Below are 55,316 nucleotides of genomic sequence, written 5' to 3'. Positions count from 1 at the left end.
GGCCGAGCCAGTCCTTGTAGGGGTTGGCGAGGCAGAGCGTGGTCTTGATCTCGTCGTCGCCGATGATGCGGCCCTCTTCGAGGTCGATCAGCAGCATCTTGCCGGGCTGGAGGCGCCACTTCTGGACGATCTTCTCCTCCGGGATGGGCAGCACGCCGAATTCCGAGGCGAGCACGACGATGCCGTCATCGGTGACGAGATAGCGCGCGGGCCTGAGGCCGTTGCGGTCGAGCGTCGCGCCGATCTGGCGGCCGTCGGTGAAGGCGATCGCGGCCGGGCCGTCCCACGGCTCCATCAGCGCGGCATGGTACTCGTAGAAGGCGCGACGCTTGTCGTCCATCAGCGGGTTGCCGGCCCAGGCCTCGGGCACCAGCATCATCATGGCGTGGGCGAGCGAATAGCCGCCCTGGACCAGGAACTCGAGCGCGTTGTCGAAGCAGGCCGTGTCGGACTGGCCCTCGTAGGAGATCGGCCAGAGCTTGGAGATGTCGGTGCCGAACAGCTCGGAATCGACCGAGGCCTGGCGGGCCGCCATCCAGTTGACGTTGCCGCGCAGCGTGTTGATCTCTCCGTTATGGGCGACCATCCGGTAGGGATGGGCGAGGCGCCAGGACGGGAAGGTGTTGGTGGCGAAGCGTTGGTGGACGAGCGCGATCGCGCTCTCGAAGCGCTCGTCGGTCAGGTCCTTGAAATAGTCGCCGAGCTGCGTGACCAGCACCATGCCCTTGTAGACGATGGTGCGGCAGGACATCGAGACCGGATAATAGGTCGCGGTGGCACGGTCGTGGCGCTTGTAGACCTTGTTCGAGACGGACTTGCGCAGGACATAGACCTCGCGCTCGAAATCATCCTCGCTGGCGATCTCGGCCGGGCGGCCGACGAAGAGCTGGCGATGGACCGGCTCGGTCTCCTTCACGGCATCGCCGAGGTCATGGTTGTCGACCGGCACGTCGCGCCAGCCGAGGAAGATCAGGCCTTCCTCCTCGACCGTCTGGGCGACGATCTCCTCGCAGACGGCGCGATCCTCCGCCGCCTGCGGCATGAAGAACTGGCCGATGGCGTAATGGCCGGGCTCGGGCAGCTCGATGCCGAGCCTGGCGCATTCTTCCTTGAAGAAGCGATGCGGGATCTGAGTGAGGATGCCGCAGCCGTCGCCGAGCTTCGGATCGGCACCGACGGCGCCGCGATGGTCGAGATTGTGCAGGATCTGCAGGCCCTGCTGGACAATCGCGTGGGTCTTGCGGTTCTTCATGTCGGCGATGAAGCCGACGCCGCAGGAATCTTTCTCCAGAGACGGATGATAGAGGCCCTGCGCCTCCGGCATCGCCGGATCGCGCACCTCAGGGAAGCGCTCGACAGAGGCCGCCGACTTGCTGGTTCCGCTCATGGTCAAACCCCGCTTGCCAATGCCCCTCAGTTTCCACTGACGGGCCTGCATGAGTCCACATCATCCCTTGTCGCGCCGGACCGTCCGCTCGCGTCTGCAGTCTGCAGCAGCAAGGACGGGGCCAACGCGGCCTGGTTGTCTCTCAGAGGCTTGCTTGCGCTATTTTCGGTTCGCGCCCGCGTCCTCCGCAGGCGCTTCGGGCTTATCGAGCCCTGCCGCGCCTGTTCACGCCGCCGTTTTACGGGCGGCGCGTTTACGGTTGGCTTTGGCGGTAGTGGCCGTGCCCCTCGTCATCTGCTCCGCTCCGTTGCGATCGTCCGACGCAAGGCTCCGTGGCCTTGCGTCGGCGCGGTGAAAATTGGGACAGCATCACTGTCCTATCGGGACGAATTTGCCAGAGTTCTAAGGTCCGCACAAGAGCCGATTTTGCCTCGGGCTGAAATTTTATTGCGATATGCAACTTCTGTAAGACATTTCCAGCGCAAAAGCCCGAGTCTGGTTGCACGCTTGTGTCCGGTGCCGCAATCCGGCCCAAATTCATGCATGGCCCGCAGACCGCATGCGCAGGACCGCCCGGCTTGGCAGCGGCGGGGTGGCGGCGGTAACGCTCGGCCATGAACTTCGTCAGCGACAACACGGCCGGCGCGAGCGCTCCGGTGATGGCGGCGATCGCCGCGGCCAATGACGGCTCCGCCGCCCCCTATGGCACGGATGCCTGGACGAGCCGCGTCGAGCGGCTCTTCGCGGACCTCTTCGAGCATGAGGTCGCGGTCTTCCTGGTGACCAGCGGCACTGCGGCGAATTCGCTGGCGCTGGCCTGCCTGACACGGCCCTGGGGGGCGGTGCTCACGCATCAGGAAAGCCATGTCGCCGATGACGAATGCGGCGCGCCGGAATTCTTCACTGATGGCGCCAAGCTCATCGGCCTGCCCGGCATCGGCAACAAGATCCAGCCGGATCGCGTCACCAGGACGCTGACGCGGATGCGGGAGGGCGCCCTGCATCAGGTCCAGCCGCAGGCGCTGGCGATCACTCAGGCGACGGAATGCGGCCTCGTCTACACGCCGGCCGAGGTGCGCGCGCTCAAGGATGCGGTGACGCCGCGCGGGCTGAAGATGCATATGGACGGGGCGCGCTTCGCCAATGCTGTGGTCGCGCTCGGCTGCTCCCCGGCCGATATCAGCTGGAAAGCGGGCGTCGACGTGCTCTCCTTCGGCGGAACCAAGAACGGGGCCTGGGCGGCGGAGGCGGTGGTCTTTTTCGATCCGGCGCTCGCGGCCGAGATGAAATGGCGGCGCAAGCGCGCCGGCCATACGCTTTCCAAGGGCAGGCTGATCGGCGCGCAATTCGAGGGGCTGCTCGCCGGCGGCCATTGGCTCGCGCTGGCGCGCCATTCCAATGCGATGGCGGCGCTGCTGGCCGATGCCGTGGCCAGGAACGGCGCGGTGCGCCTCGCCTGGCCCTGCGAGGCGAATACGGCCTTCCTGATCCTCGATACGGCGGCGCAGGCGCGGCTGCAGGCTGCCGGAATCGGTTTCATCTCCTGGTCCGACACCGCGCTCGCCGAGGAGAATGCGCTGAAGCCGGGCGAGGTGATCGGCCGCTTCGTGATGTCCTTCGCGACCAGGAAAGAGGATGTCGAGCGGCTTATCGCGGTGCTGAACGGCTAGGTCAGCGTAGGTCCCTGCGCGCGTCGCTCCCAGCATCGGATCGATCCGAAAAATGCGATCGAGTTTTCGGGCCGATTTTTTAGGCTCCCGCGGCTTTCCGAAATCGCCGGGGTGACGCCGCAAGCGTGCCGCAATCCCTAAGGAAGACTGAAGCCGGGGTGCATTCCATTAAGAGGATGGAACGACATGGCTTCTAATTCGACCGCGCGGTCGCGGGGCGTGCTGATGGGCCTGGCAATGGCCGGCACGCTGGCGGGCTCGGCCGGTGGGGCTACCGCGCAATATTACGGCTACGAGTACGATTATGCGCCGCGCTATGGCTATAGCTACGGCTATGGCGAGGGCTATGGTCGCCGCTACTATGCCCCGGCGCCGCTGTCGCAGCGCGAGATCGCTCGCATTGCGCTGCGCGAATACGGGCTCGCCCAGATCGAGCGCACGGTGCGGACCGACGAGACCTTCGTGGTCGAAGGGGCTATGGCGAATGGCCGGCGCACGAGGCTGGTGCTCGATCTCTATAGCGGCGATCTGATCAGGCGGGTCAATCTCCAGCCTCCCGGGCCGGGAACGCCAGTGATGCCGCCCGCTGCGCGCCTCGATCCCGTGGAGCCGCGCGCAGCCCAGCCGCGCCTGTTGCCGCTGCCGCCCGAGCGCCCGCCGAGCCTGAGGGGGCCGGCGCAGGCCAATGCTCCGGCACGAACCATCCCGCCCTCGCCAGTGGCGCCGCCGCATGCGCCAGCGCCCGAGCCGGCCCCAGCCCCGCCGGCCGAGGCGAATGCCCCGGCCACGGCTGTGCCGCCATCGCCGGCCGCTCCGCCACGCGCCGGGGAGCCTGCGGCGCCGGCCGAGAAGCCGCCGGCGGAAGCGGCCGCTCCGGCCACCACCGCGCCGGCTTCCCCCGTTCTTCCAGCCGCTCCGACACCCGGCCCGGTCAATCCGGCGACCGGCGAGGACAAGCCCAGGCTGGTCAACCCCAACGATGTCCGCGGCACCAACGAGCCCGAGCGGGAGCCGCCTCTCGCCAGGGCCGAGCCGTCACCCGGCGCGGCGCCAGCGGCCGGCGCCATGCCGCCGGTACAGGTTCCGGATCCGGCGCCATCGGTGCCGCGCCCGGACACGCCGATCGCGCCGGTCGTGCCGCTGGACTGAGCCCAATGAAAAGGCGCTCCCGGTTGCCCGGGAGCGCCTCATTCGTGCCGGCGATGAAGCCGAACGATTACGCGGCCTTGGCGACCTTGGCCTCGAGCACCTTGGCGGGTTTGCCGCCAATGGCGATCTGGCGCGGCTTCTTCGCCTCCGGAATCTCGCGGACGAGATCGATATGGAGCAGGCCGTTCTCGAGGCTCGCGCCCGTCACCTGGACGTAGTCGGCAAGCTGGAAACGACGCTCGAAGGCGCGCGCGGCGATACCCTGGTGCAGGACCTCGCGCTGGCCGGCCTCTTCGGAGACCTTCTTCTCGCCGCGTACGGTGAGAGTGTTCTCCTTGCTCTCGATGGCGAGGTCGTCCTCGGCAAAGCCGGCGACGGCAATCGAGATGCGGTAGGCGTTCTCGGCAGTGCGCTCGATATTATAGGGCGGATAGGTCGGCGCGTTGTCGACGTTGGTGGCCTGGTCGAGCAGGTTGAACAGACGATCGAAACCGACGGTCGAGCGATAGAGCGGGGAAAGATCGAAGTGACGCATGGTTGTCCTCCAAAGAAGCGACATGTGGTCCAGCCTGCCTCGGTCTGAGCGCAGGCCTGGTTCAGGTTCACGCAGCCATGATTGGCCTGCGTGACTATGAGTTGGGGGAGCATTTCGGCTTTTCAAGGGGCTGCCAAGACGGGCATAACCCGTCCTGTTCAGCGGCTTGCGATGCCGTGATTTGGAGGCCGCGATGGCCGAAGCCGAACTGTTCGTCCATCCGGGCTATCCGCCTCCCGGCCATGCCAAGGTCTGGCTCGCCAGCACCCAGGACGGAGCCTCCCTGCGTTTCGCGAGCTGGCGACCGACCGTGAAGGCGATGCGCGGCACCGTCGTCATCGTCCAGGGCCGGGCCGAATTCATCGAGCGCTACGGCGAGACCATCGCCGAGCTGCGCCGGCGCGGCTTCCATGTGCTCGCCTTCGATTGGCGCGGGCAGGGCGGCTCGCAGCGCTTCGTCGGGCGGGTGCGCAAGGGCCATGTCGGACGGCTGCGGCATTATGAGCGCGACCTCGCGCTGGCCATGGCCGAGATGCAGGAGAAGATGCCCAAGCCGCATTTCGTGCTGGCGCATTCGATGGGAGCGGCGCTCTGCCTCGACGCCGCGCGGCGTGGCGCCTTGCCGGTCTCGCGGCAGGTGGCGCTGGCGCCCATGCTCGGGCTCACCATGATCGCGCGGCCGGGCGCGGCGGAACGGCTGGCGAATGTCCTGTTCTGGCTCGGTCTCGGCCGCTCCTTCGTTCCGGGCGGTGGCGATACCGCGATCGCGACCAAGCCGTTCGAGGGCAACCGGCTGACCGGCGATCCCGTTCGCTATGCCCGCAACGCGGCGCTCTCGGCGGCGGCGCGGCATCTCAGCGTCGGCGACCCGACGATCGCCTGGGTCAGGACGGCCTTCCAGCTGATGGCCCGGCTGAACGCGCCTTCGGCGGCGCTCGAGGTCCGGATTCCGACCCTGGTGATCGCGGCCGGGCGGGATCCGGTCGTCTCGACGCCGGCGATCGAGCGTTTCGCCGCCCGCCTGAAGACCGGCGCGGCCCTGGTCCTGCCGACGGCGCGCCACGAGATCCTGATGGAAACCGACGATATCCGCGCCCAGTTCTGGGCCGCGTTCGACGCGTTCGTGCCGGGCGAGGATCGCGCTGCCGCGACCTCAGCCGGCGAGAAGGGCGAGGGCAGCCTCGTGGAGGGCCTTGTTGCCGGCGGCGATGACCCGGCCACCGCCAGCGGCGCTGCCGCCGTCCCATGAGGTGACGATGCCGCCCGCGCCCTCGATGATCGGGATCAGTGCGACGATGTCATAGGGCTGCAGCCCGCTCTCGATCACCAGATCGATATGGCCGCTGGCGAGCATGCAATAGGCATAGCAGTCACAGCCATAGCGCGGCATCCGGACCTTGGCCTCGACCCGCCAATAGGCGTCCTGCTCGGCTTCGGTGAACAGGGACGGGCTGGTGGTCATCAGGGTCGCAGCGGAGAGGTCTTTGGTGTCGCGGGTGCGCAGCACGCGGCTGCCGCCGGGTCCCTCGTAGAGCGACTTGCGCCCGTCGCCGGAATAGCGCTCGCCGGTGAAAGGCTGGTGCATCATGCCGTAGACCGGCACGCCCTTGCGGGTCAGGCCGATCAAGGTGCCCCAGACCGGAATGCCGGAAATGAAGGCGCGCGTGCCGTCGATCGGATCGAGCACCCAGACATAGTCGGCATCGGCATTTTCGCTGCCATATTCCTCGCCGAGCACACCATGCTCCGGGAAATGCCGCTTGATCAGGTGGCGCATCACGTTCTCGCCGGCCCGGTCGGCTTCCGTGACCGGGTCGAAGACGCCGCCGGCGGAGGCCTTGTTCTCGGTCGTATGCTTGGCGCGGAAGAAGGGCAGAATCGCCTGGCCCGATTGCGTCGCCAGCTCCGCGACGAAAGCGCCGAAATCGACCGCGCTCATGCTGCTCTCCTCAGAATCACGCTGCTGTGCAGCAAAGGTCGGCGCCGAGATTGCCGACGCTGGCGCTTCATGCGGGGGCTTTCGGCGGAAAACAAGGAAATCGATCAGGAAAACTCGTTCACGCTCTGCGTCTTGTGCATACCCCTTAAGATTCTCGGCAAAAGCCCTTGCTTTTTTGCGCTGCACAGTTAGATTGTGCACTGCGAAGGGGAGATGACCTCAAGCCTTTGCTTGCCCTCCTTGGGCGTTTCCTCCCTAGACTTGGGCCGCCACGTCAGTGTGCGGCCCTTTTTTCTGGGTTGCGGCGGCAAGCAATTTGCGCTGCATCGGACCGCAGGTCGTTGTTCCCGCATCATTATCGCCGAAGGTCGGCGAGCATTCCCTGGCTATTCGGCGGCCTCGCGCCAGTCGTCGGTCCAGCCGCTCCAGCGCGCGAAGCAATCGGCCATGGCCGAGGCGATGGCCTGTTCCAGCTCGACGAAGCCGGCATGCGGCTCCAGCGTGGTCTCGTTCATGTAGAGCGCGCGGTTGATCTCGATCTGCAGCGCATGCACGCCCGAAGCGGGCGCGCCGTAATGCTCGGTGATGAAGCCGCCGGCATAGGGCCGGTTGCGCGTCACGCTCAGGCCGAGCGCGCGGAAAGCCGATTCGGCGATGTCGATGACATGGCCGCTGGCGCTGGTGCCGAAGCGGTCGCCGAGGATCACATCGGATTTGGCGACGCCGTCGCGGTCTAGCCCGTTGGAAGGCATCGAATGGGCATCGACCAGGATGCAGGTGCCGAAGGCAGCCTGTGTGCGCTGCACCAAACCGCGCAGGCCGGCATGATAGGGCCGGTAGAGCCCATCGATCCGGGCGAGCGCCTCTTCGACCGGGATGCGGCCGAAATAGATCTCATGCGCGTCGCCGACGATGCGCGGGATCGTGCCGAGCCCACCGGCGACCCGCATCGAGCGGGTATTGGCGAAGGCGGGCAGCCGCCCCTCGAACATGCGCGGATCGAGCTCATAGGGCTCGCGGTTGACGTCGAGATAGGCGCGCGGGAATTCGGCGACGAGGAGCGGGGCGCCGAGCGCTATGCAATTGGCGAAGAGCCGGTCGACATAGGCGTCTTCCGAGCGGCGCAACGAGCGCAGCGGCAGGCGCGCCCTGTCGACGAAGGCCGGTGGATAATGGCGCCCGGCATGGGGCACGTCGACAACGACCGGAACGACCTGGAGGGCCGGCTGGTAGAGGCTGTAGGGACGCGTGATCTCGGCGACGATATCGTCGGAATCAGACAGGGAATAGCCGGGTGGGACGCTCATGCCGGTCAAGTCAAGCACACAAAGCGGCGCGGTTGAAGTCACGCTTGCGAGGAAGCTGTTTCAACGCCGATCTTCACTCGTTGTTTACCATGATGGTGCCTTATAGAAGGAGCTTGTTTCAAGCGCTCTGAGTGGCGGCTAACGCTGCGGCGCGCCGGCTCGAATCGAGCCGGCAGGATGAGTTGAAACGGGGCTGTCCGGGCTGGGCGGCCCTTCTTGATAGGCCGATGGGGACGGATGTAGCGGGCCAATGACGAAGATCCTTCTTGCGGAAGACGACAACGACATGCGTCGCTTCCTGGTCAAAGCGCTGCAGAATGCGGGCTATGACGTCGCCTCCTTCGATAACGGGCTCTCGGCCTATAACCGGCTGCGCGAGGAACCGTTCGAACTGCTCCTGACCGATATCGTGATGCCAGAGATGGACGGTATCGAGCTGGCGCGGCGCGCCACCGAGCTCGATCCCGACATCAAGGTGATGTTCATCACCGGCTTCGCCGCGGTGGCGCTCAACCCCGATTCGCAGACGCCCAAGGATGCCAAGGTGCTCTCCAAGCCCTTCCACCTGCGCGAACTGGTGAACGAGGTCGAGAAGCTGCTGGCCGCCTGAGGCCATTCGATCCGCCTGCCGGGGGGCGTCGCCTGACGCCGCCGTCTGCGCTTCCGGTGCTGACGCAGTCGAGTACGCTCGGCTCCGGTTCTCGAGGGCCACGCCAGTCGACTCACCCCGACAGAGCTCGCGAGCGGTCTCTCCACAATTTTGCAATGAAGCGCCTTGCAAGCGACAAGGCGAGCGGCTATAGCCGCACACCTCGCAACATGGTGACGCCGCAAGACGCCGCCATGTTCCGTTTGCCGCAAGGCGATACGGGCGCGTAGCTCAGCGGGAGAGCACTACGTTGACATCGTAGGGGTCACAGGTTCGATCCCTGTCGCGCCCACCATTTTCAAGGCCCCTGGAAGCTGCCGCTTCCGGGGGCCTTTGCCGTGATAGGGCCCGCACCTCCCGATCGCCGATCGAATCGGTGGTCAATGGCCGTTATCCGACCAATGCGGCGGGTCGCTCAGCAGCTTGATGACGTCGTAGCCGTGGCCGACCGCGATGAGCCTGGAATTGCTGCCATTGCGCGGCGTCGTGTCAATCGCGAGGGTCGTGCCGTCCTGCTGCCGGACGCTGAGCGTTCCGCTCCAGGAGATCGTCATGTCGATCGCCAAAGCCGCGGTATGGCGCGAGGTGAGGGACGGCTTGAAGGCGATGGAATAGCCATTGACCATGTCGCGTGCCGCCGCCCGGGATTTCGCCAGCGTCGGATGCTCCCAGTTGATCGGGACGCCCGGTTTGGCGGCGATCTCGGCCGGGTCGAGATCTTCCTCGGCGATGCGCCAGGCGAAATGCATCAGATGGGCGCGTTCCTCCGGCCGGAAGGTGGCGCTGATCCTGACATCGGCGCCGGCATTTCGCAGCGCCTTGACGAAGGCCGTGACATTGCTCCTGAAGGGCTCGGCAAGATCGTCGATCGAGCGACTGGTCGGGAAGAATGCGACCCAATGGGCGCCGGACAGGCTGGCGGGGACGGCTGCCTCGGTGGCGGCTTCACGCTCCGCATATTCCAGAAGGGCGGCAAGCCCTGCGGCGGCCTTCTCGGTCCTGGCCGATAGGGGGCGCGGCGGCGCCAGGATCCGGAAGGCTCGCTTGACGTAGGTGCGCCGGTCGGCGAGCCCCTGCAGGGCCGGATTGATCCGCTTGGTCACCGCCTCGATCGCTTCGTCCGAGGTGTCGGTCGCGACAGAGCTGATATCGTTCAGGCGCCAGTAGGCCAAGGCGATGGCCAAGGCGCTGTCGGGCGCGCGGACCAGTTCGGGCTGCTCCTCCAGCGGCATGCCGACCAGCCGGCCGACCTTGCGGAAATTGCCGCGGCCGGTGAGCTGGATGAGCCCGCTGCCGCGATAAGTATAACCGTCATCGGGCAAGGTGTTGCCGTTGCGACCGGCGTAGACGTAATTGGCGAGCTTCTTCGGGCTATGGAGATAGCCTCTGGCGAACTCGACATCCGGGAATTTTGCCCGGCCGAATACGTCGATGAGGCGCTGCGGCGTGGAGTAGTCCAAATTCTCGTCGAGGCGCCCCAGGCCAAGGGTTTCGGCCGCGATCTGCCCGATGAAATGCGCGATGGTGACACGGCTCGTGAGGCCCGCGATCGGAAAGGCCTTCGGTGCGTCGGTCAGGATGGTCTCGATGATCTCCGGATCGGCCGAGGGGCAGATCGCGGTCAGCCGGGCGGCGGTCAGGAATGTATCGAGATCGATGTCCTCATGTGCCATGGCCTTCCCCCCAAATGTGTCGTGCGGCGCTGGTTTTCAGGCTCCATTCGGCAAAACTAAGCCGTCACTCATGTAATGATATAAGATTCTATGGCCTTGTGATGATCGCAAGGCAGGATCAGCTGCGCGAAAACTGTGTCTATTCAGCATAGGATAGCGCTCGAAAAGATCACGCCGGAAACGGGCCGCTGTCAAACTGGTTCAGGCTCTGGCCCGCCCGCCGCCACCACTTCGTCACCATTCTCGCCATAACGCACTTGCGACAGGGATTTGGCGACAGGGATTCGGGAGCGGGTGGTGACGTCATCGAGCCAGTTCATTTTCGCGGCGATGTTCGCGACGCTGTTCGGCGGCGGCGTGCTGGAGGCCATTGCGCAGGAGTCACGGGCCGAGAGCTGGACCGTCGAGAAATGCAATCGCTACAAGAAGGCGTGGTCGGACGCACTCGAGCGCTTCAGCCGCAAAGGGCTCGGGCCTGAGTTCATCGAGCGGCACGAGGCGTTCCTGGCCGGCGGTTGCACCGAGCAGCCCGATGTCTGCCCGCGTTCCAAGGAAGAGCTCGATCTCGCCAATGTCCTGACGATCCGAGCGATGAATGCCGGGATGGGCAGCACCTTCCTGCCTTTCGCCTGCCGGAAATGAGTGGGGCTAGCCGTCGGCGTTCTCAATTCTGCGATTGAGCTTGCGCAGCAGGAGGGCGAGCGTTTCCAGTTCATCCTCCGAGAGATGGGCCAGGAACCGCATTTCGCTCGCCATATCCGCGCGGAAGGCGGTCTCGACCAGGACGCGACCGGGCTCGGTCAGTTCGACGGCGAGGCTGCGGCCATCCGAATCGGAGGGAATGCGCCGGATCAGTCCGGCCTTTTCGAGCCGGCCGAGGCGATGGGTCAGGCTGCCCGAGGCGATCATCAGCGCCCTGTAGAGCTCAGTCGGAGTCAGCCGGAAAGGCGCGCCGGCGCGGCGGAGCGAGGACAGCACGTCGAATTCGCCGCGATCGAGGCCGAAACCGGCGAAGGTGGCCTCGATGCTCGGCCTGACCAGATTTGCAAGCCGATAGGCGCGTCCGAGCACCGCCATCGGCGCCGTGTCGAGATCGGGCAATTCGCGCGCCCATTGCGCGCGCAGCCGGTCGACATGGTCGTTCTCGCTCTGCGGGTCGCTCAAGCTGTCCTCCGATCGGTGTTATCTTGACATGAAGATAGTTTGCGGACAAATATCTTCATCTGAAGATATCTGCGACGAGCATTGGGCGAAGGCCGCGCTCGCGCGTTCTGCAATCACGCCGTCTAGAGGAGATGCGCCATGCCACGCTTCATCTGCCGCCAGTGCGGCGCTCGCTTTCCCGAAGCCGGTGCGCCGCCGGACGGTTGCCCGATCTGCCGGGACGAGCGGCAATATGTGCGCTGGGGTGGGCAGGCCTGGCTGACGCCGGAGGAGCTTGCGGCGAGCTACGGCCTCACCTGCAGCGAGGACCATGGCGTGCTCAGCCTGCGCATCAAGCCGGCTTTCGCGATCGATCAGCGAGCGCTCCTGGTCGAGGCGGAGGAGGGCAACCTGCTCTGGGATTGCATCGGCCTCGTCACGCCGGAAGCGATCGCGGCGATCAAGGCGCGCGGGCCGGTGCTCGGTATCGCGATCTCACATCCGCATTACTACACGGCGATGGCGGAATGGGCGGCGGCGCTCGATGTTCCGGTGCATCTCCACGCCGATGATCGGCAATGGGTCACGGAGCCAGATCCGGCGATCCGGTTCTGGGACGGCGAGGCGCTGAAGCTCGGGCCAAGCCTGACGCTGCTGCGTTGCGGCGGGCATTTTGCGGGCGCGACCGTGCTGCACCATGCCGGCGGCGAGGGCACGCTCTATTGCGGCGACGTGCTGCAGGTCGCGCAGGACCGGCGCTATGTCAGCGTGATGTATTCCTATCCCAACATGATCCCGGTGAATGCCGCCACGATCCGCCGGATCGCGGCGATTCTCGATCCCTATCCGTTCAGCCGCGTCTACGGCGCCTTCGAGGGCCGGGTGATCGACAGCGAAGCAAAATCGGCCCTGGCGCGGTCCTTCGCCCGCTATCTCGACGCGATTGCCTGACATCATCGGCGCGTCCCTCCATTCGGCCGAAATCGGCCGAACGATCAGAATTCGCGCCAGCTTGATCCCTGAGCATGGTCTTGTCGCAAAAGTGCATGCCGCTTTTCCAGAACATGCTTTTGGTCACGACCCTTGCGAAAGACGGAAAAATCCGTATACAGCCGGCATCGCATCAGCCGCGCCGTTCGAGTGGTCGATGAGGATCGCCCGCCGATCCGCGTCGCGGCGTCAAGTTTTTGTCCGATTCGTTCGCGAGAGCGAGTCGCCGGAGTTAAGACGATGAAGATCCGCAATTCGCTGAAGTCGCTGCGCCTGCGTCATCGCGACAACCAGCTCGTGCGCCGCAAGGGCCGCGTCTACATCATCAACAAGGTCCAGAAGCGCTTCAAGGCGCGCCAGGGCTGAGCTTCAAGCGGCCGTCAGGCCGCGAAGAGCCGTGTTGAGTTCGAAAAGGCGGGTGCGCTGGGCGCACCCGCCTTTTCGCGTGGCAGAAGGTCGCTGTCCCGTGAATTGACGCTCGCGCGGAGCGGCGTAAACTTTCCGGGCATGAAAAGCTCACGTCTGTTCCCCGCCGCTTTCGCGCTGGCTTTCGCCGCGACGCTGTCGCTTGGCTCCGTGCAAGCGCAGGAGAGTGGGCCGCGCCGGCCTGGCGCGGTTCCCAATCTGGATCGGGAAGAAAACCCAGCCCTGCCGGCCCCGGCTCCCTCGCGATCGCCGGCAGCGACGCTCGACCGGCTGTTCGAGCGGCTCGCCGCGGCCAAGACGGCAGAGGAGGCCAAGGGCATCGCGCGGCTGATCCAGCGGCGCTGGGCCCGATCCGGTTCCGACACGGCCGACCTGCTGATGAGCCGCGCACAGGAGGCGATGCAGGCGAAGGAACTCGACCTCGCGATCGAGCTGCTCGACCGCATCATCAGCATCGAGCCGAATTGGGCGGAGGCCTGGAACCAGCGCGCCAATGCGCTCTTTCTCGCCGGCGATCCGATCCGCTCGATGTATGATATCGGCGAGGCGCTCAAGCGCGAGCCGCGACATTACGGCGCGATGATGGGGCTCGGCACGATCCTGCGCCAGCAGGGCGACGACAAGCGTGCCATGGTCGCCTATCGCAAGGCGCTTGAGATCTACCCGCAATTCGAGGCGATCAAGGACGCAGTCGAGGCGCTGAAGATGGAAGTCGACGGCCGCGACGCGTGATGCGTTCGCGGCTGCCACGGCGCTATGGCCGAGGCGGGAGCGGCGACTGATGCAGACCATGCTGACGCGGGCCGTGCGCGTCTTTCCCATCCTGATCATTGTCGGGTTGCTGCTGCTGCTCAGGACCGAATGGCTCGGCGCGGTCGCGGAGCGCCAGAATCCGGCGAAGGGCACGTTCTTCCAGCTTCCGGCCGGGCGGCTGCACTATGTCGAGCGCAAGCCAAAGGGCGAGGCTCGCGGCACGGTGGTGCTGCTCCACGGCGCCTCCTCCGATCATGCCGACCTGCTGGCCGCACTCGGGCCGGAGCTCGGACATTACCGCGTCCTCGCCTTCGACCGGCCCGGACTCGGCTGGAGCGACAGGCTGGAGGGCAGGGCGATGGCCGATCCGGCGCGCCAGGCGGACGTCATCATGCAGGTGCTCGATCGGATCGCGCCCGAGCCCATTGTCCTGGTCGCTCATTCCCTGGCTGGCGCGATGTCGACGCGGATCGCGCTCGAGCGGCCGGAGCGCGTGCGCGGGCTGGTGCTGCTTGGCGCCGTCACGCATCCCTGGCCGGGCGACGTCGCCTGGCATTATCGGGTGGCATCCTGGCCCGTGATCGGCCCGGTCTTCACGCGGCTCGTCGCAATCCCCGCGCTCGACCTGAAGCTCTCCTCCGGGGTCCAGAGCGTCTTCGCGCCGCGGCCGGTCACACCGGGCTATGTCGAAGCCGGTGAGATCAAGCTGCTGATGCGGCCACGGGTCTTCGAGGCCAATGCCCAGGATCTTTCAGCCTTGAAGGATTTCGTCACCCGGCAGGCGCCGCGTTATCGCGAGCTACGCATGCCGGTGGTCGCGATCACCGGCGACAGCGATTCGGTCGTCTCGCCGGTGCTGCATTCCGCGGCGATCGCGGGGGAGGCACCGCTCGGGCGCTTCGTGCTGCTGCCCGGTGTCGGCCATATGCCGCATCACGCCGCGCCGGAGATCATCGTTGCGGCGATCGACCAGATCGCCGGACCGAGTTCGGGACTGGCGCTGGCGCGATAAGGATTGACGCGTTGCGAAGCTCCAACGTCATTGCGAGCGCAGCGAAGCAATCCAGGAGGTCTCGCGCAGTCCCCCTGGATTGCTTCGTCGGCTGCGCCTCCTCGCAATGACGGAGGCCTATGGCCGCGGCGCGGCCGGCGCGTTGTTGTCGGTGAGCTGGATCGTCCAGCTCTTCTGCTCGCCGGTATCGACCTCGAAGAAGCCGGAGCGGTCATAGCCGCGCGCCAGGCAATCCTCGATACCGCGGATCGTGAATTCCTTGTTGCGCGTGCACATGATCGATTTGCCGGTCCACTCGCCGCCCTTGTCGTAGTCGAGCGCGTAGACGTAGTAGAAGCGCGCCGCCAGCGTGCCGCGCAGCAAGGTCTCGCAGCCGCGTGGCGAAAGATTCCACCAGCCCTCCGTGACCCAGCCTTGCGCGTCGCGATAGCCGATGGCGACGCCGATCCGGCTGCCCGTGGTGTTGCACATGCGCAGGTCGGCCTTGGCTGGCGCGCTCAGGAGGAGCCCGGCCAATAGCGGCGCAACGTAAAGAGGCAAGCGGTCTAGTCGCATCAGGGATCGATCAGGACGACGCGGCAATCATTCACATTGGTCAAGGTCGGCCCCGTCTGCAGCAGATCGCCGAGCGCCTCGAAGAAGCCGGTCGAATCGTTGTTCGCGAGAGATTGGGCAGGATCAAGGCCGAGCGCCCTGGCGCGCGACAAGGTCGTGGGATCGATCACGGCGCCGGCCGGGTCCGTCGCCTCGCCGCCGCCGCCATCGGTGCCGTCGGTATCGCCGGAAAGCCCGACAATGCCGGGGGCGCCGGCGAGTGCGACGGCGAGCGCCAGCGCATATTCCTGGTTCGGCCCGCCGCGACCCTTGCCGCGCAGGGTCACCGTGAGCTCGCCGCCGGAGACGATCGCGGCGCGGCGCCCTTCCGCCTTCAGCTGCAACGCCATGGCGGCGTGGGACACCGCGACGTCGCGCGCCTCGCCCTCGAGATCGGGGCCGAGATCGATGGTCTCGTAGCCGGCGGCCTGCGCCGCCGCGACAGCCGCTGCGATCGCATCGTGCGGGCGGGCGATGATGCGGAATTCGCTGTTGGCGAACGCGGGATGGCCGGGCTTGGGTGTCTCGCTGGCATCGTCGTCGATGAGCGCGCGCGCCGCCGGCGGCAGGTCGAGACCATAGCGCGCGACGATGGCGCGAGCATCCGCCATGGTGCTCGGATCGGGCACGGTCGGTCCGGAAGCGATCGCGGTCGGCTCGTCGCCGGGCACGTCGGAGATGGCGAGCGTCAGCAACGGGGCAGGGGCGGCGGCGAGCGCGAGCCGGCCGCCCTTGATGCGCGAGAGCCGCTTGCGGACGATGTTCATCTCGCCGATCGGCGCGCCCGAACGCAGCAGCGCCTTGTTGACCGCCTGCTTCTCGGCAAGCGTGAGCGAGCCGGCAGGCGCGACCCAATTGGCCGAGCCGCCGCCCGAAAGCAGCACGAGCACGAGATCGTCAGCTGTGGCGGATTGTGCCAGTTCGAGTGCCCGCGCCGCGCTGTCGAGACTGCCCTGGTCCGGAACCGGATGGCCGGCGGCGACCATCGGGATATGGCGGGTCTTCGTCTCGTAGCCGTGACGGGCGACGGCATGGCCGATGAGGCGGGAGGGATCGAGCCCCGAATCGAGATAATGCGCCTCGGCCAGCGCCGTCATGCTGCCGGCGGCCTTGCCGGCGGCGAGCAGGATCAGGCGGCCGTTGCGCGGCGGCGCAGGCAAATGCGCCGGGAGGCAGCCCGTCGGCTGGGCGCGGGCGACGGCAGCGTCGAAGATGGTGCGGGCGATGCGCAGGGTCCCAGCCGAATCGTGTTGCAAACCAGCCCCGCCATTCCGCCCTTGAGATGTCGATCGGATCGACTTTCGTTGCGTGCTCTTTTAAGTCGGCGAGCGGCGGACGTCACCTGTGATTTGTCCAGCCGGTCATCCTTTTCGGAGCGGAGATGCGGTCCGATTCCTTTGCTGCCGGACCTCAGGTGCCGCTTGCGCCGGGCGAGGTCGAGATCATTCCCGGCGACCCGGCGACGGGGATGCTTCTGCTCTGTGACCATGCCTCGAACGCGATCCCGGCCGAGCTGAACGGGCTTGGTCTGCCGGCCGGACAGCTCGAACGCCATATCGCCTATGATATCGGCGCGGCCGAGCTGACACGGACCATGGCCCGCGCGACCGGCGCGCCGGCCGTCCTGACCACCTTCTCGCGCCTCCTGATCGATCCCAACCGCGGGCTCGACGATCCGACCCTGGTAATGCGGCTCTCGGACGGCGCGATCGTGCCCGGCAATGCCCGCATCGACGATGCCGGGGTCGCGGCGCGGGTGAAGCGCTACTATGCGCCTTATGATGCGGCGATCGACGATGCGATCGAGGCAGCCACCTCCGCCGGGCAGCCGCCGGCGATCGTCTCGATCCATTCCTTCACGCCGTTCTGGAAGGCGGCGGCCCGGCCCTGGCATGTCGGCGTGCTCTGGGACCGGGAGAGCGCCTTGTCGCAGGCGCTGATCGCCGCCCTGCAGGCAGAGGGCGATCTCGTCGTCGGCGATAACGAGCCTTATCGCGGCGGCCTGCCGGGCGACACGATCGACCGTCATGCGACACGGCGCGGCCTGCCGGATACGCTGATCGAGGTCCGGCAGGATCTGATCGCGGCGTCCGAGACGGCGCGAGCCTGGGGCCTGAGGCTGGCGCGCATCGTGCCGTCCTGCGTCGAGGCGGTCCGCGCCGGGCAGTCATGAACAGCTTTCCCCAGGCGCGGCGCCTTGCCGCTTGACCTCAGCGCCCATCCGCGCGAACCCCTCCGGCCAGGATTTTTGTGAAGGGTACTGGAATGGACGATCCGGTTGCGGGCGATCAGCTCAAGAGCATCGTCGAGCGCATCGAGCGGCTCGAGGAAGAGAAGAAGACGATCGCCGACGACATCAAGGAGGTCTATGCCGAGGCCAAGGGCACCGGCTACGACGTCAAGGTGCTGCGTAAGGTCGTCGCGCTGCGCAAGCGCGACCTCGACGAGCGCAAGGAAGAGGAAGCGATCCTCGACCTCTATCTGCAGGCAGTCGGCGAGACGGCCTGAGCGAGACCCGGTGCACCTACCCATGATTTGGGTATCGAACCGATAACTACCCCACCCCAGTGATTTGGGCATGCGCTACCCGGCGCATGCCGGGGTGTCGTTCTCTCGCGGGACTCAATTGACAAGTGCGATCCGGGGCAGAGTCTTCGGATCGAGAGGTGCCGTCCACGAGAGGCGGCACGCCCCGCCTTTTTGATCCAGGGCCACGGCCGCTCGCTGTCTCCCCGGACGAGATACGTCAAAAGCGGGCATTCGCAGCATATCCGAAAGCGAACAGCGCCGAGTCTCGGCCTCCGCTTTCCTGATCCTCGTGAGCCTGAGCAATCTCAAATAACGTCCCGACATGTCCGGCGGCGGCAAGCTGAGCGCGTCGCGATTCCGAGGCGGGCGAACTCTGCGGATGCAAGTTCGAAGCGGGGTCATTGTTCCAGGTTCTCCGCGGCGGCCGAATGCTGCTTCGCGAATTGTCCAAACGAGCGTTGCAGCCGGGATCGTTGCTCGGCCTGGATATTCTGCCCAGATGCGGCGTGTGGCCTGTCCATCGTGGCGCGCCATACGCTGATCGAGACTTGGGAGTGCTCCGGTTGCGCCGGAGCGTCGACCGGCACGGGCGCGGCGTCCGGCTGACCTCGGCGGGGCAGGCGGTCGCGGAATACATCGCCTCGGTCCTGCGCGCCGACGAGAAGGTGCGCCAGCAGCTTGCCGACATCCAGAACTTGCGCTCCGGCATCCTGCGCATCATCGGGACGGACGGCGCGATCGCGAGCCCAATTCCACGCGCGCTGACCGAGGTCTACGAGACCTATCCCGGCTTCAAGTTCGAGCTCTACCGCGCCTCGAGCGAGCTCATCGTGCCCGCCGTTCGCGAAGGACGCGCGGATATCGGCGCCGGCTTGAACCTGGAGATGGAGAACGGCGTCGAGATCGCCGCGACCTTGACCGATACCCTCGCGGCGGTCGTCGCGCCCGGCCATCCACTCGCGAGGGCCGCGTCGACCACGCTGGCCGAACTGGCCGACTATCCGCTCGGCACTTTCGAGCGCAACTCGGGTGTCGGACGCGTGCTCCAGAAGATCGCCAAGAAGGATGGGACACCGCTGACCGCGACACTGGTGACCAACTCGCTCGACGCCCTCAAGCAGTTCTGCGCGTCCGGGAGGCGGGCCTCGATCCTCTGCGTCCATTCCGTGCAATCGGAACTCGCGAGCGGCCAATTCGTCGCGATCCCGCTGCGAGCCAATGTTCAGCCGGTGCAAATGCGCTTGGATGTCTGCATAGGCACGGACTCGCTGCGCTCTTTCGCCGTAACGACCCTGCTGCAGCAACTGCATGACAGATGCGGGTTTCGACTGCCGGGAACCGAGACCGTGCCGTCGGCGCTGCCGGTCTTTGCCTAGCTACTTGTTTTCGCATCGGCTTTTCCGAAAACCGCAATCCACTTTTGGGCCGATGCGCTAGAGCATTTCCGCGTTTCTCCGAATCGCGAAAATTCTCTATCCCTTTGTTTTGACGCATTTTCTTCACGCGAACCGGTGTCCACTTCGCTCGAAAATGCTCTAGCGTGCGTCGGCCTTAGGGCAGCCCCGCCCCGCCGCTCAGGAGGACACGGACGGCCGCCAGAACATCAGGCGCTTCTCGAGGAGTGACAGCGCGAAGTTGAAGATCATGGCGAGGATCATCAGCACGACCAGCGCGGTGAAGGCGCCGGTCATGTCGTAGATGCTGCTCGATGACGACACGTACCAGCCAAGGCCCTGGCTCGCGCCGATCAACTCGCCGACGACGGCGCCGACCAGCGCCATGCCGATGCCGATGCGGATGGAGGCCAGCAGCCAGGGGATCATCGAGGGGATCATGACGTGGCGCCACATCATCCAGCGCGAGGCGTTCATGCTCCGGAACGCGTCGATATGGTCGCGATCGATGCTGCGGATGCCCTCGCGCACGTTCAGCATGACCACAAAGACCACCATCGAGGCCACCAGCGTCGCCTTGGCCAGGAGGCCGATGCCGAGCCAGATCACGAACATCGGCGCCAGTGAGACGCGTGGCAGGCTGTAGATCCCCATCAGGACGGGATCGATGGCCTCGGAGAGCCGGCGCGACAGCCCCAGGATCATGCCGCCGACAATGCCCAGCGCCACCCCCATGAGAAGACCGACAAAGGCCTCCTTGAAGGTCTCCCAGGTGTGGATCTGCAGTGAGCCGTCGAGAAGCATCTCCCAGAGCCGTTCGGCGATCTTGACGGGGGTGCTGATCCATTTCTCGCCGATCCAGAACTGGGCGGCGAGCTGCCAGGCGACGATCATGAAGATGATGGCGGCGAGGCGATCGAGCGCGCCGCGCAGGGCGAGCCAGCTGCGCTGCCGGCGCTTGCTCGCCGCCGGGCGGGAACTCGCCACGACCGGCTTCGACAGGTTCTCCGATAGAGCGGTCATGAGTTGAGCTCTCCCGCCATCTCGCGTTGCAGAACGTCCCAGAGCTGTTGCTGCTGGCGCCGGAAGTCAGGGTGGAACCGCGACTGATAATAATCGCGCGGTCTCGGCAGATCGATTTTGAACTCGGCCGCGATCCGGCCCGGTGCCGCGCTCATGACGATGACGCGGTCGGCCAGCGCAATCGCTTCCTCGAGGTCGTGCGTCACGATGATCACGGTCTGCCCGATTTCTTCGAGCGTCTTGATGAAGCGATTGCCGACATGGATGCGCGTCTGCGCATCGAGCGCGGAAAAGGGTTCGTCGAGCAGATAGAGCTTCGGCTCGTAGGCGATGGTGCGGGCCAGCGCCACGCGCTTGCGCATGCCGCCGGAGAGTTCGTGCGGGTGCTTGCCGATCGCGCGCTGCACGCCGAGCTCAGTCAGGAGCTCCAGAGCCCTCTGCCGGGCGTCGGTCGCCGACCGCCCGGCGAGCGTGGCGCCGATCGCCACGTTCTCCTCGGCCGTTCGCCAGGGCAGCAGGCCGTCGGACTGGAAGACGAAGCCAACACCATCGGGCACGTTCTCGACCGGCTTTCCATCGATCCGGACGGAACCTTCGCTCGGGCGCAGCAAGCCGTTGATCACTTTCAGCAGCGTGCTCTTGCCGCAGCCGCTGGGGCCGACGATCGCGAGGAACTCGCCGGTTCCCACCCGCAGCGAGACATTGTCCAGCGCGGTGCTCTCCGACTGGTCCTGCTTTCGGGTGTACCTCAGGGTGACATTGGCGACCTCGATCTTTGCCGGGGCGGATGCCCCGGCACGATCGACGGCAGCTGGGGTGCGAATGGCTTCGAGCACCGTCATTGGCCGACCAGATTGCTGACGAGATCGGCATAGGGCGGGATGTCGGAGGCCACCAGCCTGCCGGACCCGACCATCACGTCGCGCGCGTTGTCGTAGAGCTTCTCGCTGAGGATGCCGTCCATGGGTGCCCAGAGCACCTTGATGGCATGGTCAAGCTGCCGGTTAAGCGTCTCCTCGCTCTCGCGCGGATAACGGGCCTTGGCGATCGAGAGCGCGAAGGGGCGGTCCTTCTGGAAACGCTGCAGGATGTCGTGCATCGCCGCCATGAACCGCTTTGCCTTCTCCGGATTGGCCTTCAGGTCGCTGGTGCGCGCCATGAAGACATTGTTCGGATAGGCCATGCCCTCCCAGTCGCCGACGACCCGGCCCATGCCGCTTCCGGTCGCCTTCTCCAGGAAGGGAGACACCAGAACGGCCGCGTTGACGCGTTCGTTCTCGAGGCCGGCATAGAGGCTGGCGACCGAGCCGAGCGCGATCAGCTGGAGGTCCTTGGCTGGATCGAGGCCGACCTTGCGCGAAGCCCAGCGCACCAGGAGGTCCGAGGACGAGCCGGGGCCGGAAATGCCGATGGTCGACCCTTTCAGGTCCTGGACGGTCTGGTATTTCGACTTGGCGGGGACGACGAGCGACCAATTGGCCGCGGTCAGCACCACGCCGACGATCTTGGCGTCGACGACGCCCTGCTTCTTGAAGCCGAAGGCCTTGTCGATGCCCGCCATCAGGATGTCGCCCTGGCCGCCGGCGAAGATCGTTCCGGTGTCGCCACCGCCCTGGGTTTCGACCATGTTGAGCTTGATGCCGTAATCCGCCCCGACCTTGGTCAGCGCATAGACCGGCAGGTCGTAGAAGGCGGGCGTGGCGACGAGCACGGACACGTCGAGCGGTGGCCCGGCTGGCTTCGTCTGAGCCGTGGCCGCGGGGCCGCCCACGGCTCCGAGGGCGAGCAGCCCGCACAGGGCGGCGATCATCGGATAGGGTCTCATGCGTTCGCTCCCTCTTTCCTTGCTTGTTCTGCTTCAGGCCGGCGTGGATTCTCCGTAGATCCACGGCCTTTCCCGCCGGTCCCTGTCCTGGAATTGCTCGAACTCGTCCGAAAGCTTCAGCGTCAGGTCGATCTCGTCGAGGCCGTCGAGCAGGAACTGCCGCCGTGCCGGGTCGATCGCGAAGGCGATGCGCGTGCCGTCCGGCGTCCGGATGGTGCAATCCTCCAGATCGACCGTGAGCTCGCGGCTGTTGCTGCCGTCCATGGCCGCCGACAGCGCTGCCATCGCGTCGGATGGCAGGACGAGGGGCAGCAGCCCGTTCTTGAAGGCGTTCTCCTGGAAGATGTCGCCGAAGCTCGGCGCGATCACGCAGCGAATGCCGAAGCGGGCGAGACCCCAGACGGCTTCCTCCCGCGAGCTGCCGCAGCCGAAATTGGGGCCGCCAAGCAGGATTCGGCTCTGGCGATAAGGTTCCTGGTTCAGCACGAAATCCGGCTGCTCGCTGCCGTCGAGCCGGTAGCGCCAGACGCCGAAGAGCCCTTCGCCGAGGTCCTTGTTGTTGACGATCCAGCGCGTCGGCATGATCGCGTCGGTGTTGATGTTCTCCATCGGCAGCGAGGCCGCGACGCCGGTGACGAGACGGAACGGTTCCATCGCGCGGCTCCTATTACAACCGGCCGTCGAGGACGGCGCGCACATCGGCGATCCGCCCTGCGATCGCGGAAGCCGCGACCGTCGCGGGACTGGCCAGATGGGTGCGGCTGCGCGGGCCCTGCCGACCCTCGAAATTGCGGTTCGACGAGGAAATGCACCGCTTGCCGGCCGGCACGACGTCGTTGTTCGCGGTGACGCAAAGCGAACAGCCAGCCTCGTGCCATTCGAAACCGGCCGACAGGAAGATCTTGTCCAGCCCTTCCGCCTCGGCATCGCGCTTGACGCTGGCCGAGCCCGGAACGACCAGGGCACGAACGCCAGGTGAGACCTTGCCGCGGCGCGCGACCTCGGCCGCAGCCCGCAGATCGGAAAGCCGGCCATTGGTGCAGGATCCGATGAAGGCGTAGTCGATCGGCGTTCCCGCGAGAGCGGCGCCCGGCGTGAGGCCGATATAGTCCAGCGCGCTCCTGATCGAGGCGCGGCGGGTGCTGTCGGCGATGGCGTCGGGATCCGGAATCTGCTCGTTGACGCCGATCACGTCCTGCGGGCTCGTGCCCCAGCTGACCTGCGGCTGCAGCCCGTTGCAATCAATCGTCACGTCCCGGTCGAACTGCGCGTCGTCGTCGGAGCTGAGCTCGCGCCAGGCGGAAAGGGCGACTTGGAACGCGGCGCCTTTCGGGGCGAACTCGCGCCCTTCGAGATAGGCGAAGGTTGTGTCGTCCGGCGCGACCAGCCCGGCCTTGGCGCCGAGCTCGATCGACATGTTGCAGATCGTCAGCCGGCCTTCGATCGACTGCGTACGAATGCCGGGCCCCGCGAACTCGACGACGCAGCCGCGCCCGCCGGCGGTGCCGACCCGGCCGATCAGATGCAGCACCATGTCCTTGGCGGAAACGCCGGCACCGAGTGTGCCGTCGAAGACGACGCGCATGCGCAGCGGCTTGCGCTGGACGATGCTTTGCGTCGCGAGCACATGCTCGACTTCCGAAGCGCCGATGCCCCAGGCAAGTGCGCCGAGAGCGCCATTGCTCGAGGTGTGGCTGTCGCCACAGACCAAGGTGCAGCCGGGCAGGTCGGTGCCGAGCTCAGGTCCGACGACATGAGCGATGCCCTGGCGGCGGTCGCCCATGTCGAACAGCCTGATCCCGAAATCCTCGCAATTCCGGCGCATGTTGCGGATGAAGCTGCCACCGGCCGGGTTCGTATCCTCGTTGCGCCCCAGGACCGTCGCGACGACATGGTCGACGACGCCGAATGTCAGCTCGGGACAGCGCACGCCGCGGCCCGCCTTGCGCAGATTCTCGAAGGCCCGGGCGCTCGTGATCTCGTGGATGATGTGGCGGTCGATATGCAGCAGGTTCGATCCGTCGCCGAGATCGGCGATGACATGCTGATCCCAGATCTTCTCGAACAGCGTGCGCGGCCGATGGCCGGATCGGTTCTGTGCGGTGGCCATCACGCGCCCTCCGAAACCGCGGCCGGCTGGCGGTAGACAGGCGTCGCCAGCCCTTCCATCCGGGCCTTGAGCTGCAGGGCCAGCGCCCGCGAATAGAAACGGGATTGCTGCAGGTTGCCGCCATGGAACCAGAGTCCCGGCTGCGCCGTCGGCCGCCACATGTTCCGCAGCTCTCCGACCCAGGGGCCGGGATCGTTCGTCGTGCCCGAGCCCAGGCCCCAGCAATGACCGACCTTGTCCGCAACCTCCTGCGAGATCAGCTGGGCTGCCCAGCCGTTCATCGGGCCGAACCCCGTCGCGAAGACGATAAGGTCGGCCGGGAGCTTCGATCCGTCGGTGAAGACAAGGCCGTCCGGCTCGATATGGTCGATCGAGCCCTTCCTGAGCTTCACTTCGCCGCTGGCGACGAGCTCGGAGGCGCCGACATTGATGTAGTAGCCGGAACCGCGCCGGACATATTTCATGTAGAGCCCGGACTCGTCCTCGCCGAAATCCAGCTCGAAGCCGACCTTGCGCAGGGAATCGTAGAGATCGGCGTCGCGGATCTTGATCTGGTCGAAGATCGGACGCTGGATTTCGGGCAGCAGGCGATAGGGCAGGGAGGCGAAGGTCATATCCGCCTTCTCGGTGTGAAGCCCCCGCTTCAGCGCGGCTTCCGAGAACAGCCGACCGGAGGTCATCGCCCGCAGCGTCTCAGCCCTGGCGACGAGGGTCGAGCTGCGCTGGACCATGGTCACGTCGGCCCCATGCTCCCAGAGATCGGCGCAGATATCGTGAGCCGAGTTGTTCGAGCCGACGATCACGCATCTTTTGCCGGCGAAGCTCTCTCCGCTCTGGTAAGCGCTGGAATGATGGAGCTCGCCACCGAAGCTTTCGGCGCCCGGTATGCTCGGCATATTCGGGAGGCCGGAGAGGCCGGTGGCGAGAATGAACTGGCGGGGCCGCAGGATGATGGTTTCGTCCGCGTTCCCGACCTCGACCTCCCACTCCTCCTTCTCAGCATCGTAGGCGGCGCGCCGGCATTCCCAGCCGCCCCAGAAATTGATCTCCATCACCTTGGCGTACATTTCCAGCCAGTCGCCGAGCTTGTCCTTCGGCGTGTAGATCGGCCAGTCATCGGGGAAGGACAGGTAGGGCATGTGATCGGCCCAGACCGGGTCGTGCAGGCAGAGCTGCCTGTAGCGCTTGCGCCAAGCATCGCCGGGCCGCTCATGGCGGTCGATGACGATCGTCGGCACGTCGAGCCGGCGCAGGCGCGCCGCCAGGGCAAGGCCGCCCTGGCCGCCTCCGATGATGACGCAATAAGGCTGCCGCGTCCGGCCGAGTTCCGCCTCCTCCTGCGCCCTGAGCTCCGACCAGCTCTTCCGGCCCTTCTGGCTGCCATGGATCAAGCCGAGCGCACGCCTCTCGCCGACGCGTTCCTCGAAGCCCTTCAGTTCGGTGAGGCAGGTCATCAGCGTCCGGCAGCGTCCGTCGATAAGCCGCAGGTGACCCGTTCCGCGGCCGGAGGCGGTCTCGAAAGTGAACCAGCCCTCGACCGAGCCATTATCCTCGCTGCCCTCGCCGGTCGCGCAGAACGCGCTCGGGCGTGCCGAGTCGATGGTCGCGGCGAGCATCCTGCTGACGGCGGGCAGGCCTTCGGCGGTTTCGATCGACCAGGTGAAGCCGACGATGTCGCGCCAGAAACAGTGGTCGATGAAAAGGTCCGGCAATGCGGAGCGGTCGCCGGCTTCGAGCGCCGCGGCGAAATCTCCAAGCCACGCAGAAATGAGCGCGGACGGCGCCGGCCTCTCCAACATGTTTCCTCCCGGCCGGTTGCGGCCAGTTTTTGGGGCACCCTGCGATGCGGGTAAGCCTCCATTTGATTTGAAGAGTGCAAAAGGGTTTGAAAGATGTCAATTCTCATTTTGAAGAGATTTTACGTCTTGCATTTTTTGCTATTGTCGCGGCGAGAACACGCTTTTCGAGGGAAGAGGTTCCGCGTCCGGATCGCCCATGATTGCGCTTTGAAACGCGATATGGCAGTCCAAGGCGACGGAATGGGATAAATTGACTTTACCTCTTGGAGTTTGAATGCCGAAGCGGAGCAGGCTCGTGGCGGATGGCAAACCAAGCCGGGTCGAGGAAGGCTACAGGTCGATCCTGACGCTGATCAGCGAGGACGGGCTGACGGCCGGCGACAAGCTGCCGAGCGAGGCTGAATTGGCCCTGCGCTTCGGCATATCCCGGCCGATGATCCGGCACGCCATCTCCCGGCTCGAACATGCCGGAGTCGTCAAATCCAAATGGGGCTCGGGCACCTATGTCCAGGATGCGACGGGCGGGATCACGCACCCGCCCGATCTCATGCTCGGGCCGGTCCGGAGCCTCGAAGATATCCGCAACATCTACCAGCTGCGGGCCGCCGTCGAGGGCGAGGCGGCTGCGCTGGCGGCGGCGCGGCGTGACGTACAGCCGCTTGCACATGCCCGTGTGGCGCTGGAGCGGCTGCGGACGGAATCCGAGACCGATGCCGGCGCGCGCGAGGCCGATCTCGCCTTCCATCTCGCGATCGCGTCCGGGGCCGGCAATCCGCTCTTCCTGAAGATCCTCAAGTCGATCCAGCCCTCGATGCAATTCTCGATCGACCTGACGCGGACGATGCTGGCCTTGAGCTATCCGGAATCCCGTTCCTCCGTCGTCTATGACGAGCATGTCGCGATCTTCGAGGCGATCGAGGCAGGACGGTCGGAGGATGCGCGGGCGGCCATGCGCCGTCATCTCGACCAGGCGTGCCGGCGCCTGTTCCTCGGCCCCGACCATGTCGAGACGGAGAGCAATCCGCCTCCCGAAACCATCGGCAACTCGCAGCAGCGCTGACGCCAATAATCAGATCCGGGAGGAAGAGATGGCACGAAAGTCGATCCGCGAAGCGGCCGCCGAGCAGCGGCCTCTGGTGACGCCGCTGGCCCATGACGCGCTCACGGCCCGGATGATCGCCAAGGCCGGCTTCAAGGCCATGGGCATCGGCGGCTCCGCCATGCTCGCCGCCCGCTACGGCCTTCCCGATATCGGGATTGCCGCTCTCGGCGAGATGGCTGCGGGCACGAAGGACATCATGGATGCCTCCGACCTTCCGATCGTCGTCGATGGCGATGACGGCTATGGCGACATCAAGAGCGTGGCTCGCATGACCGACACCTATGTCCGGATGGGAGTCGGGGCGATCGTCCTGGAAGACCAGGAGCGATCGGAGAAAAGGCCGGGCGATGCCAAGGCGAGCTCCGTCGCGTCGATCCCCGCGATGCAGGAGAAGATCCGGGTGGCGGTGTCCCGCTGCCAGGGCAGCGAGACGATGATCATCGCCCGGTCGGACGCCTATGGTCTGGAAGGCCTGGACGGCATTCTTCGCCGGGCCGAGGATTATGTCGAGGCGGGCGCTGCCGGTTTCCTCGTCGTCGGCGTGACCAATCTCGACGAGCTCGAGCAGATCGGCCGGCGTCTCGGCCATGTCCATCTGGCGACTCCGATTTTCGAGGGCCGTCCGAATTGGCGGCCTCCGGCTGAGTATGGCGAGATGGGCTTCCGGCAGGTCATGTATCCGGGACTGCTGATCACCCGCGTGGTCGATGCTCTCGAGCGCGGCCTGGAAGGGCTCGGCGGCTTCGCTCAAGGGAAGTCGCTGGAGCCTCTCGAGCGACGCGTGCCGGCCGCCGAATTGCTGGCCGAAATCGTCGGTCTCGCGGATTGGCAAGGGCTTCGGAGTTAAGTGCGATCACCCCCCGGCCCTGCGTGAGGAACGCTCGACTGGGGGTATGCGCGCTCGCCATGACCTAGCGGCGATAGAAGGCTTTCGGGTTGTCGACGAAGATCTTGCGGCGCAGGCTCTCGTCCTGCGTCCAGGAATCGAGCAGGTCGACGAGCTTGCCGGCATCGGGCGGTGCGTCGTCGAGGCTGAGATAGGGCCAGTCGGAGCCGAAGACGATCCGATCCGGCACCGCGCGCAGCAAGGCCTCGTAGAAGGGGCGCACGTCCGGGTAGTCGGGCGCCGTCTTGGAGACGCGGATCGGCGTCGATTTCACCCAGAAATCGCCGGTCGACAGCCAGCCGAGGAAACGTTGGAAGGCCGCGCCGTCGACGCCTTGCGTCGCGTCGACGAAGCCGAGATGGTCGAACATCAGCGGCAGCCCATAGCCGGCGAGCGTGGCGCTGTTGTCCATCACCAGATCGCAGCGGCCCCAGATCTGCAGGTGCCAGCCCATCTCCTTGAGCCGCGGCGCGATCCTGGGGAGGTCGTCGAAATAGAGCGTGCCGGGCGAGCGGCCGGCATGTCTGCCGCTCTCGGTGACGCGCACGCCGCGAAAGCCCTGTTCATGGAGCTTGCGAAAGTCGGCGTCGCCCGCGTCCGGAGAGGGGACCGCGATACCGGTCAGACGGTCCGGCCGGCGCGCCAGCGCGTCGGCGACATTGGCCATCTCGAAGCCCTTGGCCGAGGCGTGGACGATCACGCCATTCTCGAAGCCGACCGTATCGAGCATCGCGAGATAGTCTTCGGCCGGCGCGTGCGGCGGCTCGTAGCGCCGCTCGGCGATGACCGGAAAGCGGTCGAACGGGCCGAAGACATGGGCGTGGCAATCCCAGGCGCCGGGCGGGAGCGGGATCTGCGGACGCGAGACGGGGCGCTTGCGGCCCGGCTGGGGTTGAGGGCGTTCGCTCATGATTCTGACATTTCCTTACCGTCGGGCCTCGGCTTGGAGGCCGGCGCGGCCTGGCCATAGCTGCCGCGCCGCGGGGCGCGACGTCAAAAGAGCTTTTGTCATGCGCCCATGAGTTTGGCGAAGACCGGTCCCGGTTCAGCCCGCGGGCCAATCAGCCAACAGGCCAATTCTGGCTGCCCGCGATGAACAGCGTCGCCAGGTCCGGCTCCTCGGCGATGAGCCCCTGCTCGACGAGATAGCCGGCCAGGGTCGCGGCGTTACGCAGATTGGCCTCGCTCAGCCCATAAGGCAGCGGATCGGGACCGAGCAGGTCCAGCGTTTCGTCCCAGATCGATTCCATCCAGGGCAGGAAGGTGGTGCCGAGGCGGCGCGCCAGGGCCTTGCCCTTGGCTTCGCGATAGGCGTCGTAGATCTGGCGCGGTGCGTCCGGTGCTCGCTCCGCGAGTTCGCGTGAGAGCACGACCATATGGAGCAGCGGGAAGAGGCCGGTCTGCTCGAAGTAAGCCCGTTCGGTCGCGCGCGGGTCGGCGAGCAGCGGGCGCAGGCGGCGCTCCGCCTCCGGTAGCTTGCCGTCTCGCACACGCATCGAGAAGAAGGCGTCAATGGCGCCGTCGAGCAGCATCTCCTCCAGATCGCCGGAGGCAGGGACGATGTCGGCCGCAGCCGGGGGCGGGAACCGCCGGTTGGGCCCGACGATCCATTGGATCGAACGCCAGTCGACGCCATGGGCCTCCTTGAGATGCCCGCGGAACCAGACCGAGGTGGTCGAGGTGTAGTCGCGCAGGGCGATGCGCTTGCCGGCAAGGTCGGCGAAGCCGTTCAGAGCCGAGTCGCGCCGCACCCAGAGGCAGGCGTGGAAAAAGGAGCGGGCCGGAAACACCGGCATGCCGACCAGCCGCTCGTCACCACGATCTTTGAGCATCAGGAAGGCGGCGAGGCTGAATTCGGCTGCGTCGAACGGCGTCCCGGCCAGGATACCGTGGATCATCGGGCCAAGTTCGGTCGGCTCGTAGGCGAGATCGCGTCCGCCTGGCCAGCCGATTGTGTGTTCGTAGTCCCGCCCCCGGACGATCATGATGCCATCGCCTTTTTCTGAGGGGTGGATTGCTGTTCGGGCTCCGCGATCACGCCCGCGGAGATCAGCCGGTCGAGCTTGGTTTCGTCATAGCCGAGCAGGCGCGCGAGAACCTCGCGCGTATGGGTCCCGAGCAGGCTCGCCGGAGTACCGGGGTCGAACTTCCGGTTCGCCTCGGCGAAGACGGTGCCCTTGACCAGATCACCGTCGCGGCCCGCTGCCAGTGCCCCGCTCCAGCCGCGGCCGCGCTCGGCCAGCACGCCGTTGCCGTCGAGCACGCGCGCCGCGGCCGCGCCCGCTGCGGTCACTTCCGCGATGATCTCGTCGGCGTCACGTGCCGCAAACCACGTTGCGGCATCGTTCGGGTTGCCGTCGACGGTCAGGCCGAGCGTGGCGAGTTGCGCGGCGCCGATCGTGACGGCAATCCAATGCCCGTCGCGGCTGCGGAAGCACTCCTGCAGGCCGGGTCCCTGCCGGTTGCCCTCGCGCCGCGCCGCCTCGGGGGCGAGGAACTGCTCACCGCAAAGGAAACTGGTGAGCTCGCGCTGGGAGAGGTCGAGATGGACGCCTTTTGCCGTTCCGGACTTTGTGGCGTGCCAGGCCGTTGCGATCATCGCCGCGGCGAAAATGGCGACGACCTGGTCGGGATAGTTGAGCTCGATGCCGGAGACGACGGGCGAGCCACCCTCATAGCCGGTAATGGCGGCAAGGCCCGCCATGGCCTCCAAGGTCGAGCCGAAGGACACGAAATTCGCGTCCGGACCGTCATCGCCCTGGCTCGAGATCGAGGCGAGGATGATCCTGGGATTGACGGCCTTCAGCGCCGTGAAGTCGAGACCGAGCCGGTGCAGCACGCCGCGGCTGAAATTCTCGACGACGATGTCGCTGCGCGCGGCGAGGTCGAGGAAGATCGCGCGACCCTCCGCCGTCTTCAGGTCGATGCCGACATTCTGCTTGCCGCGATTGGTCATGCGGAAGAAGGGCGGCAGGTCGGGATGCTCGCCAGGCAAGGTTTCGCCGGTCCAGCGCCGGAACGGATCCTTGTAGGACGGGCTTTCGATCTTGAGCACCTCGGCGCCGAGATCGGCGAGGATCGCCGAGGTCGCGGCGCCGGCAGTGATGATGCCGAGGTCGAGCACCCGGCAGCCAGTGAGGGCGGCCATCAGGCAAACTCCATTGCGCTCGATCCGGCGACGGGCCGGTAATCCGCGCCAGGTGTGAAGCTCGCGCCGTTCCAGCGAACCGGTACGCGCGCCCTGGCCGGGCCGCCTTCGGGGCCAAGATGGAAGAACTCACGGGCGAGCATGTGCGGATCGCCCAGAAGCTCTTCCGGCGTCCAGACCGGGCCGAGCGGCAGCTTGTGCTCCAAGGCGCCGAGACGGATATCGGCACGGCTGCGCCCGGCGAAGGCCTTGGTCAGTATCTGGTTGAGCTCGCTGCGGTGGCGGCTGCGCCCGGCCGGCGTCTGGAAGCGCTCTTCCGACAGGGTTGCCGCTGCGGCGAACCGCATCAGCGCCGGCCATTCCGGCACGCGGTAGACCAGTGCGAAATAGCCGTCGGCGCAAGGCAGGATGGTCCATTCGGAATTCGGGCCGTTGCGGCTCGGCGAGACGCCGCTGCGATCCGCGATCGCCAGCGTCTTCCAGTTCAGCCAGACCGCGACATCGAGCAGGCCGACCGTCATCGGCGGCGGTGCTTCTCCTCCGGCGCGCCGAAGCAGGCCGGAGGTCATCGCGAGATAGGCGGCGAGGCCTGCCGCGTAGGCGTTCTGGTGCCCGCCGATTCGCAGCGGCTGGCGTGCGGCGTCGCCGACGAGGTCGAGCAGGCCGGAGCGGGCGCCAATGGTGAATTCGCTGCCAGCGACGGGCGTATCCTGCGCCATCTCGATGATGACCTCAACGAGGCCGCCATCGAGCTGGGGCAGGGCGGCGGCCGTCAGCGGATCGCAGATCAGGACATCGGCTTTCGCCGCAAGATCACGGATCATCAGCGGTTTCGCGTCGGCCCGCACGCTGAAGCGCCGCTTGCCGGGATGGAGAAACAGCGCCTCCTCCTGCGGGCAATCGCCGTCTTCGAGTCGGATGACGTTGGCGCCGAGATCGGCTGCGATCCGGCCGCACAGGCCGATCGCCAGCCGCAGAGCATCAGGAACCGATCCGGCGACGGCCTCGATGATGTGGAGCCCGGCCAGCGGGGCCGTTGTGCCGCTCACGGTGCAGCGCCTTCCGTGCGAAGGCGGGATGGAATCTGGCGAGATCTCGGCATGCAGCGCCCTTGATCGGCGCATTTCCCGATAGCGCCGGATGGTCCCCATTGGCGCTGCGGGGCATATCCCGGTCAAACGAGCTTTCGGCGGCGTTCCTGTGATCTGACCTCAAGCGAGGTCGCCTGGCGGCGAACTCAGCGTGCGCGGGGATGAGCGGCCTCGGCGACGATCCAGTCCCTAAATTCCTTGATCTGCGGCATGATCGCCGCCGCCTGCGAGTAGAGCAGGTAGAAGGCGGTGCCGGTGACATGGACCAGCGGATGCGCCACGACGAGCTCGCCCGAGGCGAGTTCCTTCTTGACCAGCCCCTTCATGGCCAGCGCGACGCCCATGCCCTGGATAGCGGCCTGATAGGCCAGGCTCGAACTCTGGAAGACGATGCCGGCCTGCGGATCGACATCGACATTCGCGGCGGTGACCCATTCCTGCCAGTCGTTCGGCCGCGCCGAGGAGATCAGCCGTGTCACCTGCCCCCAACGGGCCGGATCGTCGCCCAGACCGTTCTCGGCGATCAGTGACGGGCTGCACACCGGCACGAGGTCGACATCGACGAGCGGGTGGCTGAGGATCGCCGGGGCGAGGCTGGCGCAGATCTCCTCGTTGCGGATCTGGATCGACACATCCGTCGGCAGCGCGCCGAGCTCGACCGCGCCGGGCAGGCCGGTCGACATCCTGACCTCGCGCGTCGGGTGGCGCTGGTGGAAATTGACCAGGCGCGGCACGAGCCAGCACAGGGTGAAGGTGATCGCGCAATGGACGTGCAGGTAATTGAGCTTGCGCGAGTCGACGAGGCGCCGCGTCGAGCGCTCCATCTCGGAAAAGGCATCGGTCAGCGAGTCGATATAGATCTTGCTCTCGGGCGTCAGCCGCACCTCGCGGTGATGGCGCTCGAACAGCGAGAAGCCGAGCAATTCCTCGAGCCCGCGAATCTGCCGGCTGACCGCGCCGGCGGTGACGCAGAGCTCGTCCGCTGCACGACTAAAACTCATATGACGTCCAGCCGCCTCCAGCGCGCGCAGCGCGTTCAGCGGCGGCAATCGCATCCTCATGCGTTCTTCCCTTGATTAAAGCTCAACCGAGCCCTTTTTCTGTTCGATTGACAGAATTGTCGGGGGGCGTCAACTCGCGGGCAGGAAACGCCAGCCCGGAAGGCATGCATGCAGCTCTATGGTTCGACGCGGTCGCCCTTCGTCCGAAAGGTGCTGATCGCAGCGCATGAGACAGGCCTGAACGGGCAAATCGAATTGCTGCCGAAGGTGGTCTCCTTCACCAAGGCCGATGACGAGGTCTGCAGCCACAACCCGCTCGGGCAGATCCCGACCCTCCTCCTTGACGACGGTACGGCGCTCTGGGATTCCGGCGTGATCTGCGATTATCTCGGCGAGATCTCCGGGACCGGCTGGATCGTACCGGAGGATCGGGCAGCGCGGCGCGAGGCGCTGGTGCGTCAGGCCACCGCCGACGGGCTGATGAACACCTATATGCGCTGGTATGGCGAGCGGCGGCGATCGGACGATCCGCTCAGCGCCACCTATGTCGCCAATTGCCGGGAGAAGTTCCGCCGCGTGCTCGGCCATTGGGAGGCGCAGGCTGCCGGCTGGTCGACAGAGCAGATCGACCTCGGTTTCATCGCCATAGCCTGCGCGCTGGCCTATGCCGATTTCCGCTTCGGCGCCGAAAACTGGCGGGACGGACACGCGGCACTGGCCGCCTGGCACGAGGCGGTGGAGAGCCGCCCGGCCTTCCAGGCCGCGGCGTTTCGGGACGGCTGAGCATGATCGACTATATCGACATAGGCGGCATCAGCCTGCGCTATGCGCTGAGCGGCGGCAACGCCGGCCCAACCCTCGTCCTGCTGCACGAGATGGGCGGCACGCTCGAGACCTGGGACCATGTCGCCCCCGCCTTCACCGAGCAGCGGATGCTGCGCTACGACATGCGGGGCTGCGGCCTGTCGGAAAAGATCACGGCGCTCTCGTTCGATGATCTCGTCGCGGATCTCGAAGGCTTGCTCGATGCGCTCGCGATCGAGGGGCCACTGGTGCTGGCCGGCGTCGCCGTCGGCGCCGCCGTGGCGGTGCGCTATGCCGTGCGCCATCCGGAGCGCGTCGACGGGCTGCTTCTGATGGCGCTCGCGACCGGTATCCCCGCAGCCCGGCGCGAAGCGACGCAAGCGCTGGCACGGCAGATCCGCGAAGGAGGCTTGCGCGAGCGGGTCGTCTCGCGCCTGCCTGCGACCTTTCCGGAGGAGTTCGGTGGTGATGATAGGCGCAGGCGCTCCGCGCGCGGACGGGCGCTGGCCAATGATCCGGTGAGTTACGGCGCCTATTACGATATGCTGCTGAACCTCGACCTGGCCGGCGATCTCGCCCGCATCGCCTGCCCGACCCTGGTTCTGGCGGGGAAGCGCGACGGGACGCGCCCGCCTGAGCAACTGGCCAGGGATTCTGCCCTGATCCCGGGCGCGCGCTTCGAGGCTGTCGTCTCCGGCCATGTCATGCCGATGCTCACGCCGGAGCTCGTCGTCGACCGCCTACGCTTGATCCTCAATCAATAGGCGCGCTGCTATTCGCAGGTGCGACAAGGCTTTTGGATGAGCTTTCATCAAGCAGCCGGGACGGAAAGGTCGTTTGACGCTCCGGTCCTGCTTTCCGATGGTCCTGCCTAGCGAAGCGCGCCGTTGCGAGCGCGCCGTCTGCAGGGATTGAAACGTGGCGCTCAAATTCAGCATCGACAATCATGTCGCGACGATCACGCTCGATCGCCCGGAGGCGCTGAACGCGCTCGATCCGGAGACGCAGCAGGAACTCTGGGACGCCTTCCACGCGGTCAAGACCGATGCGCAGGCCAGGGTGGTGATCGTCACCGGCGCCGGCGAGAAAGCCTTCTGCGTCGGCGCCGATCTGAAGAAGACGATGCCGCCGAGCGAGAGCCATGCCCAGCTGACCTTCGGCGGCGGCGCGCAGGCGCCGCGCTGGATCGACGCGATCGAGATGGACAAGCCGATCATCTGTGCCGTCAACGGCATGGCGATGGGCGGCGGCATGGAGCTGGCTCTGGCGTGCGACATCCGCATCTGCGTCGACACGGCGGTGTTCGCCTTGCCGGAAGTGAAGGTCGGCTCGATTCCCGGCGCCGGTGGGACGCAGCGCCTGCCGCGGACGATCGGTATGAGCGATGCGATGCTGATCCTGCTCGCGGCCGAGCGGATCGATGCGGCCGAGGCGCTGCGCATCGGCCTAGTCAGCCGGGTCGTGCCGGCCGGCGAACTGATGGTGACGGCGCATGCGATCGCAGCCAAGATCGCCGCCAACGCGCCGCTCGCCGTCAACGCGGTGAAGGGGCTGGTGCGCCGCGGGATCAACCTGCCGCTGGCCGACGCGATCAACGAGGAGCGCATGACCTGGGGTCTGCTGCGCGACACCAAGGACCGGATCGAAGGGCGCGTGGCCTTCAAGGAAAAGCGCGCGCCGGTCTACAAGGGACACTGAATCGAAGGGGCGCGTCAGACGCCCGCAAGAGAGCGGCTCCACCCGCCGACATCGATGCGAGCGGTCGGTCCGGCTGCCGCAGGGAGGAACGAATGAAAAGCCTTTGGACCCGCCTATGCGGCTTGCTGTGCGCAGCATTCCTTGCTGTCGCGTTTCTCGCAGCCGCCCCCGCCCATGCTGTCGAGCAGGCGCTGATCGACGCGGCGAAGAAGGAGGGCAAGGTCGTCTGGTACGTCTCCCTCGTCGAGAACCAGCTCGCCCGCCCGCTCGCCGCCGCCTTCGAGAAGAAATATCCGGGCATCCAGGTGCAGATCGTCCCGGGCACTGCGACCGATCTGGTGATCAAGCTGCTCGGCGAGACCAAGGCCGGTCAGATTCGCGGCGATGTGCACCATGGCGGCTCCTCCGTCTGGCCGTTGGCCAAGGCCGGCGCGATCGAGAAATACATGCCGGAGGCGGCCAAGGCCTATCCGCCGGAGCTCAAGGACCCGAACGGGCTCTGGGTCGCCGACGCGCTCTACTACCTCGTCGCGGCGGTCAATACCGAGCTCGTTCCCGCGGGCTCCGAGCCCAAGACCTATCAGGACCTGCTCGACCCGAAATGGAAGGGCAAGATCGCGTGGACCACGCAAATGACTCAAGGCGGCGCCGCCGGTTTCATCGGCACGGTGCTGCAGGCGATGGGGCAGGAGAAGGGCATGGCCTTCCTCAAGCAGCTCGCCGCCCAGAAGCTGGTCAACGTGCCGTCGAACCAGCGTGTCGTGCTCGATCAGGTCATCGCCGGCGAATACCCGCTCGCGCTCGCGACCTTCAACTACCATTCCGATATCAGCGCCGCGAAGGGCGCCCCGGTGAAATGGCTGAAGCTGGAGCCGGTGACGGGCACGCTCGACACCGCCTTCCTGCTCAAGGGGCCTAACCCCAATGCCGGCAAGCTCTTCCTCGAATTCATCCTCTCCGAGGACGGTCAGAAGGTGGTCGCCAATGCCGGCTATCTTCCAGCCCATCCGGCGGTCCAGGCCAAGGTCGCGGCGCAGAAGCCCGAGGGCGGAAACTACAAGGCGCTGCTGCTCAGCCCGGAGCTGGTCGAGAGCGACCTGCAGAAATGGATCAGCGTCTATAACGAGCTGTTCAAATGACCGCGCTTCCGCTTGGCGATCAGGCCATCGCCTATCGCCGCCCGCTCGGTGAGCGACTGGCGGCGAGCCTGCCGGCCATCATCGTCAGCATCGTCATCGGCCTGATCGTGCTGCCGCCCGTGGCAGTGCTGATCCGCACCAGCCTGCTCAGCGACGACGGTGCGCAATGGACGCTGGCGCATTACGCCACGCTGTTCAGCGATCCCAGGCTCTATGTCAGCGCCTGGAATTCGGTGACCTTCTCCGCGCTCGCCATGCTGCTCTCGCTCCTGAACGGCGGCATCGTCGCCTGGCTGGTCGAGCGCACCAATGTCCCGTTCAAGCCGCTGGCCTATCTCTCCGCGATCATCTCGCTTGGCACGCCCTACATCATCTATGTCAGCGCCTGGCTCTACATCCTTGGCCGCGCCGGGCCGCTCAATGCGAGCTATCGTGCGCTGACGGGCGAGACCGGTCTGCTGTTCAACGTCTACTCGATCCCCGGCATGGTGCTGATCGAGGGTGTGCTCTGGTCACCGCTCGTCTTCCTGCTCCTGTCGGCGACGTTCCGCCGCTCCAATGCCGATATGGAGGAGGCGGCGCGCATGTCGGGCGCCTCGGTCTTCGCGACCGTGACGCGGATTTCGCTGCGCCTCGCCATGCCGGCGATCGCCGGGCTCGGCATCTTCGTCTTCATCCGCAATCTGGAAGCCTTCGACGTGCCGGTGCTGATCGGCACCCCCTCGAAGATCAGCCTCCTGACCACGGATATCTATCAGTCGATGACGCAGGTGCCACCGCAGCTCGGCCATGCCAGCGCCTTCTCGATGTTGATGATGGTCATCGTCGCGGTTCTCTTGCATTTCTACGGCCGCATCTCGAAAAAGGCCGAGCGTTACGCCTCGATCACCGGCAAAGGCTTCCGGCCGCGCCCGTTCGATCTCGGCAAGGGTCGCTGGCTCGGTGCGGCGCTGATCGTGCTCAACGCGCTTCTGGTGCTGGTCCTGCCGCTGCTGGCCATCCTCTACAATTCGCTGACGCCCTTCGTGCGCGCGATGAACCTGGCCGGGCTGTCCAACCTGACCCTGGATCACTACCGCGCCGTCTTCGCGCAGGCGCATTATGTGGAACTGGCGCTCAACACCGTCATCGTTGCAGCGAGCGCGGCGACGGTCGCCGTTGCGCTCACGGCCATCGCTGCCTGGATGAGCGTGCGCCGCTGGCCCTATAGCGGCCTGATCGACCAGCTGACCAGCGTGCCGCTCGTCTTCCCCGGCATCGTGCTCGGCGTCGCCATGATCGAGATGGCATTGAACGCGCCGATCCCGGTCTACGGTACGCTCTGGGTCATCGGCATGGCCTTCGTCATCCGCTATCTGCCCTATGGCATGCGCTATTCCCATGCCGGCATCATCCAGGTCCATCGCGAGCTCGAGGACGCGGCCGGCATCTCGGGGGCGACGCGGCCGACCATCCTGCGCCGTGTCCTGCTGCCATTGATCTCGCCCTCGCTGATCGCGGGCTGGCTCTTCATCTTCCTGATCGGCGCGAAGGAACTGTCCATCGCGGTGCTGCTCGCAGGCTACAACGCCAAGACGATCTCGGTCGCGATGTTCGATCAGTGGACCAACGGCGCCGGCGGCGAGGTTTCGGCGATGGGAGTGATCTGGACCTGCGTGATGACGATCTTCTCGTCGGCGCTTTACTGGGTGACGCGTCAGCGCACCGACATGGCCTCGGCCAAGTAGACGATACGAGCGAGGACCAATGAACACTCCTGGACCAACGCTGAAGGTTGAAGGCCTGTCCAAGATTTATGCAGGCTCGACCGGCGGCGTCAAAACAGTCGATTTCACCTTGAAGAGCGGCACGTTCTTCACGCTGCTCGGCCCCTCCGGCTGCGGCAAGACCACGACGCTGCGCTGCATTGCCGGGCTGGAAACGCCAAATCTCGGCGCGATCAGGCTGGGCGATACCAGCTTTTTCGATGCGCAGGCCGGCGCCAATATCCCATTGAACCGGCGCAATATCGGCATGGTGTTCCAGTCCTATGCGATCTGGCCGCATCTGACCGTGTTCGAGAACGTCGCCTTTCCGCTCCGCGTCGGAAAGGAGCGCTACAGCAGGGCGCAGATCAAGGAGATGGTGGAGCGTGCCGTCGCCTCGGTCGACCTGACCGGGTTCGAGAGCCGCTCGGCGACGCAATTGTCCGGCGGCCAGCAGCAGCGCGTCGCACTGGCCCGCGCTATCGTCAAGAAGCCGAGCCTGCTGCTGCTCGACGAGCCGCTCTCCAATCTCGACGCGCTGCTGCGCGACGAGATGCGGGCCGAGCTGAAGAGCCTGCAGGCCCGCCTCGGCGTCACCACCATCTACGTCACGCATGACCAGTCCGAGGCGCTGGAGATGTCGGATCTCGTCGCGGTGATGAATGGCGGGGTCATCGTCCAGATGGGGACGCCGCAGGAGATCTATTTCCGCCCGGCCACCGGCTTCGTCGCGACCTTCATGGGCTCGGCGAACGTGCTGGCCGGAACCGTCGACACGCAGGCGCCTGACGGCTCGCTCGGCACGGTGACGCTTGCCGGCGGCCGGCGCCTGACCTGCCGCTTCACCCGCTCGGCGGCGGCCGGCGATGCGGTCGCCGTGTCGATCAGGCCGGAGGATATCAGGCTGCTGCCGGCGGCTTCGGGCTCTGGCGGCGCCAATCAGCTCTCCGGTACCGTCGCGAGCGCCAGCTTCCTCGGTCACCTCGCCCGCTACACCATCGATGTCGGCTCCGGCTTGACCCTTCATGCCAGCATCGCCTCGCAGACCATGCTGCAGCCGGGCGCGCAGGTCGCGGTCGAGATCCCCTTCGACAGCACGCTTGCTCTGGCGGCCGACGATGCGCCGCCGCAAGGCCGGCGGCGCAATAGCCAGGCGGCGGCCTGAGCGATGGTACGGCCCGACCGCAGAGATGCTTTCCGTGCCATCCTGGCAGGCGAAGGCTGCATCCGACCCGCCATCGTCTCCGATCCGCTGACCGCGAGGATGGCGGAGGAGCTCGGCTTCGAGCTCGGCATGATCCCCGGATCGGATATCGCGCTCGCCGTACTCGGCGCGCCCGATATTGCCCTGGTGACGCTGAGCGAGTTCGTCGAACAGGTGCAACGGCTGACCCGCGTGACCGAGATGCCGCTGATCGCGGATGGCGACCATGGCTATGGCAACGCTCTCAATGTCCGCCGCTTCGTCGCCGAACTCGATCAGATCGGCCTTTGCGGCGTCACGATCGAGGATACGGACCTGCCGGCGCCGTTCGGCACGAGCAGGGGCCGGTTGATCCCGCAGGCAGAGACGGTCGGCAAGCTGCGCGCCGCCCTGGCCGGCCGGCGCGATCCGCGCTTTGCCGTGATCGGGCGGACCAATCTCGCGCTTGCGGTGGGTGGGCTGGAGGAAGGGCTGATGCGGGCCAAGGCCTATGCGGCGGCCGGGGTCGATGCGCTGTTCGTCCAGGGTATAAAGACCAAAGATGCGCTCGATGCCTTGGCCGACGCGGTCGATCTGCCTTTCGTCATGCCCAAGCCGGCTACGGAGATCGCCGACCCGGCTTACCTGGCGTCGCGGCGCGTCCGGGTCTGCTTCCCGGCGGCGCCGAAGGCGATCACCGCCGCGCTCGATGCGGCGCAGGTGACGCTCGTCGCCCAGCGCGCCGGCGCGGCGCCTCTGGCCGCGACGCATGCCGAGCTCCTGCGGCGCCTGACGCGCGCCGACTCCTTCGATGCGGCCCGCCGCGATTTCCTGAGTGACTGAAGGAACAATGCCATGCGCTTTGCGAGCTATCTCAAGGACGGTGCCCCGACGTTCGGGGCGGTGAGCGGCGAGGACGGTCTGGTGACGCTTGCGGGGCGAATCCCGGGAGTCGACGGGTTGCGAACCGCCATCGAGCGCGGCGTGCTGGCGCAGCTATGGGCGCTCGCCAGCGCCGCGAAGCCCGATCTCGCGATCGCGGACGCGACCTTCCTGCCGATCATTCCCGATGCCTCGAAGATGCTTTGCGTCGGCTTGAACTACCGCGCCCATGCCGAGGAGGGCGGCCACGCCGTCAAGGACTGGCCGGGCTATTTCATCCGCGTCGATGACAGCGTCGTCGGCCATGGCCAGGCCCTGGAAGCTCCGAAAGTATCGGAGCAGTTCGATTACGAAGGCGAGCTCGCCGTGGTGATCGGCAAGGGCGGACGCAATATCGCGGAGGCCGAGGCGCTCGGCCATGTCGCCGGCTATACCTGCTTCATGGATGGCAGCGTGCGCGACTATCAGAAACGTTCGATTTCAGCCGGCAAGAACTTCCAGTCGTCGGGCTCCGCCGGCCCGTTCCTCGTCACGGCCGACGAAATTCCGGACCCGACCAGGCTCCAGCTCTCGACCTATCACAATGGCGAGCTGGTCCAGCATTCCGGGATCGACATGATGATCCATTCGATCCCAAAGACGATCGCCTATGTCTCGACCATCATTCAATTGCGGCCGGGCGACATCGTCGCGACGGGCACGCCGGAAGGGGTGGGGCGGGATCGCAGCCCGCAGCGCTGGCTGCGTCCGGGCGACGAGATCGCCGTCGAGATCCCCGGCGTCGGGCGGCTGCTCAATCCGATTGCTGCCGCGGCCTAATCTCTAAAGACTACAACCCGCGGGATTTCGGTCCCGCGGGGTATGCCCAAGCCTGTCACACCATCATCTGGGTCACGTATTTGAAGGTCATATAGCCTTCCAGCGCCTCGGCGCCGCCTTCCGACCCGTAGCCGGAATCCTTGATGCCGCCATGCGGCACCTCCGGCAGTGACATGCCGTGGTGGTTGATCGACACCATGCCGGATTCGATGCTCTGCGAGAGCTTGTGCGCCTTGGCGGATGAGCGGGTGAAGGCATAGGCGGCGAGCCCGTAGGACAGGCGGTTGGCCTCCGCGACCGCCTCCTCGATCTCGCTGAAACGCGAGAACAAGGCGATCGGGCCGAAAGGCTCCTCGTTCATCAGCCGGGCATCGGAGCCGAGCCCCTCGATGATGGTCGGCTCGAAGAAATGGCCCGTGTTGCCGTGGCGCTTGCCGCCGAGCCTGATCTCGCCGCCCTTCTGCGCGGCGTCGGCGAGGAAGCCCTCCATCGCCTCGATGCGGCGGCCATGCGCCAGCGGCCCCATCGTGGTGCCGGCGGCAAGGCCGTCGCCGACCTTCACGGCCTTGGCCGCCTGCTCGAAGCGCCCGAGGACGGTGTCATAGACCTTGTCCTGAACCAGGAAGCGCGTCGGGGCGATGCAGATCTGTCCGGCATTGCGGAACTTGGCCATGGCGAGCGTTTTAACCGCGCCCTCGAGATCGGCGTCGTCGCAGACGATCGCCGGGGCGTGGCCGCCGAGCTCCATGGTGCAGCGTTTCATCTGCGCGCCCGCCTTGGCGGCGAGCAGCTTGCCGACGGCCGTAGACCCGGTGAACGAGACCTTGCGCACCGACGGATGGGCGATCAGATGGTCGGAGATCGTCGCCGGGTCGCCATAGACCAGGCTGAGGATGCCTGCGGGCACGCCCGCGTCGGCCAGGCACTGCACGAAGAGTGCGCAGGAGGCCGGCGTATCCTCGGGGCCCTTCAGGATGATCGGGCAGCCGGCCGCGAGCGCGGCGGCAATCTTGCGGGCGGCCTGCGAGACCGGGAAGTTCCAGGGCGAGAAGGCGGCGACGATGCCGATCGGCTCGCGCGTCACCAGCTGCATGACGTTCGGGTCCCGCGCCGGGATCAGGCGGCCATAGGCGCGCCGCCCTTCCTCGGCGAACCACTCGAGCACGTCGCCGCTATTCGTCACCTCGCGTTCGGACTCGGCCAGCGGCTTGCCCTGCTCCATGGTCATGACCGGCGCCATGGCGGCCGCGCGCTCGCGGACCAGATCGGCGGCCTTGCGCAGGATGGCGCTGCGCTTCAGCGGTCCCATGGCCCGCCAGGCCGGAAAGGCGCGCTCCGCGGCGGCGACGGCCTCGTCGAGATCGCCGGTGGTCGCGACGGCAAAGCGGCCGATCTGCTCGCCGGTCGCGGGGTTGTAGACCGGTGCGGTGGCCTTGTCCCCGCCTGGCCGCAGCTGGCCGGCCAGGAAGAGCTGGGTATCGGGATACATGCGCATCTCCATATGCTGCGGTGGATTCCGCGAGCCCTACAGGGCGACCTCGATCAGGGCAGGACCCTTCTGCGAGAAAGCGGCTTCAAGAGCCTTGTTGAAGCTCTCCATCGAGGTCGCGCGCTCGGCCGGCACGCCGAAGCCGCGCGCCAGCGAGACCCAGTCCATCCTGGGCTTGTCGAAGGAGAGCATCCGGATGGCGTTGTCGCCGGGATTGGTGATCCCGACATTCTTCAGCTCGTTGCGCAGGATCGCGTAGCGGTTATTGGCGAAAACGATGGTCACGATGTCGAGCTGCTCATTGGCATGGGTCCAGAGCGACTGGACGGTGTAGAGGCCGCTGCCATCGGCCTGCAGCAGGACGACCTTGCGATCGGGGCAGGCTATGGCCGCGCCGGCCGCCAGCGGCAGGCCGATGCCGATCGCGCCGCCGGTCAGCGCCAGATAGTCGTGCGGGGCCGAGGCCGCGAGCGCGCCGTACATGGGACGGCCGCTCGTCACCGCCTCGTCGCAGATGATCGCGTTCTCGGGCAGCAGCGCCGCAAGCGACTGTGCGAGCTTCTCGGGGCTGAACTCGCCCTCGGCGAGGCCAGGCCGCTTCAGCGCGAGGCGGGCGGCCGGATCGGCCTTGGCCCCGACTTCCTCCGCCAACGCGTCCAGTGTCGCTGCGAGATCGTGCTGGCCCGTGGCGAGTTCGACGATGCGGCAGCCTTCGGGCGCGAACAGGCTCGGCTTGCCCGGGTGAGCGAAATTGGCGACGGGCAGTTTCGCTCCGATCAGGATCACCGAGCGGGTCTCGCGCAGTGCGGTGACCGCCGCATCGGTCATGTTCGGCAGCCGCTTGATCGGCACGCGGCCGGCGCCGCGCTCGATCCGCGGGTCACGCGACTGCGCTGCTATCTCGGCGCCGAACTTGGCGGCGATCGCGGCCGCAATCTCGATCGGTTGGGCGCGGAGCGCCTCGCCGCCGAGCAGCAGCAAGGCGTTGCCGCCCTTCAGGGCATCGATGGCCTGCGCGATCGCCTTGGCGTCAGCCGCCGCACGGACCGTGCGGGCCAGCGTCGTCCCGACAGTGCCGCCTTCGCCCCAGGAGGCGTCGGCCGGCAGGACGAGGGTGGCGATCTTTCCCGCGTCCCTTTGGGCGGCCGCGATGGCCTCGGCCGCCTTGGGGCCGACTTCCTGAGCGGCCTCGGCCCGGCCGAACCAATCCGACATCGGCTTGGCCAGCGCATCGAGATCGGATTTCAGCGGCGACTCGTACCTGAGATGATAGGTGGCGTGGTCACCGACGATGTTGACCATCGGCGTCTGCGCCTTGCGGGCGTTGTGGACATTGGCGAGGCTGTTGGTCAGCCCGGTCCCGAGATGGGTCAGCGTTGCCGCCGGCTTGCCGGCCATCCGGGCATAGCCGTCCGCGGCGCCGGTCGCACCACCCTCGAACAGCGAGAGCACGCAGCGCACGCCCGGAACGCGGTCGAGCGCCGCGACGAAATGCATTTCCGAGGTGCCGGGATTGGCAAAGCAGACATCGACGCCGCCAGCGGCCAGGGTCCGCACCAGAGATTCGGCGCCGTTCATCGGGAGACTCCTTCATAGCCTGCGTCGCAGCGAGATGGCACGAGGCGTAGCCGACCATCCGCATGCCGTGGAACCGCGTCAAAGGAGCATTCCTCAACGCAGCATGAGAGTGAGGGGTGTCAGCGCCAGCGCTGGCCGCGAATCGAAAGCGAGGGCGCTGGCGTTGTGTGAGCTGAGGTCAAGCACGGGCCCGTTCGGCATGATGCTGCCCGCCACGAGCGCAGCCCGGCGTGCAGGCGGTCGCGCCGACCCTAAACCAGCCGCATGCGTGGCAGGAGATAGCCTTCATGCTCCTCGTAGACGACCTCGACGCGCCGGCCGATCCAGTTGCCTTCCGGCTCGGGCCCGATCAGGTTCGAAATCACGATCGGACCCTCGTCGAGCCTGACCGCGATGGTGTTGTAGGGCGGCGGATGGTCGTCGAAGTACTTTCGGTGGAACACGGCCCAGGACAGGATCTCGCCTGTGCCCTTGATCGGCCGCCACTCATAATCGAGCGACAGCGAGATCGGACAGACGGGCGAGGGCGGATAGCGGAAGCTGTCGCTCTGGGGGCAATATTGCAGCGCCCATTGCTTGCGCGCGATGCTCTCCCACATCGGCCCGTCATAGTGCCCCAGGACGCGGTTGGACTTGCCCATCGCTGCCTCCTCAGTGGCCGTAGATGATGGACAGCGCCTTGCCGGCGACATCCGAGGAATAGTGGACGAAGCGGCAGTCCGGCACCTGGCGCGGGCCGCATTCGCCACGGATCTGGCGGACAGCCTCGACCTGGTGGTTCCAGCCCTGCATGTAGCTCTCGGACAGATGGCCGCCGGAGGTGTTGACCGGGATGCCGCGCTCCAGCGAGATGCCGGTCTCGCGGATGAACCTGGCGGCCTCGCCGTAGCCGCAATAGCCATAGCCCTCGAGCGCGAGCGGCACATGGACCGAGAAGCTGTCATAGACCTGCATGCAGCTGACATCCTTCGGCCCGATGCCGGCCATGCCGAAAGCCTGCTCGGCGACTGCCTTCTGGGCCGGGCGGTAGAAATTGGTCAGGCGCGGCGTGAGGCTGGTCGCCTCGCGGCTGAGATCGTAGCGGCCGATGCCATGGATCACCGCCGGCTTCTTCTTGCAGCGCCGGGCGCGCTCGGCGCTCATCATGATGAAGGCGACGCCGCCGTCGTTGATCAGGCAGTAGTCGAACAGATGCAGCGGCTCGGTCACGTAGTGCGAGGCGAGATAATCCTCGATCGTGATGCGCTTCTGCATGATCGCATGCGGATTGAGGCTGGAATGCAGGCGCTGCGCCACGGCGACCTCCGCCATGTCGCGCTCGCTGAAGCCGGTATCGTGCATGAAGCGGCGCAGCATGATGGCGTAGAGTGCGCCCTGCGAGGTGAAGCCCCAGGGAGCATGGTAGATATAGGACAGGAAGGCGTTGCCGCCGGCCGCGTTGCTGCCACCATAGTTGACCGCAGCGGAGCGCTGGTCGTTGCCGTAGACGAGCGCCACGACCTCGCACATGCCGCCATGGATGGCGAGCGCCGCAGCCTGGATGCCCATCATCGCATCGGCCTGCACGCCCCAGCGCGGATCGATGCCGAGGACCTCGCACATGCGCTCGTGCGCGGTTGGCGGGCCGGAGACCAACCCGTCGATCTCGCTTTTGTCGATGCCGGCATCTTCGAGCGCGCGTTTGAATGCGATGGCGCCGTAGCCGAAGCTGTCATGGGGTTTGGTGCCGCCGCGCACTGCCGCGTAGTCGGCTATCCAGTCGCTATGTCCGACGCCCGCGATGGCGGCGACGCCGGCCATGGCGCGGCTCAATTGCTTTTCGCTCATGCTAGCCTTCGGTTCGCAGTGGCCGTGCATCCGGCCGGTGCCGGAAATTCGCGTCGCGACGCGGCAGGGTCAAACGATGAAGACCGGGCCTTGCTTGAGTTTTCGGCGTCTGTTTCAGACCAGCCCTTTGCCCCGGTGCAGCTTTGCAGCCGTATGTGTCTGCACCGTCTCGAACGTCGTGCCCCCGATCAGCTCGATCACCTCGAAACCGCGCTCGGTGACGTCGATCGTCGCCAGATTGGTGTAGATGCGCTTGACGCAGCCGGCTGCCGTCAACGGATAGGAGCATTGTTCCACCAGCTTGCTCGCGCCCTGCTTGGTGGTGTGGTCCATCGCGATCCAGATGCGCTTGGCCCCGACCGCGAGATCCATCGCCCCGCCGACCGCGGGGGCGGTATCGTTCGAGGAGGTCGACCAGTTGGCGAGGTCGCCGCGCTCGGAGACCTCCAGCGCGCCGAGCACGCAAAGGTCGATATGGCCGCCGCGGATCATGGCGAAGCTCAGCGCATGGTCGAACAGGCTCGCGCCTGGCCGCAGCGTGACATTCTGCTTGCCGGCATTGACCAGCCAGGGGTCGACCTCGCCTTCCGGAGCCGGCCCCATGCCGAGAATGCCGTTCTCGGACTGGAACATCACCTCGCGGCCCTCAGGCACGAGATCCGCGACCAGGGTCGGGATGCCGATGCCGAGATTGACGTTCCAGCCCTCGGGAATGTCGCGCGCGACCCGGCCGGCGATCAGTTTGCGGGCGGCGAGTTCCGGCCCCACCATGCGGTCTGCGGCAGCTCTCATGACGCGCTCCTTCAATACTCGATCGCGGCGAAGGGCGGTGCGTAGGGCACCTCGACCACCCGGTTCACGAACAGGCCGGGCGTCACCACCGCTTCCGGAACGATGGTCCCGGCCTCTACGACGCGCTGCACCTGGACGATCGAGAGCGCGGCGGCGGTGACCATCACCGGGTTGAAGTTCCGGCCGGAGCCACGATAGGTCAGATTGCCGAAACGATCGGCCTCCCAGGCCTCGATCAGCGCGACATCGCCCCTGAGCGGCGTCTCGAAGACATAGTCCTTGCCGTCGATGCTGCGGGTCTCCTTGCCCTGCGCCAACAGCGTGCCAGCCCCGGTGCGGGTGTAGAAGCCACCGATACCGGCGCCACCGGCGCGGATGCGCTCGGCCAGGGTGCCTTGCGGCGTGATCTCGAGCTCAAGCTGGCCGGCGGCATAGAGTTCGCTGAAGACGGCTGCCGTGCGCGGATAGGAGCACACGATCTTGCGGACGCGACCGAGCTTCATCAGCCGGGGCAGGCCGCTGCGACCGACGCCGGCATTGTTGCAGACGATGGTAAGATCCTTCGCGCCCTGCTCGATCAGCGCGTCGATCAGGGCCATGGGATGGCCGACCTGGCCGAAGCCGCCGACCAGAACCACCGAGCCGTCGGTGATGCCGGCCATCGCATCGGCCAGGCTGGTGACCTGCTTGTCGATCATGCGCTGGCCTCGCTCTTCGGCGTGAACATCGGCAGGGCGCGCCCCTCGGCCGTCTTCACATAGGTGACGCGTACGGCATCGCCGATCCGCAGGGATTCGGGGTCGCAATCGACGATATTGGTCATCATCGTCGGGCCCTCCGTCAGCGTGACGTAGGCCATGACGTAGTTCGGCTTGGCGCGGCGCATGATGCTGAAGGAATAGATCGTCCCTTCGCCCGTGCCTTCGACCCATTCGGTCTCGTCGCTGCTGCAGAAGGGGCAGATCGTGCGCGGGTACCAATGCGCCTTGCCGCAGCTGCGGCAGCGCCGCACCAGGAAGCGGCCCTCGGCCGTCCCGGCCCAGAAGGCCTCGGTCTCGGCGGTCGGAACCGGCTCGATGAAAATGCGTCCGTCCGACATGTCTCAGCCTCGCTCGAGGATCAGGGTGGCGCTGGCATGGCGTACGCCGAGCTGCCCGCCGATGCCGTTGGCGAGGGCGAGATCGCAATTCTTCACCTGCACGGCCGGATGGGCCTCGCCGCGGACCTGCCGGACCGCCTCGATCACCTTGGTCATGCCGCCACGGTTGCCAGGGTGGTTGTTGCTCAGGCCGCCGCCATCGGTGTTGAAGGGCAGCTTGCCGACCCCGGAGATCAGGTTCCCGTCCGCGACGAAGCGGCCGCCTTCGCCCTTGGCGCAGAAGCCGAGATCCTCGAGCTGCATCAGCACCGTGATGGTGAAGCTGTCATAGAGCGACACGTATTTGATGTCGGCCGGCACGAGCCCGGCCTGCTCGAAGGCGGTGCGGCCCGACCAGGCGGCGCCCGATTGCGTGATCTCGAAATAGCCGCCCTGCTGGTGCTGTGGCCGCTCGCCGGTTCCGATCACCTTGACCAGCGGGCGCTTCAGGCTGCGGGCGATCTCCTCGCGCGTCACGATCAAGGCGCCGCCGCCATCGGTGACGACACAGCAATCGAGACGTCGCAGCGGATCGCAGACCACGGGCGAGGCGAGCACATCCTCGACCGTGACGACGTCGCGGCTGAAGGCATGGGGATTATGCTGCGCGTGCTGGGAGGCGGCCACCTTGATCCAGGCGAGCTGCTCGCTGGTCGTGCCGTAGAGGTGCATGTGCCGCATCGCGGTCATGCCGTAGACATTCAGGATCTGGATGCCGAAGGGCTGTTCCCACTGGAAGTCCGGCTGGTTGGGGTCGTCGCGACGCACGAGCCCGCCCTTGCCGCGTCCCTCGGCCCGCGGCCTTCCCGCCAGCGTGATCAGCGCGACATCGCATTTGCCGGCGGCGATCGCCTGCGCGGCATGGGCGACATGGATCACATAGGACGAGCCGCTGGTATTTGTGGTGTCGACATGGCGCAGCTTGTTCAGGTTGAGGTAGTCGGCGATCGAGAGCGGGCCGGTGCCGGGCGCATCCGGGCCGCAGAAGAAGCCGTCGACATCGTCCTTCGACAGCCCGGCATCGGCGAGCGCGCCGAGCGCGACCTCGGCCTGGATCTGCGCCAGCGAGCGGTCCGCGGCGTCCCGTGTGGGGTGTTCGTAGGCGCCGACGATGTAGGCGAGAGCAGGGCGTGACGGCATGCCAGATCCTTCGAAATCGGCCGGAATAGGGCGTCTGGAGGCCGGCCGGGTCAAGGGATTTGGCGGCAGCTTTGGTTGAGTTCGCCTCACATTCGCTGCATGGCCGACAAGCAGGCAGGGCGCCGGGACGTCCTGCCTGCAGACGCTTATGGCACTGCTATTTCTGGACGAAACCGAACTCGCCGAGCCGCTTGCTCGTCACCTCACGCTCGTTGGTGATGAAGGCAGCCGTGGTCGCGGCGTCGACCCGCTCGATGGTCATGCCGAGCTGTTCCGCAGCATTCTTGACCTCGGGTGTCGCGATGGCCTTCGCGAGCACATCCGTCCAATAGCCGACGATCTCGGGCGAGACGCCCTTCGGCGCGACCATGGTGTAGAAGGTCGCAATCGAGACATCGTAGCCTTGGCTCTTCACCGTCGGAATATTTTCGAAGCCCGGGATTGGCTCGTCGCGCAGCGAGCCGAGATAGCGGATCTGCCCGGCCTTCGCGAGGGACTGCGTATCCCCGATCCCGCAGACGCAGATCTCGAGATGCCCGCCGAGCATCTGGGTCAAGGAGGTCGCTCCGGAATCGTTGACGATGACGCGGACCTTCTTGGGGTCGACGCCGACGAGCTGGGCAAAGCGCAGCACCGCCAGATGGTTGTTGTTGCCGGCGGTTGTGCTGATCGCGAAGCGGTAGGCACCCGGATCCTTCTTGAGCGCCTCAGCAAGATCCTTCGTCGTCTTCAGCGGCGAATCCGCCTTGACGATGAAACCCAGAGGGACGTCGAAGAGACGTGCCAGGGGGGTGACCTCCTTGAAGGTGTTCGGCTTGTTCATCAGGATCGCGGTGCCAATCCAGGACGAGGCGAGCAGCGTGATGTAATGGCCGTCGCCGGCATGCCCGCCAAGATAGGAGATCGCCTGGCTCGAACCGGCGCCGGGTTTGTTCACCACCGTCATCGTCGTGTCGATCAGCTTGTGACGCTCGATCGCCTGCGCAATCAGGCGCGCCTGGGCGTCGATCGAGCCGCCGGCTCCGGCGCCGACGACGAGCTCGACATTGCGGCTTGGCTTCCACTCGGCGGCGCCGGCGGGAGCGACGACAAGCAGGCCGAGCGCCATTGCGCCCAGCAGCGCGGCTTTCATCAGCGCGGCTTTTCGGATGGTTCGCATGCTTCCTCTCCTGTCGGTCGTTTCTATCCGGCCGGCCCGTCAGGCCGAGACTGCGGCAAGCTCGGCGGTGTTGGGTCGGTGAACCTGGTGCCGCTCGTCCAGGACGTTGATCGGCCTGCCTTCGAGGAAGCCCAGGATCGCCTCGAGCTGGCTGGTGTGGTAGAAGCGCATCTGCTCTTCGGTGACGTAGCCGCAATGCGGCGTGACCAGCAGGCCGGGGGTGTTGCGCAGCGGATCATCCGGCGCCAGCGGCTCGCTCGCGAAGACGTCGAGCGCCGCGCCGGCGATACGCTTCTCCGCCAGCGCCCTGACCAGGGCGTCGTTGTCGACGATCGGCCCGCGCGAGGTGTTGATCAGGAAAGCGCTCTTCTTCATCAGCGACAATTCGCGGTCTCCGACCATGCCGACGGTGCGTTCGGACAGTCGCAGCAGCACGGTGAGGAAATCGGCGCGCCGGAAGAGCTCGTCCTTCGAGACCAGTTCGGCGCCGGCGGCGCTCGCCTGCTCCTGCGTCATGTTCTGGCTCCAGGCGATGACCTTCATGCCGAAGGCGCGGCCGAAACCGGCGAGGTTGGGGCCCAGGCGTCCGAGCCCGAGCACGGCCAGGGTGGAGCCGCGCAGCGACCGTGCCAGCCCGACCTGCCAGCCGCCTGACCGCACCGACTGGTTCTCCGGAACGATGTTGCGGGCGAGCGCCATCAGGAGCGCGAAAGTATGTTCTTCCGCCGGCACGCCGCCGGCGCCGCCCGGCCGCGCTCCGCAGACGGTGATGCCGAGCTTGGCTGCCTCGGCGATATCGACGACCGAGCTGCCGGTGCCGCCCAGGACGATCAGCTTCAGATTCGGCAGCTTCTCGATCAGCCCGATCCGCATCGTCGTGCGCTCGCGGACGATGCAGACGATGTCGAACGGCTCCAGCCGCCGGCGCAGGCCTTCGACATCGGCATCGGGCACGTGGTCGCGGAAGACGGTCACCTCATGACCCGGCGGCAGCCGGCTCCAATCGGCGCAGCTTCGGGCGATGTCCTGATAATCGTCGAGGATGGCGATGCGCATGCGCAGGTCTCCGCAAGGTCTGTCGGCCGAACGGCCGGTGTCGGGCGCGGCCATAGCCGCCGGATCAGGCGTTCTCGGCGCTCTCGGCGATTTCCCTGCTGCGCAGCAACGGCAGCACCACCGGCAGCAGGAAGCAGGCGAGCGAGACGAGAAGCAGCCCGAGGCAGATCGGGCTCTTCACGAAGATCGACGGATCGCCGCCGGAGAGGATCAGGGCCTGCCGGAAGGATTTCTCCAGCGTGTCGCCGAGCACGAGGCCGAGCACGAGCGGCGCGATCGGCATCTCGATCTTCTTGAAGATGTAGCCGAGCACGCCGAAGGCGAGCAGGAATTCCAGCTCGACGACATTGGTGTCGGTCGCATAGATGCCGATGACCGAGAAGACCAGCACGAGCGGCATCAGGATGCCGGTCGGCGTGTAGAGGATGCGGACGAACAGGCCGATCAGCGGCAGGTTCAGGATCAGCAGCATCACGTTGCCGACATACATGCTGTTGACCAGGCCCCAGAACAGGCCGGGATTGTCGTCGATCATGCGCGGCCCGGGCTGGATGCCGAACATGATGAGCACGCCGAGCAGTACGGCCGTGGTGACGGAGCCGGGAATCCCCATGGCGAGCATCGGCACGAAGGAGCCGGAGGCGGCGGCATTGTTGGCGGCTTCCGGACCGGCGACGCCCTCGATCGCGCCCTGGCCGAATTCCTGGGGGCGCTTCGAGAGGCGCACTTCCGTCGCATAGGAGATGATCGAGGCGAGAACGCCGCCAATGCCCGGCAGAACGCCGAGGAAGAAGCCGATCACCCCACCTCTGACGATCGGACCGGCGGAGCGGCGCCAGTCCTCGCGGGTCATCCAGGTCGAGCCGCTGAGCTTGATGATCTCGGTCTTGCCCTGGCTCTTCTCCTCCAGGGTCAGGAAGACCTCTCCCAGGGCGAACAGGCCGATGGCGATGATCGGGAAGGCAAGGCCGTTCTCGAGATCCTGCAGGCCGAGCGTGAAGCGGGTCGATCCGGTCTGCGAGTCCAGGCCGATCGTCGCGATCATCATGCCCGTCACGACGGCGATGATCGACATGCCCGGCGATTTGCCTGACAGCGCCGAGACGGCGGCGAGCGAGAAGATCATCAGCCCGAAATATTCCGCCGGACCGAAGCTCAGCGCGAGCTTCGACAGCGCGGTCGCAAGCGCGGCAAGTCCGATGACGCTGAGCGTGCCCGCGATGAAGGAGCCCCAGGCGGACACAGCCAGTGCCGCGCCGGCCCGGCCCTTGCGCGCCATCTGGTAGCCGTCGATGCAGGTGATCATCGACGAGGCCTCACCCGGCGTATTGATCAGGATCGCGGTGGCGGAGCCGCCATATTGCGCGCCGTAATACATGCCGCAGAGCAGGATCAGCGCCGAGGTCGGGTCCATGCCGTAGGTCACCGGCATCAGCAGGGCGATGCCCGCCACGGGACCGATTCCGGGCAGGATTCCGAGGATCGTCCCCAGCAAGGTGCCGACGAAGACATAGAGCAGGTTGAGCGGCAGAAGCGCGGTTTCGAAACCCTGCAGGATATAATGGATGGCGCTCATGGGATTGCTGCCGGTCAACCGCGGAAATGATTGGTCAGGGCTTCGACCACATGCCCGGCGGGCAGTTGCGCCCCGAGCAGCACGGCCAGCAGCACGTAGCTGATGACGGCGAAGCTGAGCGAGACTGCAAGGTTCGTGCGATGCTTGCCGGGGTTGAACACCGTCATCAGCACGATCAGGTAGATCGCCGTCGCCAGCGGATAGCCGAGCCATTCGAAGACGAGGATATAGACCAGCGTCCAGGCGCTGACGGGGAGCAGGGGCGACCAACGAATGGCGCTTTCGGCGCGCGGCGCCGTCGCCGTCTCGCGCCGCGCCTTCAGGTGCTCGAGCGAGAGCACGACGACGCCGACCAGCATCAGAGCGACGAGCAGGTACGGGTAGGCGCGCGGCCCCGCGGGATCGGCGAAGGGCGAGACGAAGATCTGGGTCGTCCCGTAGAAGTAAAGCGCTGCGACCAGCGCAGCGACACCCGCGACGATCAGTGGCATTGCGCCGGGCCTGCAAGGGTTTGCCGGGAGCGGGGTATGCCATCGGAGACGCCGGAGCCGTTCAGGCAATCCTCGGGTCCTGCCGCGGCAATCGCCGACGCCTCTTCGACTCCTGAAAGGTGCAGACGCATCTCCGACCGTTCCTCGCTGTCGATAGGGGGAGAGGCAAGTCGGAAGACCGATGTGAGTATTGGCGCGCGCACCCTGGTGCGGAACGCGTCCCTGCTCAATCGACGGTCGATCCGGACGAGCCTCCCACAGCCGACCTTGTTGTTGATTGCGACGCTAGCAATGCGGGATTCCGCGGGTCAAACGACATTTGAAACGGAGTGGGTGAGTTTGTGTCGTTCCAGGCGACGGGTAGAGAGGCCGCGCTCCGCACTCAGCCGAGGTGAGGCTGGTTGGGGGGCGTCGGGGCAGCGGTTCTGCTCTCGGCATGCCGACGTGCTAGAACAATCTCACGCCGATGGCGGGATATCGAGGAGCAATCGGACCAGGACTTAACCAAAGAAAACACAACGCGAAGGGAGGACCAAACGATGCGCTTGAACGGTCTCGAACTTGTTGCTCTCACCGGGTTGCTGGCGCTCAGCGCGACCGGCGCCCGAGCCCAGACTGCCGAGATGACCTTCTTCGTCACCAGCGCGGGCTCCGGCAAGGGCGCGGATCTGGGCGGCCTCGAAGGAGCGGATGCGATCTGCCAGCGCCTTGCCCAGGCAGTTGGCGCCGGCGGCAAGACCTGGCGAGCCTATCTGTCGACGCAGGCAACGGGCGGGGCACCTGCAGTGAATGCGCGCGATCGGATCGGGGCCGGACCGTGGCGCAATGCCAAGGGTACGGTGATCGCCAGCGGCGTCGCCGACCTGCATGGTGCCGCGACGAACCTGACGAAGCAGACGGCGCTTACCGAGAAGGGCGAGATCGTCAACGGCGGCGGCGATACGCCCAACACGCACGACATCCTGACCGGCTCGCAGGCCGATGGCACAGCCTTCGCCCCGGGCGAAGACCGTACCTGCGGCAACTACACCAAGAGCGGTACGGAGGGCGCGGTGATGCTCGGGCACCATGACCGCAGGGGACTCGACGACTCAGCGGCAGCGAAGTCGTGGAACATGTCGCATCTCTCGCGCGGCGGCTGCAGCCAGGATGCCCTGAAAAGCACCGGTGGCGCCGGCCTTCTCTACTGCTTCGCCGGCAATTGACCTGATCAGATCGATTGCCTTCGACGCTGGCGCCCGTTGCACGCCTCCAGAGCATCGGCCCGAAAAGTGGATTGCGGTTTTCGGAAAGGCCGATGCGAAAACAAGAAGCTAGATCATCGGACCGGATACGATATCCGGTCTGATGATCTAGCTGGTTTGCCCGAGACGGAAATCCGGCCGCCAGCCCAGCTCGCTGATCGCCTTGTCGATCGATACCGTGCCGCCCGGCTCGGCGATGTTGTACGGACCCGGGCGTCCATGGTCGACGGAGAGGAAGGCGGCATAGGCGGCCGCCTCGACATGGACGGGTGACGTGCCGTTCGGCTCTGAGGTCCAGGTGCCCGGCCCGTAGAGCTCGCCATAGCGCAGGACGATCCCTTCGAAGGCGCTGTCCCGAAGGACAGTGTCTTCGAGCGGGACGATGCCTTCGCCGATCGAAATCGCCCGCGCGCCCGTCGCC

At 66.3% G+C, this 55,316-nt stretch carries 55 protein-coding genes and 1 tRNA gene (2 of these 56 only partly in view); 24 read left to right on the top strand and 32 right to left on the bottom strand.

Features of this window, described 5'->3' with window-relative positions; genetic code table 11:
* Positions 1-1,387 carry the beginning of a glutamate synthase large subunit gene (gltB, locus tag EV560_RS05450; RefSeq protein ID WP_131854664.1) on the bottom strand. Its footprint begins 3,308 nt before the window's first position, so the window shows 1,387 of its 4,695 coding nt (coding positions 1-1,387); the start codon lies at positions 1,385-1,387; its stop codon lies off the left edge, out of view.
* A gap of 614 nt (positions 1,388-2,001) precedes the next feature.
* On the opposite strand from gltB, the gene EV560_RS05445 reads away from it, so the two are divergent.
* Both EV560_RS05445 and EV560_RS05440 read left to right on the top strand, forming a co-directional pair.
* Complete coding sequence (locus tag EV560_RS05445; protein WP_131854663.1) at positions 2,002-3,057, top strand: threonine aldolase family protein; 1,056 nt, start codon at positions 2,002-2,004, stop codon at positions 3,055-3,057.
* Positions 3,058-3,243: 186 nt separating this feature from the next.
* Positions 3,244-4,206, top strand: coding sequence for a hypothetical protein (locus EV560_RS05440; RefSeq protein ID WP_131854662.1), 963 nt, complete (start codon positions 3,244-3,246; stop codon positions 4,204-4,206).
* 67 nt (positions 4,207-4,273) lie between these two features.
* Here EV560_RS05440 and EV560_RS05435 read toward each other — a convergent pair whose 3' ends face one another.
* Positions 4,274-4,741, bottom strand: a complete 468-nt coding sequence (locus EV560_RS05435) for an Hsp20 family protein (protein ID WP_131854661.1) — start codon at positions 4,739-4,741, stop codon at positions 4,274-4,276.
* Between the two features lie 193 nt (positions 4,742-4,934).
* On the opposite strand from EV560_RS05435, the gene EV560_RS05430 reads away from it, so the two are divergent.
* Positions 4,935-5,990, top strand: coding sequence for an alpha/beta hydrolase (locus tag EV560_RS05430; protein WP_131854660.1), 1,056 nt, complete (start codon positions 4,935-4,937; stop codon positions 5,988-5,990).
* On the opposite strand, the gene hisN is transcribed toward EV560_RS05430, so the two are convergent.
* Positions 5,895-6,680, bottom strand: a complete 786-nt coding sequence (hisN, locus tag EV560_RS05425) for a histidinol-phosphatase (protein ID WP_131854659.1) — start codon at positions 6,678-6,680, stop codon at positions 5,895-5,897. The two genes, EV560_RS05430 and hisN, sit on opposite strands and share 96 nt — an antisense overlap.
* Positions 6,681-7,066: 386 nt before the next feature.
* Positions 7,067-7,987 carry an N-formylglutamate amidohydrolase gene (locus EV560_RS05420; protein ID WP_131854658.1) on the bottom strand — a complete coding sequence of 307 codons (921 nt, stop codon included), beginning with the start codon at positions 7,985-7,987 and terminating at the stop codon, positions 7,067-7,069.
* A 250-nt stretch (positions 7,988-8,237) separates the two neighbouring features.
* Here EV560_RS05420 and cpdR point away from each other — a divergent pair, with 250 nt between their 5' ends.
* Both cpdR and EV560_RS05410 read left to right on the top strand, forming a co-directional pair.
* Entirely contained in the window at positions 8,238-8,597 is a 360-nt protein-coding gene (cpdR, locus tag EV560_RS05415) for a cell cycle two-component system response regulator CpdR (RefSeq protein ID WP_038363805.1), read from the top strand.
* Between the two features lie 259 nt (positions 8,598-8,856).
* Positions 8,857-8,931 (top strand) — tRNA-Val (locus EV560_RS05410).
* An 85-nt stretch (positions 8,932-9,016) separates the two neighbouring features.
* Here the strand turns inward: EV560_RS05410 and EV560_RS05405 are convergent.
* Positions 9,017-10,309, bottom strand: a complete 1,293-nt coding sequence (locus EV560_RS05405) for a glycoside hydrolase family 19 protein (RefSeq protein WP_131854657.1) — start codon at positions 10,307-10,309, stop codon at positions 9,017-9,019.
* A gap of 297 nt (positions 10,310-10,606) precedes the next feature.
* Here EV560_RS05405 and EV560_RS05400 point away from each other — a divergent pair, with 297 nt between their 5' ends.
* The gene (locus EV560_RS05400; protein WP_131854656.1) at positions 10,607-10,951 is read left to right on the top strand and encodes a hypothetical protein; all 345 of its coding nucleotides are present in this window, start codon (positions 10,607-10,609) and stop codon (positions 10,949-10,951) included.
* A 6-nt stretch (positions 10,952-10,957) separates the two neighbouring features.
* On the opposite strand, the gene EV560_RS05395 is transcribed toward EV560_RS05400, so the two are convergent.
* On the bottom strand, positions 10,958-11,473 hold the full coding sequence (locus EV560_RS05395) for a MarR family winged helix-turn-helix transcriptional regulator (protein ID WP_248311894.1): 516 nt from the start codon (positions 11,471-11,473) through the stop codon (positions 10,958-10,960).
* A gap of 138 nt (positions 11,474-11,611) precedes the next feature.
* Here EV560_RS05395 and EV560_RS05390 point away from each other — a divergent pair, with 138 nt between their 5' ends.
* From EV560_RS05390 to EV560_RS05375, 4 genes are all read left to right on the top strand, one after another.
* On the top strand, positions 11,612-12,403 hold the full coding sequence (locus EV560_RS05390) for an MBL fold metallo-hydrolase (RefSeq protein WP_131854655.1): 792 nt from the start codon (positions 11,612-11,614) through the stop codon (positions 12,401-12,403).
* A gap of 279 nt (positions 12,404-12,682) precedes the next feature.
* On the top strand, positions 12,683-12,808 hold the full coding sequence (gene ykgO, locus EV560_RS05385) for a type B 50S ribosomal protein L36 (protein WP_114828362.1): 126 nt from the start codon (positions 12,683-12,685) through the stop codon (positions 12,806-12,808).
* Between the two features lie 141 nt (positions 12,809-12,949).
* Positions 12,950-13,600, top strand: a complete 651-nt coding sequence (locus tag EV560_RS05380; RefSeq protein ID WP_131854654.1) for a tetratricopeptide repeat protein — start codon at positions 12,950-12,952, stop codon at positions 13,598-13,600.
* A 49-nt stretch (positions 13,601-13,649) separates the two neighbouring features.
* Positions 13,650-14,633, top strand: coding sequence for an alpha/beta fold hydrolase (locus tag EV560_RS05375; protein ID WP_131854653.1), 984 nt, complete (start codon positions 13,650-13,652; stop codon positions 14,631-14,633).
* Between the two features lie 117 nt (positions 14,634-14,750).
* Here EV560_RS05375 and EV560_RS05370 read toward each other — a convergent pair whose 3' ends face one another.
* Entirely contained in the window at positions 14,751-15,188 is a 438-nt protein-coding gene (locus EV560_RS05370; RefSeq protein WP_131854652.1) for a DUF1036 domain-containing protein, read from the bottom strand.
* Complete coding sequence (locus EV560_RS05365; protein ID WP_131854651.1) at positions 15,188-16,483, bottom strand: glycerate kinase type-2 family protein; 1,296 nt, start codon at positions 16,481-16,483, stop codon at positions 15,188-15,190. The genes EV560_RS05370 and EV560_RS05365 overlap by 1 nt, the downstream gene beginning before the upstream one ends.
* 125 nt (positions 16,484-16,608) lie before the next feature.
* On the opposite strand from EV560_RS05365, the gene EV560_RS05360 reads away from it, so the two are divergent.
* From EV560_RS05360 to EV560_RS05350, 3 genes are all read left to right on the top strand, one after another.
* Positions 16,609-17,400, top strand: a complete 792-nt coding sequence (locus tag EV560_RS05360) for an N-formylglutamate amidohydrolase (RefSeq protein WP_131854650.1) — start codon at positions 16,609-16,611, stop codon at positions 17,398-17,400.
* A 92-nt stretch (positions 17,401-17,492) separates the two neighbouring features.
* Positions 17,493-17,735 (top strand): DUF2312 domain-containing protein, encoded by a 243-nt coding sequence (locus EV560_RS05355; RefSeq protein WP_061971296.1) that lies wholly within the window; start codon positions 17,493-17,495, stop codon positions 17,733-17,735.
* Positions 17,736-18,184: 449 nt separating this feature from the next.
* Positions 18,185-19,132 carry a LysR substrate-binding domain-containing protein gene (locus EV560_RS05350; protein WP_131854649.1) on the top strand — a complete coding sequence of 316 codons (948 nt, stop codon included), beginning with the start codon at positions 18,185-18,187 and terminating at the stop codon, positions 19,130-19,132.
* A gap of 198 nt (positions 19,133-19,330) precedes the next feature.
* Here the strand turns inward: EV560_RS05350 and EV560_RS05345 are convergent, their stop codons facing one another.
* From EV560_RS05345 to EV560_RS05320, 6 genes are read right to left on the bottom strand one after another with little or no spacing between them, the layout of a single operon-like run.
* The gene (locus tag EV560_RS05345) at positions 19,331-20,173 is read right to left on the bottom strand and encodes an ABC transporter permease (RefSeq protein WP_207907946.1); all 843 of its coding nucleotides are present in this window, start codon (positions 20,171-20,173) and stop codon (positions 19,331-19,333) included.
* On the bottom strand, positions 20,170-21,015 hold the full coding sequence (locus EV560_RS05340) for an ABC transporter ATP-binding protein (RefSeq protein WP_131854648.1): 846 nt from the start codon (positions 21,013-21,015) through the stop codon (positions 20,170-20,172). The genes EV560_RS05345 and EV560_RS05340 overlap by 4 nt, the downstream gene beginning before the upstream one ends.
* Positions 21,012-21,998, bottom strand: a complete 987-nt coding sequence (locus tag EV560_RS05335) for an ABC transporter substrate-binding protein (protein WP_131854647.1) — start codon at positions 21,996-21,998, stop codon at positions 21,012-21,014. Before EV560_RS05335 ends, EV560_RS05340 begins: the two co-directional genes overlap by 4 nt.
* Before the next feature lie 33 nt (positions 21,999-22,031).
* Positions 22,032-22,652: a 3-isopropylmalate dehydratase small subunit gene (leuD, locus tag EV560_RS05330; protein WP_131854646.1), complete on the bottom strand. Its 621-nt coding sequence runs from the start codon at positions 22,650-22,652 to the stop codon at positions 22,032-22,034.
* Positions 22,653-22,665: 13 nt separating this feature from the next.
* On the bottom strand, positions 22,666-24,108 hold the full coding sequence (gene leuC / locus EV560_RS05325) for a 3-isopropylmalate dehydratase large subunit (protein ID WP_131854645.1): 1,443 nt from the start codon (positions 24,106-24,108) through the stop codon (positions 22,666-22,668).
* The gene (locus tag EV560_RS05320) at positions 24,108-25,907 is read right to left on the bottom strand and encodes an NAD(P)-binding domain-containing protein (RefSeq protein WP_131854644.1); all 1,800 of its coding nucleotides are present in this window, start codon (positions 25,905-25,907) and stop codon (positions 24,108-24,110) included. The genes leuC and EV560_RS05320 overlap by 1 nt, the downstream gene beginning before the upstream one ends.
* 274 nt (positions 25,908-26,181) lie before the next feature.
* On the opposite strand from EV560_RS05320, the gene EV560_RS05315 reads away from it, so the two are divergent.
* Positions 26,182-26,967 (top strand): FadR/GntR family transcriptional regulator, encoded by a 786-nt coding sequence (locus EV560_RS05315; RefSeq protein ID WP_131854643.1) that lies wholly within the window; start codon positions 26,182-26,184, stop codon positions 26,965-26,967.
* A 28-nt stretch (positions 26,968-26,995) separates the two neighbouring features.
* Positions 26,996-27,856 (top strand): isocitrate lyase/PEP mutase family protein, encoded by an 861-nt coding sequence (locus EV560_RS05310; protein WP_165923327.1) that lies wholly within the window; start codon positions 26,996-26,998, stop codon positions 27,854-27,856.
* 64 nt (positions 27,857-27,920) lie between these two features.
* Here EV560_RS05310 and EV560_RS05305 read toward each other — a convergent pair whose 3' ends face one another.
* The 5 genes from EV560_RS05305 to EV560_RS05285 all read right to left on the bottom strand — a co-directional run bounded on the left by EV560_RS05305 (position 27,921) and on the right by EV560_RS05285 (position 33,195).
* Positions 27,921-28,805, bottom strand: a complete 885-nt coding sequence (locus EV560_RS05305) for an amidohydrolase family protein (protein WP_131854641.1) — start codon at positions 28,803-28,805, stop codon at positions 27,921-27,923.
* Positions 28,806-28,956: 151 nt separating this feature from the next.
* Entirely contained in the window at positions 28,957-29,880 is a 924-nt protein-coding gene (locus EV560_RS05300) for a PhnD/SsuA/transferrin family substrate-binding protein (protein ID WP_131854640.1), read from the bottom strand.
* Positions 29,877-31,043, bottom strand: a complete 1,167-nt coding sequence (locus EV560_RS05295) for a CaiB/BaiF CoA transferase family protein (RefSeq protein WP_131854639.1) — start codon at positions 31,041-31,043, stop codon at positions 29,877-29,879. The genes EV560_RS05300 and EV560_RS05295 overlap by 4 nt, the downstream gene beginning before the upstream one ends.
* The gene (locus tag EV560_RS05290) at positions 31,043-32,092 is read right to left on the bottom strand and encodes a CoA transferase (RefSeq protein WP_165923326.1); all 1,050 of its coding nucleotides are present in this window, start codon (positions 32,090-32,092) and stop codon (positions 31,043-31,045) included. The genes EV560_RS05295 and EV560_RS05290 overlap by 1 nt, the downstream gene beginning before the upstream one ends.
* A 188-nt stretch (positions 32,093-32,280) precedes the next feature.
* A complete protein-coding gene (locus EV560_RS05285) occupies positions 32,281-33,195 on the bottom strand; it encodes a LysR substrate-binding domain-containing protein (RefSeq protein WP_131854637.1) in 915 nt (304 codons plus the stop codon).
* Between the two features lie 108 nt (positions 33,196-33,303).
* Between EV560_RS05285 and EV560_RS05280 the strand changes: the two genes are divergently transcribed.
* The 8 genes from EV560_RS05280 (at position 33,304) to EV560_RS05245 (ending at position 41,405) form a co-directional block, all read left to right on the top strand.
* The gene (locus EV560_RS05280; protein WP_131854636.1) at positions 33,304-33,918 is read left to right on the top strand and encodes a glutathione S-transferase family protein; all 615 of its coding nucleotides are present in this window, start codon (positions 33,304-33,306) and stop codon (positions 33,916-33,918) included.
* 2 nt (positions 33,919-33,920) lie between these two features.
* The gene (locus EV560_RS05275; protein WP_131854635.1) at positions 33,921-34,703 is read left to right on the top strand and encodes an alpha/beta fold hydrolase; all 783 of its coding nucleotides are present in this window, start codon (positions 33,921-33,923) and stop codon (positions 34,701-34,703) included.
* Between the two features lie 154 nt (positions 34,704-34,857).
* On the top strand, positions 34,858-35,637 hold the full coding sequence (locus tag EV560_RS05270; protein ID WP_131854634.1) for an enoyl-CoA hydratase/isomerase family protein: 780 nt from the start codon (positions 34,858-34,860) through the stop codon (positions 35,635-35,637).
* 92 nt (positions 35,638-35,729) lie between these two features.
* Positions 35,730-36,776, top strand: a complete 1,047-nt coding sequence (locus EV560_RS05265) for an ABC transporter substrate-binding protein (RefSeq protein WP_131854633.1) — start codon at positions 35,730-35,732, stop codon at positions 36,774-36,776.
* Positions 36,773-38,503, top strand: coding sequence for an ABC transporter permease (locus EV560_RS05260; protein ID WP_131854632.1), 1,731 nt, complete (start codon positions 36,773-36,775; stop codon positions 38,501-38,503). Before EV560_RS05265 ends, EV560_RS05260 begins: the two co-directional genes overlap by 4 nt.
* 19 nt (positions 38,504-38,522) lie before the next feature.
* On the top strand, positions 38,523-39,686 hold the full coding sequence (locus tag EV560_RS05255) for an ABC transporter ATP-binding protein (RefSeq protein ID WP_131854631.1): 1,164 nt from the start codon (positions 38,523-38,525) through the stop codon (positions 39,684-39,686).
* 3 nt (positions 39,687-39,689) lie between these two features.
* Complete coding sequence (locus EV560_RS05250) at positions 39,690-40,547, top strand: isocitrate lyase/PEP mutase family protein (RefSeq protein ID WP_131854630.1); 858 nt, start codon at positions 39,690-39,692, stop codon at positions 40,545-40,547.
* A gap of 12 nt (positions 40,548-40,559) precedes the next feature.
* Complete coding sequence (locus tag EV560_RS05245; protein WP_131854629.1) at positions 40,560-41,405, top strand: fumarylacetoacetate hydrolase family protein; 846 nt, start codon at positions 40,560-40,562, stop codon at positions 41,403-41,405.
* A gap of 55 nt (positions 41,406-41,460) precedes the next feature.
* On the opposite strand, the gene EV560_RS05240 is transcribed toward EV560_RS05245, so the two are convergent.
* From EV560_RS05240 to EV560_RS05185, 12 genes are all read right to left on the bottom strand, one after another.
* The gene (locus tag EV560_RS05240) at positions 41,461-42,894 is read right to left on the bottom strand and encodes an NAD-dependent succinate-semialdehyde dehydrogenase (protein ID WP_131854628.1); all 1,434 of its coding nucleotides are present in this window, start codon (positions 42,892-42,894) and stop codon (positions 41,461-41,463) included.
* A gap of 36 nt (positions 42,895-42,930) precedes the next feature.
* Positions 42,931-44,472 carry an acetolactate synthase large subunit gene (locus EV560_RS05235; RefSeq protein WP_131854627.1) on the bottom strand — a complete coding sequence of 514 codons (1,542 nt, stop codon included), beginning with the start codon at positions 44,470-44,472 and terminating at the stop codon, positions 42,931-42,933.
* A gap of 251 nt (positions 44,473-44,723) precedes the next feature.
* A complete protein-coding gene (locus EV560_RS05230; protein ID WP_131854626.1) occupies positions 44,724-45,113 on the bottom strand; it encodes a Zn-ribbon domain-containing OB-fold protein in 390 nt (129 codons plus the stop codon).
* 10 nt (positions 45,114-45,123) lie between these two features.
* Entirely contained in the window at positions 45,124-46,299 is a 1,176-nt protein-coding gene (locus tag EV560_RS05225; protein WP_131854625.1) for a thiolase family protein, read from the bottom strand.
* Positions 46,300-46,413: 114 nt separating this feature from the next.
* Positions 46,414-47,091 carry a 3-oxoacid CoA-transferase subunit B gene (locus EV560_RS05220; RefSeq protein WP_248311892.1) on the bottom strand — a complete coding sequence of 226 codons (678 nt, stop codon included), beginning with the start codon at positions 47,089-47,091 and terminating at the stop codon, positions 46,414-46,416.
* A gap of 11 nt (positions 47,092-47,102) precedes the next feature.
* Complete coding sequence (locus EV560_RS05215) at positions 47,103-47,786, bottom strand: 3-oxoacid CoA-transferase subunit A (protein ID WP_207907955.1); 684 nt, start codon at positions 47,784-47,786, stop codon at positions 47,103-47,105.
* The gene (locus EV560_RS05210; RefSeq protein WP_131854623.1) at positions 47,786-48,190 is read right to left on the bottom strand and encodes a Zn-ribbon domain-containing OB-fold protein; all 405 of its coding nucleotides are present in this window, start codon (positions 48,188-48,190) and stop codon (positions 47,786-47,788) included. The genes EV560_RS05215 and EV560_RS05210 overlap by 1 nt, the downstream gene beginning before the upstream one ends.
* A gap of 3 nt (positions 48,191-48,193) precedes the next feature.
* Positions 48,194-49,369 (bottom strand): thiolase domain-containing protein, encoded by a 1,176-nt coding sequence (locus EV560_RS05205; RefSeq protein WP_131854622.1) that lies wholly within the window; start codon positions 49,367-49,369, stop codon positions 48,194-48,196.
* Positions 49,370-49,526: 157 nt separating this feature from the next.
* Positions 49,527-50,528 (bottom strand): Bug family tripartite tricarboxylate transporter substrate binding protein, encoded by a 1,002-nt coding sequence (locus EV560_RS05200; RefSeq protein ID WP_131854621.1) that lies wholly within the window; start codon positions 50,526-50,528, stop codon positions 49,527-49,529.
* Between the two features lie 39 nt (positions 50,529-50,567).
* On the bottom strand, positions 50,568-51,584 hold the full coding sequence (locus EV560_RS05195) for a D-2-hydroxyacid dehydrogenase family protein (protein ID WP_248311891.1): 1,017 nt from the start codon (positions 51,582-51,584) through the stop codon (positions 50,568-50,570).
* Between the two features lie 64 nt (positions 51,585-51,648).
* Positions 51,649-53,160 carry a tripartite tricarboxylate transporter permease gene (locus EV560_RS05190; protein WP_131854619.1) on the bottom strand — a complete coding sequence of 504 codons (1,512 nt, stop codon included), beginning with the start codon at positions 53,158-53,160 and terminating at the stop codon, positions 51,649-51,651.
* A 14-nt stretch (positions 53,161-53,174) separates the two neighbouring features.
* Complete coding sequence (locus EV560_RS05185; RefSeq protein WP_131854618.1) at positions 53,175-53,651, bottom strand: tripartite tricarboxylate transporter TctB family protein; 477 nt, start codon at positions 53,649-53,651, stop codon at positions 53,175-53,177.
* A 539-nt stretch (positions 53,652-54,190) separates the two neighbouring features.
* Here EV560_RS05185 and EV560_RS05180 point away from each other — a divergent pair.
* Complete coding sequence (locus tag EV560_RS05180) at positions 54,191-54,856, top strand: hypothetical protein (RefSeq protein WP_131854617.1); 666 nt, start codon at positions 54,191-54,193, stop codon at positions 54,854-54,856.
* Between the two features lie 147 nt (positions 54,857-55,003).
* On the opposite strand, the gene EV560_RS05175 is transcribed toward EV560_RS05180, so the two are convergent.
* Positions 55,004-55,316, bottom strand: partial view of an NAD-dependent epimerase/dehydratase family protein gene (locus EV560_RS05175; protein WP_131854616.1) — the 3' portion only. 431 nt of this gene lie beyond the right edge of the window; only the last 313 of its 744 coding nucleotides appear in the window; its start codon lies off the right edge, out of view; it ends in the stop codon at positions 55,004-55,006.

Origin of the sequence: Allobosea sp. BK604 (genome assembly GCF_004341515.1) — a bacterium.
Classification (GTDB): Bacteria; Pseudomonadota; Alphaproteobacteria; order Rhizobiales; family Beijerinckiaceae; genus Allobosea.
Note: the sequence above shows the minus strand (reverse complement) of the source record. Positions and strands in the feature narration are given on the sequence as shown.

What these genes read in the sequence shown, in the direction of transcription:
- EV560_RS05445 (WP_131854663.1), top strand. Translation starts at nt 2,002, where the DNA reads ATGAACTTCGTCAGCGACAACACGGCCGGCGCGAGCGCTCCGGTGATG.
- EV560_RS05440 (WP_131854662.1), top strand. Translation starts at nt 3,244, where the DNA reads ATGGCTTCTAATTCGACCGCGCGGTCGCGGGGCGTGCTGATGGGCCTG.
- EV560_RS05435 (WP_131854661.1), bottom strand. Translation starts at nt 4,741, where the DNA reads ATGCGTCACTTCGATCTTTCCCCGCTCTATCGCTCGACCGTCGGTTTC.
- EV560_RS05430 (WP_131854660.1), top strand. Translation starts at nt 4,935, where the DNA reads ATGGCCGAAGCCGAACTGTTCGTCCATCCGGGCTATCCGCCTCCCGGC.
- hisN (WP_131854659.1), bottom strand. Translation starts at nt 6,680, where the DNA reads ATGAGCGCGGTCGATTTCGGCGCTTTCGTCGCGGAGCTGGCGACGCAA.
- EV560_RS05420 (WP_131854658.1), bottom strand. Translation starts at nt 7,987, where the DNA reads ATGAGCGTCCCACCCGGCTATTCCCTGTCTGATTCCGACGATATCGTC.
- cpdR (WP_038363805.1), top strand. Translation starts at nt 8,238, where the DNA reads ATGACGAAGATCCTTCTTGCGGAAGACGACAACGACATGCGTCGCTTC.
- EV560_RS05405 (WP_131854657.1), bottom strand. Translation starts at nt 10,309, where the DNA reads ATGGCACATGAGGACATCGATCTCGATACATTCCTGACCGCCGCCCGG.
- EV560_RS05390 (WP_131854655.1), top strand. Translation starts at nt 11,612, where the DNA reads ATGCCACGCTTCATCTGCCGCCAGTGCGGCGCTCGCTTTCCCGAAGCC.
- ykgO (WP_114828362.1), top strand. Translation starts at nt 12,683, where the DNA reads ATGAAGATCCGCAATTCGCTGAAGTCGCTGCGCCTGCGTCATCGCGAC.
- EV560_RS05380 (WP_131854654.1), top strand. Translation starts at nt 12,950, where the DNA reads ATGAAAAGCTCACGTCTGTTCCCCGCCGCTTTCGCGCTGGCTTTCGCC.
- EV560_RS05375 (WP_131854653.1), top strand. Translation starts at nt 13,650, where the DNA reads ATGCAGACCATGCTGACGCGGGCCGTGCGCGTCTTTCCCATCCTGATC.
- EV560_RS05370 (WP_131854652.1), bottom strand. Translation starts at nt 15,188, where the DNA reads ATGCGACTAGACCGCTTGCCTCTTTACGTTGCGCCGCTATTGGCCGGG.
- EV560_RS05360 (WP_131854650.1), top strand. Translation starts at nt 16,609, where the DNA reads ATGCGGTCCGATTCCTTTGCTGCCGGACCTCAGGTGCCGCTTGCGCCG.
- EV560_RS05355 (WP_061971296.1), top strand. Translation starts at nt 17,493, where the DNA reads ATGGACGATCCGGTTGCGGGCGATCAGCTCAAGAGCATCGTCGAGCGC.
- EV560_RS05350 (WP_131854649.1), top strand. Translation starts at nt 18,185, where the DNA reads ATGCTGCTTCGCGAATTGTCCAAACGAGCGTTGCAGCCGGGATCGTTG.
- EV560_RS05345 (WP_207907946.1), bottom strand. Translation starts at nt 20,173, where the DNA reads ATGACCGCTCTATCGGAGAACCTGTCGAAGCCGGTCGTGGCGAGTTCC.
- EV560_RS05340 (WP_131854648.1), bottom strand. Translation starts at nt 21,015, where the DNA reads ATGACGGTGCTCGAAGCCATTCGCACCCCAGCTGCCGTCGATCGTGCC.
- EV560_RS05335 (WP_131854647.1), bottom strand. Translation starts at nt 21,998, where the DNA reads ATGAGACCCTATCCGATGATCGCCGCCCTGTGCGGGCTGCTCGCCCTC.
- leuD (WP_131854646.1), bottom strand. Translation starts at nt 22,652, where the DNA reads ATGGAACCGTTCCGTCTCGTCACCGGCGTCGCGGCCTCGCTGCCGATG.
- leuC (WP_131854645.1), bottom strand. Translation starts at nt 24,108, where the DNA reads ATGGCCACCGCACAGAACCGATCCGGCCATCGGCCGCGCACGCTGTTC.
- EV560_RS05320 (WP_131854644.1), bottom strand. Translation starts at nt 25,907, where the DNA reads ATGTTGGAGAGGCCGGCGCCGTCCGCGCTCATTTCTGCGTGGCTTGGA.
- EV560_RS05315 (WP_131854643.1), top strand. Translation starts at nt 26,182, where the DNA reads ATGCCGAAGCGGAGCAGGCTCGTGGCGGATGGCAAACCAAGCCGGGTC.
- EV560_RS05310 (WP_165923327.1), top strand. Translation starts at nt 26,996, where the DNA reads ATGGCACGAAAGTCGATCCGCGAAGCGGCCGCCGAGCAGCGGCCTCTG.
- EV560_RS05305 (WP_131854641.1), bottom strand. Translation starts at nt 28,805, where the DNA reads ATGAGCGAACGCCCTCAACCCCAGCCGGGCCGCAAGCGCCCCGTCTCG.
- EV560_RS05300 (WP_131854640.1), bottom strand. Translation starts at nt 29,880, where the DNA reads ATGATCGTCCGGGGGCGGGACTACGAACACACAATCGGCTGGCCAGGC.
- EV560_RS05295 (WP_131854639.1), bottom strand. Translation starts at nt 31,043, where the DNA reads ATGGCCGCCCTCACTGGCTGCCGGGTGCTCGACCTCGGCATCATCACT.
- EV560_RS05285 (WP_131854637.1), bottom strand. Translation starts at nt 33,195, where the DNA reads ATGAGGATGCGATTGCCGCCGCTGAACGCGCTGCGCGCGCTGGAGGCG.
- EV560_RS05280 (WP_131854636.1), top strand. Translation starts at nt 33,304, where the DNA reads ATGCAGCTCTATGGTTCGACGCGGTCGCCCTTCGTCCGAAAGGTGCTG.
- EV560_RS05275 (WP_131854635.1), top strand. Translation starts at nt 33,921, where the DNA reads ATGATCGACTATATCGACATAGGCGGCATCAGCCTGCGCTATGCGCTG.
- EV560_RS05265 (WP_131854633.1), top strand. Translation starts at nt 35,730, where the DNA reads ATGAAAAGCCTTTGGACCCGCCTATGCGGCTTGCTGTGCGCAGCATTC.
- EV560_RS05260 (WP_131854632.1), top strand. Translation starts at nt 36,773, where the DNA reads ATGACCGCGCTTCCGCTTGGCGATCAGGCCATCGCCTATCGCCGCCCG.
- EV560_RS05255 (WP_131854631.1), top strand. Translation starts at nt 38,523, where the DNA reads ATGAACACTCCTGGACCAACGCTGAAGGTTGAAGGCCTGTCCAAGATT.
- EV560_RS05250 (WP_131854630.1), top strand. Translation starts at nt 39,690, where the DNA reads ATGGTACGGCCCGACCGCAGAGATGCTTTCCGTGCCATCCTGGCAGGC.
- EV560_RS05245 (WP_131854629.1), top strand. Translation starts at nt 40,560, where the DNA reads ATGCGCTTTGCGAGCTATCTCAAGGACGGTGCCCCGACGTTCGGGGCG.
- EV560_RS05240 (WP_131854628.1), bottom strand. Translation starts at nt 42,894, where the DNA reads ATGTATCCCGATACCCAGCTCTTCCTGGCCGGCCAGCTGCGGCCAGGC.
- EV560_RS05235 (WP_131854627.1), bottom strand. Translation starts at nt 44,472, where the DNA reads ATGAACGGCGCCGAATCTCTGGTGCGGACCCTGGCCGCTGGCGGCGTC.
- EV560_RS05230 (WP_131854626.1), bottom strand. Translation starts at nt 45,113, where the DNA reads ATGGGCAAGTCCAACCGCGTCCTGGGGCACTATGACGGGCCGATGTGG.
- EV560_RS05225 (WP_131854625.1), bottom strand. Translation starts at nt 46,299, where the DNA reads ATGAGCGAAAAGCAATTGAGCCGCGCCATGGCCGGCGTCGCCGCCATC.
- EV560_RS05220 (WP_248311892.1), bottom strand. Translation starts at nt 47,091, where the DNA reads ATGAGAGCTGCCGCAGACCGCATGGTGGGGCCGGAACTCGCCGCCCGC.
- EV560_RS05210 (WP_131854623.1), bottom strand. Translation starts at nt 48,190, where the DNA reads ATGTCGGACGGACGCATTTTCATCGAGCCGGTTCCGACCGCCGAGACC.
- EV560_RS05205 (WP_131854622.1), bottom strand. Translation starts at nt 49,369, where the DNA reads ATGCCGTCACGCCCTGCTCTCGCCTACATCGTCGGCGCCTACGAACAC.
- EV560_RS05200 (WP_131854621.1), bottom strand. Translation starts at nt 50,528, where the DNA reads ATGCGAACCATCCGAAAAGCCGCGCTGATGAAAGCCGCGCTGCTGGGC.
- EV560_RS05195 (WP_248311891.1), bottom strand. Translation starts at nt 51,584, where the DNA reads ATGCGCATCGCCATCCTCGACGATTATCAGGACATCGCCCGAAGCTGC.
- EV560_RS05190 (WP_131854619.1), bottom strand. Translation starts at nt 53,160, where the DNA reads ATGAGCGCCATCCATTATATCCTGCAGGGTTTCGAAACCGCGCTTCTG.
- EV560_RS05185 (WP_131854618.1), bottom strand. Translation starts at nt 53,651, where the DNA reads ATGCCACTGATCGTCGCGGGTGTCGCTGCGCTGGTCGCAGCGCTTTAC.
- EV560_RS05180 (WP_131854617.1), top strand. Translation starts at nt 54,191, where the DNA reads ATGCGCTTGAACGGTCTCGAACTTGTTGCTCTCACCGGGTTGCTGGCG.